The sequence below is a fragment of the Enterobacter sp. LM3 genome, from assembly GCF_046622475.1.
Classification (GTDB): domain Bacteria; phylum Pseudomonadota; class Gammaproteobacteria; order Enterobacterales; family Enterobacteriaceae; genus Enterobacter; species Enterobacter cloacae_P.
On the sequence record NZ_JBJURN010000002.1, the window covers coordinates 245289 to 302959 of the forward strand.

At 50.4% G+C, this 57671-nt stretch carries 50 protein-coding genes and 1 pseudogene (1 of these 51 only partly in view); 11 read left to right on the plus strand and 40 right to left on the minus strand.

The features are described from left to right. The first annotated feature begins 2 nt into the window (after positions 1 to 2). Genes hisC through hisIE form a run of 6 tightly spaced genes read left to right on the plus strand, consistent with a single transcriptional unit; the run spans position 3 to position 4812 of the window. The gene (gene hisC, locus ACJ9N4_RS03300) at positions 3 to 1058 is read left to right on the plus strand and encodes a histidinol-phosphate transaminase (protein ID WP_411500234.1); all 1056 of its coding nucleotides are present in this window, start codon (positions 3 to 5) and stop codon (positions 1056 to 1058) included. Further along, positions 1055 to 2122 (plus strand): bifunctional histidinol-phosphatase/imidazoleglycerol-phosphate dehydratase HisB, encoded by a 1068-nt coding sequence (gene hisB / locus ACJ9N4_RS03305; RefSeq protein ID WP_395123043.1) that lies wholly within the window; start codon positions 1055 to 1057, stop codon positions 2120 to 2122. The genes hisC and hisB overlap by 4 nt, the downstream gene beginning before the upstream one ends. Further along, a complete protein-coding gene (gene hisH, locus ACJ9N4_RS03310) occupies positions 2122 to 2712 on the plus strand; it encodes an imidazole glycerol phosphate synthase subunit HisH (protein ID WP_182271951.1) in 591 nt (196 codons plus the stop codon). The genes hisB and hisH overlap by 1 nt, the downstream gene beginning before the upstream one ends. Further along, complete coding sequence (gene hisA, locus ACJ9N4_RS03315) at positions 2712 to 3449, plus strand: 1-(5-phosphoribosyl)-5-[(5-phosphoribosylamino)methylideneamino]imidazole-4-carboxamide isomerase (RefSeq protein ID WP_182918641.1); 738 nt, start codon at positions 2712 to 2714, stop codon at positions 3447 to 3449. The genes hisH and hisA overlap by 1 nt, the downstream gene beginning before the upstream one ends. Further along, complete coding sequence (gene hisF / locus ACJ9N4_RS03320) at positions 3431 to 4207, plus strand: imidazole glycerol phosphate synthase subunit HisF (RefSeq protein ID WP_182271953.1); 777 nt, start codon at positions 3431 to 3433, stop codon at positions 4205 to 4207. The genes hisA and hisF overlap by 19 nt, the downstream gene beginning before the upstream one ends. Continuing rightward, positions 4201 to 4812, plus strand: a complete 612-nt coding sequence (hisIE, locus tag ACJ9N4_RS03325) for a bifunctional phosphoribosyl-AMP cyclohydrolase/phosphoribosyl-ATP diphosphatase HisIE (protein WP_411500235.1) — start codon at positions 4201 to 4203, stop codon at positions 4810 to 4812. Before hisF ends, hisIE begins: the two co-directional genes overlap by 7 nt. Before the next feature lie 47 nt (positions 4813 to 4859). Here the strand turns inward: hisIE and wzzB are convergent, their stop codons facing one another. After that, positions 4860 to 5840 (minus strand): LPS O-antigen chain length determinant protein WzzB, encoded by a 981-nt coding sequence (gene wzzB, locus ACJ9N4_RS03330; protein WP_411500236.1) that lies wholly within the window; start codon positions 5838 to 5840, stop codon positions 4860 to 4862. Positions 5841 to 6032: 192 nt separating this feature from the next. On the opposite strand from wzzB, the gene ACJ9N4_RS03335 reads away from it, so the two are divergent. Next, positions 6033 to 7037 (plus strand): NAD-dependent epimerase, encoded by a 1005-nt coding sequence (locus tag ACJ9N4_RS03335; protein ID WP_182271956.1) that lies wholly within the window; start codon positions 6033 to 6035, stop codon positions 7035 to 7037. Between the two features lie 53 nt (positions 7038 to 7090). Here ACJ9N4_RS03335 and ugd read toward each other — a convergent pair whose 3' ends face one another. The 35 genes and pseudogenes from ugd to ACJ9N4_RS03510 all read right to left on the minus strand — a co-directional run bounded on the left by ugd (position 7091) and on the right by ACJ9N4_RS03510 (position 45032). Beyond that, positions 7091 to 8257 carry a UDP-glucose 6-dehydrogenase gene (ugd, locus tag ACJ9N4_RS03340; protein WP_182271957.1) on the minus strand — a complete coding sequence of 389 codons (1167 nt, stop codon included), beginning with the start codon at positions 8255 to 8257 and terminating at the stop codon, positions 7091 to 7093. Between the two features lie 226 nt (positions 8258 to 8483). Further along, on the minus strand, positions 8484 to 9890 hold the full coding sequence (gene gndA, locus ACJ9N4_RS03345; protein ID WP_182918644.1) for an NADP-dependent phosphogluconate dehydrogenase: 1407 nt from the start codon (positions 9888 to 9890) through the stop codon (positions 8484 to 8486). A 180-nt stretch (positions 9891 to 10070) separates the two neighbouring features. Next, positions 10071 to 10898, minus strand: coding sequence for a glycosyltransferase (locus ACJ9N4_RS03350; RefSeq protein ID WP_411500237.1), 828 nt, complete (start codon positions 10896 to 10898; stop codon positions 10071 to 10073). Then, complete coding sequence (locus ACJ9N4_RS03355; RefSeq protein ID WP_411500238.1) at positions 10891 to 11679, minus strand: hypothetical protein; 789 nt, start codon at positions 11677 to 11679, stop codon at positions 10891 to 10893. Before ACJ9N4_RS03355 ends, ACJ9N4_RS03350 begins: the two co-directional genes overlap by 8 nt. A gap of 2 nt (positions 11680 to 11681) precedes the next feature. After that, a complete protein-coding gene (locus ACJ9N4_RS03360; RefSeq protein WP_411500239.1) occupies positions 11682 to 12350 on the minus strand; it encodes a haloacid dehalogenase-like hydrolase in 669 nt (222 codons plus the stop codon). Continuing rightward, the gene (locus tag ACJ9N4_RS03365) at positions 12350 to 13228 is read right to left on the minus strand and encodes a glycosyltransferase family 2 protein (protein WP_411500240.1); all 879 of its coding nucleotides are present in this window, start codon (positions 13226 to 13228) and stop codon (positions 12350 to 12352) included. Before ACJ9N4_RS03365 ends, ACJ9N4_RS03360 begins: the two co-directional genes overlap by 1 nt. Then, positions 13212 to 14528 (minus strand): oligosaccharide repeat unit polymerase, encoded by a 1317-nt coding sequence (locus ACJ9N4_RS03370; protein WP_411500241.1) that lies wholly within the window; start codon positions 14526 to 14528, stop codon positions 13212 to 13214. The genes ACJ9N4_RS03365 and ACJ9N4_RS03370 overlap by 17 nt, the downstream gene beginning before the upstream one ends. Then, the gene (locus tag ACJ9N4_RS03375; RefSeq protein ID WP_411500242.1) at positions 14529 to 15785 is read right to left on the minus strand and encodes an O-antigen translocase; all 1257 of its coding nucleotides are present in this window, start codon (positions 15783 to 15785) and stop codon (positions 14529 to 14531) included. Positions 15786 to 15787: 2 nt separating this feature from the next. Further along, positions 15788 to 16891 carry a DegT/DnrJ/EryC1/StrS family aminotransferase gene (locus ACJ9N4_RS03380; protein ID WP_411500243.1) on the minus strand — a complete coding sequence of 368 codons (1104 nt, stop codon included), beginning with the start codon at positions 16889 to 16891 and terminating at the stop codon, positions 15788 to 15790. Next, positions 16888 to 17352 (minus strand): acyltransferase, encoded by a 465-nt coding sequence (locus ACJ9N4_RS03385; RefSeq protein ID WP_411500279.1) that lies wholly within the window; start codon positions 17350 to 17352, stop codon positions 16888 to 16890. The genes ACJ9N4_RS03380 and ACJ9N4_RS03385 overlap by 4 nt, the downstream gene beginning before the upstream one ends. Further along, positions 17352 to 17747, minus strand: a complete 396-nt coding sequence (locus ACJ9N4_RS03390; protein ID WP_411500244.1) for a sugar 3,4-ketoisomerase — start codon at positions 17745 to 17747, stop codon at positions 17352 to 17354. Before ACJ9N4_RS03390 ends, ACJ9N4_RS03385 begins: the two co-directional genes overlap by 1 nt. A gap of 3 nt (positions 17748 to 17750) precedes the next feature. Next, positions 17751 to 18614, minus strand: a complete 864-nt coding sequence (gene rfbA, locus ACJ9N4_RS03395) for a glucose-1-phosphate thymidylyltransferase RfbA (RefSeq protein WP_411500245.1) — start codon at positions 18612 to 18614, stop codon at positions 17751 to 17753. Beyond that, complete coding sequence (rfbB, locus tag ACJ9N4_RS03400; RefSeq protein WP_411500246.1) at positions 18614 to 19699, minus strand: dTDP-glucose 4,6-dehydratase; 1086 nt, start codon at positions 19697 to 19699, stop codon at positions 18614 to 18616. The genes rfbA and rfbB overlap by 1 nt, the downstream gene beginning before the upstream one ends. Positions 19700 to 20073: 374 nt before the next feature. Then, on the minus strand, positions 20074 to 20970 hold the full coding sequence (gene galF, locus ACJ9N4_RS03405; protein WP_182271971.1) for a UTP--glucose-1-phosphate uridylyltransferase GalF: 897 nt from the start codon (positions 20968 to 20970) through the stop codon (positions 20074 to 20076). 215 nt (positions 20971 to 21185) lie between these two features. Continuing rightward, positions 21186 to 22181, minus strand: a complete 996-nt coding sequence (locus ACJ9N4_RS03410; protein ID WP_182271972.1) for an NAD-dependent epimerase/dehydratase family protein — start codon at positions 22179 to 22181, stop codon at positions 21186 to 21188. A 182-nt stretch (positions 22182 to 22363) separates the two neighbouring features. Continuing rightward, entirely contained in the window at positions 22364 to 23761 is a 1398-nt protein-coding gene (gene wcaM, locus ACJ9N4_RS03415; RefSeq protein WP_182271973.1) for a colanic acid biosynthesis protein WcaM, read from the minus strand. A 12-nt stretch (positions 23762 to 23773) separates the two neighbouring features. Then, on the minus strand, positions 23774 to 24994 hold the full coding sequence (wcaL, locus tag ACJ9N4_RS03420; protein ID WP_182271974.1) for a colanic acid biosynthesis glycosyltransferase WcaL: 1221 nt from the start codon (positions 24992 to 24994) through the stop codon (positions 23774 to 23776). Next, a complete protein-coding gene (wcaK, locus tag ACJ9N4_RS03425) occupies positions 24991 to 26271 on the minus strand; it encodes a colanic acid biosynthesis pyruvyl transferase WcaK (protein ID WP_182271975.1) in 1281 nt (426 codons plus the stop codon). Before wcaK ends, wcaL begins: the two co-directional genes overlap by 4 nt. Positions 26272 to 26288: 17 nt before the next feature. After that, complete coding sequence (wzxC, locus tag ACJ9N4_RS03430) at positions 26289 to 27767, minus strand: colanic acid undecaprenyl disphosphate flippase WzxC (protein WP_182271976.1); 1479 nt, start codon at positions 27765 to 27767, stop codon at positions 26289 to 26291. 1 nt (position 27768) lies between these two features. After that, positions 27769 to 29163 carry an undecaprenyl-phosphate glucose phosphotransferase gene (gene wcaJ, locus ACJ9N4_RS03435; RefSeq protein WP_182271977.1) on the minus strand — a complete coding sequence of 465 codons (1395 nt, stop codon included), beginning with the start codon at positions 29161 to 29163 and terminating at the stop codon, positions 27769 to 27771. A gap of 85 nt (positions 29164 to 29248) precedes the next feature. Further along, positions 29249 to 30619: a colanic acid biosynthesis phosphomannomutase CpsG gene (gene cpsG / locus ACJ9N4_RS03440; protein WP_196390216.1), complete on the minus strand. Its 1371-nt coding sequence runs from the start codon at positions 30617 to 30619 to the stop codon at positions 29249 to 29251. A 110-nt stretch (positions 30620 to 30729) separates the two neighbouring features. Continuing rightward, positions 30730 to 32166, minus strand: coding sequence for a mannose-1-phosphate guanyltransferase (cpsB, locus tag ACJ9N4_RS03445; protein WP_182918648.1), 1437 nt, complete (start codon positions 32164 to 32166; stop codon positions 30730 to 30732). Between the two features lie 3 nt (positions 32167 to 32169). Beyond that, entirely contained in the window at positions 32170 to 33393 is a 1224-nt protein-coding gene (gene wcaI, locus ACJ9N4_RS03450; protein ID WP_411500247.1) for a colanic acid biosynthesis fucosyltransferase WcaI, read from the minus strand. A gap of 113 nt (positions 33394 to 33506) precedes the next feature. Further along, positions 33507 to 33980 (minus strand): annotated as a pseudogene (locus ACJ9N4_RS03455) (GDP-mannose mannosyl hydrolase); the annotation flags it as partial. A gap of 2 nt (positions 33981 to 33982) precedes the next feature. Next, the gene (fcl, locus tag ACJ9N4_RS03460; protein ID WP_411500248.1) at positions 33983 to 34948 is read right to left on the minus strand and encodes a GDP-L-fucose synthase; all 966 of its coding nucleotides are present in this window, start codon (positions 34946 to 34948) and stop codon (positions 33983 to 33985) included. Between the two features lie 2 nt (positions 34949 to 34950). Continuing rightward, positions 34951 to 36072, minus strand: coding sequence for a GDP-mannose 4,6-dehydratase (gmd, locus tag ACJ9N4_RS03465; RefSeq protein ID WP_010431938.1), 1122 nt, complete (start codon positions 36070 to 36072; stop codon positions 34951 to 34953). 26 nt (positions 36073 to 36098) lie between these two features. After that, on the minus strand, positions 36099 to 36647 hold the full coding sequence (gene wcaF / locus ACJ9N4_RS03470; RefSeq protein WP_196390219.1) for a colanic acid biosynthesis acetyltransferase WcaF: 549 nt from the start codon (positions 36645 to 36647) through the stop codon (positions 36099 to 36101). Positions 36648 to 36663: 16 nt separating this feature from the next. Next, complete coding sequence (wcaE, locus tag ACJ9N4_RS03475) at positions 36664 to 37410, minus strand: colanic acid biosynthesis glycosyltransferase WcaE (RefSeq protein ID WP_411500249.1); 747 nt, start codon at positions 37408 to 37410, stop codon at positions 36664 to 36666. A gap of 12 nt (positions 37411 to 37422) precedes the next feature. Beyond that, a complete protein-coding gene (gene wcaD, locus ACJ9N4_RS03480) occupies positions 37423 to 38643 on the minus strand; it encodes a colanic acid polymerase WcaD (RefSeq protein ID WP_182271985.1) in 1221 nt (406 codons plus the stop codon). Further along, positions 38618 to 39835 carry a colanic acid biosynthesis glycosyltransferase WcaC gene (wcaC, locus tag ACJ9N4_RS03485; RefSeq protein ID WP_395121677.1) on the minus strand — a complete coding sequence of 406 codons (1218 nt, stop codon included), beginning with the start codon at positions 39833 to 39835 and terminating at the stop codon, positions 38618 to 38620. Before wcaC ends, wcaD begins: the two co-directional genes overlap by 26 nt. Next, positions 39832 to 40323, minus strand: coding sequence for a colanic acid biosynthesis acetyltransferase WcaB (gene wcaB / locus ACJ9N4_RS03490; RefSeq protein ID WP_182918652.1), 492 nt, complete (start codon positions 40321 to 40323; stop codon positions 39832 to 39834). The genes wcaC and wcaB overlap by 4 nt, the downstream gene beginning before the upstream one ends. Next, complete coding sequence (wcaA, locus tag ACJ9N4_RS03495; protein ID WP_182271988.1) at positions 40323 to 41165, minus strand: colanic acid biosynthesis glycosyltransferase WcaA; 843 nt, start codon at positions 41163 to 41165, stop codon at positions 40323 to 40325. The genes wcaB and wcaA overlap by 1 nt, the downstream gene beginning before the upstream one ends. A 112-nt stretch (positions 41166 to 41277) precedes the next feature. Further along, positions 41278 to 43440, minus strand: coding sequence for a tyrosine-protein kinase Wzc (gene wzc / locus ACJ9N4_RS03500; protein WP_411500250.1), 2163 nt, complete (start codon positions 43438 to 43440; stop codon positions 41278 to 41280). Positions 43441 to 43442: 2 nt separating this feature from the next. Further along, positions 43443 to 43886, minus strand: coding sequence for a low molecular weight protein-tyrosine-phosphatase Wzb (gene wzb / locus ACJ9N4_RS03505; RefSeq protein ID WP_411500251.1), 444 nt, complete (start codon positions 43884 to 43886; stop codon positions 43443 to 43445). Positions 43887 to 43892: 6 nt separating this feature from the next. Continuing rightward, positions 43893 to 45032 (minus strand): polysaccharide export protein, encoded by a 1140-nt coding sequence (locus ACJ9N4_RS03510; protein WP_182271991.1) that lies wholly within the window; start codon positions 45030 to 45032, stop codon positions 43893 to 43895. A gap of 692 nt (positions 45033 to 45724) precedes the next feature. Here ACJ9N4_RS03510 and ACJ9N4_RS03515 point away from each other — a divergent pair. Beyond that, a complete protein-coding gene (locus ACJ9N4_RS03515; RefSeq protein WP_182271992.1) occupies positions 45725 to 47308 on the plus strand; it encodes a TerC family protein in 1584 nt (527 codons plus the stop codon). Positions 47309 to 47350: 42 nt separating this feature from the next. On the opposite strand, the gene asmA is transcribed toward ACJ9N4_RS03515, so the two are convergent. The 3 genes from asmA to udk form a co-directional block, all read right to left on the minus strand. After that, positions 47351 to 49198, minus strand: a complete 1848-nt coding sequence (gene asmA / locus ACJ9N4_RS03520) for an outer membrane assembly protein AsmA (protein WP_196390226.1) — start codon at positions 49196 to 49198, stop codon at positions 47351 to 47353. Between the two features lie 22 nt (positions 49199 to 49220). After that, positions 49221 to 49802 carry a dCTP deaminase gene (dcd, locus tag ACJ9N4_RS03525; RefSeq protein ID WP_411500252.1) on the minus strand — a complete coding sequence of 194 codons (582 nt, stop codon included), beginning with the start codon at positions 49800 to 49802 and terminating at the stop codon, positions 49221 to 49223. A 91-nt stretch (positions 49803 to 49893) separates the two neighbouring features. Next, positions 49894 to 50535 (minus strand): uridine kinase, encoded by a 642-nt coding sequence (gene udk / locus ACJ9N4_RS03530; protein ID WP_182271995.1) that lies wholly within the window; start codon positions 50533 to 50535, stop codon positions 49894 to 49896. A gap of 343 nt (positions 50536 to 50878) precedes the next feature. Here udk and ACJ9N4_RS03535 point away from each other — a divergent pair, with 343 nt between their 5' ends. Continuing rightward, on the plus strand, positions 50879 to 54208 hold the full coding sequence (locus ACJ9N4_RS03535; RefSeq protein WP_182918655.1) for a diguanylate cyclase: 3330 nt from the start codon (positions 50879 to 50881) through the stop codon (positions 54206 to 54208). On the opposite strand, the gene alkA is transcribed toward ACJ9N4_RS03535, so the two are convergent. After that, a complete protein-coding gene (alkA, locus tag ACJ9N4_RS03540; protein ID WP_182918656.1) occupies positions 54173 to 55045 on the minus strand; it encodes a DNA-3-methyladenine glycosylase 2 in 873 nt (290 codons plus the stop codon). The genes ACJ9N4_RS03535 and alkA overlap by 36 nt on opposite strands. A 131-nt stretch (positions 55046 to 55176) precedes the next feature. Between alkA and yegD the strand changes: the two genes are divergently transcribed. Both yegD and ACJ9N4_RS03550 read left to right on the plus strand, forming a co-directional pair. After that, complete coding sequence (gene yegD / locus ACJ9N4_RS03545) at positions 55177 to 56529, plus strand: molecular chaperone (protein ID WP_182918657.1); 1353 nt, start codon at positions 55177 to 55179, stop codon at positions 56527 to 56529. 206 nt (positions 56530 to 56735) lie between these two features. Next, positions 56736 to 57671, plus strand: partial view of an MdtA/MuxA family multidrug efflux RND transporter periplasmic adaptor subunit gene (locus ACJ9N4_RS03550; RefSeq protein ID WP_182271999.1) — the 5' portion only. Its footprint extends 312 nt past the window's final position; 936 of the gene's 1248 nt are visible here — the first part of the coding sequence; the start codon lies at positions 56736 to 56738; its stop codon lies off the right edge, out of view.

Here is a 57671-nt window from a genome sequence, read left to right on the forward strand (position 1 = left end):
ACATTGAAGAATTAGCCCGCGAAAATGTCCGTCGACTGACTCCTTATCAGTCTGCTCGTCGCCTGGGGGGGAAAGGTGATGTCTGGCTGAATGCCAACGAATTCCCGACGGCAGTGCAATTTGAGCTGTCACAGCAAACGCTGAACCGTTATCCGGAATGTCAGCCAAAAGCCGTGATTGAAAACTACGCGCAATACGCGGGCGTGAAGCCTGAGCAGGTACTGGTCAGCCGTGGGGCCGATGAAGGGATTGAGCTGTTGATCCGTGCCTTCTGCGAGCCGGGTAAAGATGCAGTCATGTACTGCCAGCCAACCTACGGGATGTATGGCGTCAGCGCTGAAACCTTTGGTGTGACGTGCCGCAACATACTGTCGCTGGACGACTGGCAGCTCGATCTCCAGAGCATCGCCGATAATCTCGACGGCGTGAGAGTGGTGTTTGTCTGCAGCCCAAATAACCCAACCGGACAGATTATCAAGGCGCAGGATATCCGCACCTTGCTGGAGATGACTCGCGGTAAAGCGCTGGTTGTGGCTGACGAAGCCTATATTGAGTTCTGCCCGCAGGCCACGCTGGCAGGCTGGCTCGCAGAGTACCCACACCTGGTGGTACTGCGTACCTTATCAAAAGCGTTTGCCCTCGCAGGCCTGCGCTGCGGGTTTACGCTGGCAAATCAAGAGGTCATCGACCTGCTGCTGAAAGTGATCGCCCCGTATCCACTCTCTACACCGGTAGCCGATATCGCTGCACAGGCGCTGGCTCCGCAGGGCATCGACGCCATGCGCGAACGCGTGGCGCAGATCCTGGAAGAGCGTCAGTATCTGGTGAGCGCCCTGAAAGCGATCCCCTGCGTTGAGCAGGTATTCGACTCTGAAACCAACTACATCCTGGTGCGCTTTACCGCGTCCAGCGCCGTGTTTAAATCTTTGTGGGATCAGGGCATTATCTTACGAGACCAAAATAAACAACCATCCTTAAGCGGCTGCTTGCGTATTACCGTGGGCACCCGTGCAGAGAGCCAGCGTGTTATTGACGCCCTGAAAGCGGAGAAAGTATGAGTCAGAAGTATCTCTTTATCGATCGTGACGGCACTATTATTGCCGAACCACCAACCGACTTTCAGGTCGATCGTTTCGACAAACTGGCTTTTGAACCCGACGTGATCCCGGTACTGCTCAGGTTGCAGAAGGCCGGGTTTAAACTGGTGATGATCACCAACCAGGACGGACTGGGCACGGACAGCTTCCCGCAGGTGGATTTTGACGGCCCGCATAACCTGATGATGCAGGTACTCTCCTCTCAGGGAGTGATGTTTGATGAGGTGCTGATCTGTCCACACATGCCAGCCGATGAGTGCGACTGTCGTAAACCGAAAGTGAAGATGGTTGAGCGTTATCTGGCGGAAGAGCTGCTTGATAAAGCGAATAGCTATGTCATCGGCGACCGCGCTACCGACATTACGCTTGCCGAAAACATGGGAATTCCCGGCCTGCGCTACAACCGCACCGACCTTAACTGGGCGAAGATTGGCGAGCAGTTAACCAAACGTGACCGTTACTCGCACGTTGAACGCAACACCAAAGAGACACAAATCGACGTTAAGGTCTGGCTGGATCGCGAAGGTGGCAGCAAAATCCACACCGGCGTTGGCTTCTTTGATCACATGCTGGATCAGATTGCCACCCACGGCGGCTTCCGCATGGACATTACCGTCAAAGGTGACCTCTATATTGACGATCACCATACCGTGGAAGATACCGGTCTGGCGCTGGGAGAAGCACTGAAGCTGGCCCTGGGCGACAAGCGCGGCATCAACCGTTTTGGTTTTGTCCTGCCGATGGATGAGTGTCTGGCACGCTGCGCGATGGATATCTCTGGCCGTCCGCACCTGGAATACAAGGCAGATTTCACCTACCAGCGCGTCGGCGATCTGAGTACCGAAATGGTTGAGCACTTCTTCCGTTCCCTGTCTTACACCATGGGCCTGACGCTGCACCTGAAAACCAAAGGCAAGAACGACCACCACCGCGTGGAGAGTCTGTTCAAAGCCTTTGGCCGTACTCTGCGCCAGGCGATCCGTGTGGAAGGTGACGCCCTGCCCTCATCGAAAGGAGTGCTGTAATGAATGTGGTGATTCTGGATACCGGATGCGCCAACCTGAACTCCGTGAAGTCGGCCATTACACGCCATGGCTATGCGCCAGCGGTGAGCCGTGACCCGGATGTGGTGCTGCGTGCAGACAAGCTCTTCTTACCCGGCGTGGGTACCGCGCAGGCGGCGATGGATCAGATCCACGCGCGCGGGTTGGTTGATCTCATCAAAGCCTGTACCCAACCGGTGCTTGGCATTTGCTTAGGGATGCAGTTACTGGGCCGCCGCAGTGAAGAGACCAACGGCGTCGACCTGCTCGGGATTATTGACGAAGACGTGCCCAAAATGGCCGATCACGGTCTTCCTCTGCCCCACATGGGCTGGAACCGCGTTTACGCAAAAGCGGGCGACAGGCTGTTTCGCGGTATCGAAGACGGGGCTTATTTTTACTTCGTCCACAGCTATGCCATGCCGGTCAACCCATACACTATTGCGCAGTGCAACTACGGCGAACCTTTCACCGCTGCGGTACAAAAAGACAATTTCTTCGGCGTGCAGTTTCACCCGGAACGCTCAGGTGCCGCAGGCGCTCAGCTGCTGAAAAACTTCCTGGAGATGTGATGATTATTCCCGCTTTAGATTTAATTGACGGCACGGTTGTTCGTCTCCATCAGGGTGATTACGGCCAGCAGCGCGACTACGGTAACGATCCGCTGCCACGCCTGCAGGATTATGCCGCACAGGGTGCACAGGTGTTGCACCTGGTTGATTTGACCGGAGCGAAAGACCCGGCAAAACGCCAGATCCCACTGCTCAAAAAACTGGTGGCTGGCGTGGAGGTTCCCGTGCAGGTTGGTGGTGGTGTGCGTACTGAAGAGGATGTCGCAGCCCTTCTGGATGCAGGGGTTGCGCGCGTCGTGGTTGGTTCTACCGCCGTCAAAGACCCTGAAAGGGTGAAAGGCTGGTTCCGCCGCTTTGGTGCTGATGCGCTGGTGCTGGCGCTGGATGTCCGCATCGACGAACAGGGTAATAAGCAGGTTGCCGTCAGCGGCTGGCAGGAGAATTCCGGCATCACGCTGGAAGCGCTGGTTGATCTTTATCTGCCCGTTGGCCTGAAGCACGTACTGTGTACGGATATCTCCCGCGACGGGACGCTGGCCGGCTCTAATGTCTCGCTGTATGAAGAGGTCTGCGCGCGTTATCCGCAGGTGGCATTCCAGTCGTCCGGCGGAATTGGCGACTTAGCCGATATCACTGCGCTGCGCGGTACTGGCGTGCAAGGTGTGATCGTAGGGCGTGCCTTACTGGAAGAAAAATTTACTGTGACGGAGGCGATTCAATGCTGGCAAAACGGATAATCCCTTGTCTGGACGTACGTGACGGCCAGGTGGTGAAAGGCGTGCAGTTCCGCAACCACGAGATCATTGGTGACATTGTCCCTCTGGCAAAACGCTATGCCGATGAAGGTGCAGACGAGCTGGTGTTTTACGATATCACCGCCTCCAGCGACGGCCGCGTAGTGGATAAAAGCTGGGTGTCACGCGTGGCAGAGGTTATTGATATTCCGTTCTGTGTGGCGGGCGGGATTAAATCAGCGGAAGACGCGGCCCAAATTCTCTCTTTCGGTGCCGACAAGATTTCCATTAACTCCCCTGCGCTGGCAGACCCGACGTTAATCACCCGTCTTGCTGACCGCTTCGGTGTACAGTGTATTGTCGTGGGGATCGACACCTGGTACGACGCCGAAACCGGCAAGTACCACGTCAACCAGTACACTGGCGATGAGAGCCGGACGCGTATGACCCAATGGGAGACGCTGGACTGGGTGCAGGAAGTACAAAAACGTGGCGCGGGTGAAATCGTGCTAAATATGATGAACCAGGACGGCGTGCGTAACGGTTATGACCTGGAGCAACTGAAGAAAGTACGCGCGGTTTGCCACGTACCGCTGATTGCCTCCGGTGGAGCAGGAACGATGGAGCACTTCCTGGACGCTTTCCGAGATGCGAACGTTGACGGTGCGCTGGCGGCCTCCGTGTTCCACAAACAGATTATTAATATTGGCGAGTTAAAAACGTACCTGGCCGGCCAGGGCGTGGAGATCAGGGTATGTTAACAGAGCAACAACAGGCACAACTGGACTGGGAAAAAACTGACGGATTACTGCCAGTGGTTGTCCAACATGCCGTTTCAGGCGAAGTGTTGATGCTGGGGTATATGAACCAGGAGGCGCTGACGAAAACCCTCGACAGCGGCAAAGTCACCTTTTACTCGCGCACTAAGCAGCGCTTGTGGACGAAAGGGGAAACCTCTGGCCATTTCCTGAACGTGGTCAGCATTACGCCAGACTGCGATAACGATACCCTGCTGGTGCTGGCGAACCCCATTGGCCCAACCTGCCATAAGGGCACCAGCAGTTGCTTCGGCGAAGCAAGCCATCAGTGGCTGTTCCTGTATCAACTGGAACAGTTACTGGCTGAGCGTAAAACAGCTGACCCGGCAAGTTCCTATACGGCTAAGCTGTATGCGAGTGGTACCAAGCGTATTGCGCAGAAAGTTGGGGAAGAAGGTGTTGAAACGGCGCTGGCTGCAACCGTGCACGACCGGGAAGAGCTGACTAACGAAGCGTCAGATTTGATATATCACCTGCTGGTGCTGTTGCAGGATCAGGATCTGGATTTAACGACAGTGGTTGAGAATTTGCGTAAGCGTCATAAATGAAAAAAGACCGGGGAAACCCGGTCTTTTTTTGTCTGCAGGTCTGCAACTCAGTCTTTTAGCTTGTAGCTTCGCAGCGCATGGCGTCCCAGTACCACACCGGAACCAATAATCCCACCGAGCAGCACCGCCAGAATAAGTGTAATGACCTTTTTCGGGCTATCACGACGAATTGGCAAATCCGGCTTCATCACATAACGATAGACATGAATCGTCTCTGGCTTAACGTTCAGATTCTGAATATCAAGCAGGTTTTGCTTAGTCTGGTAATACGCAGGAGAGAAGACCAGCGGACGAGATGATTCGTTATCAATCATCGATTTCAGCGCTTCACTCCCCAACAGGAACATGGTTTCCTGGGTCACATCCTGCGTTTGCTGCATTTGCGGTGAAGTGATTTTCGCCGCTTCAGCGTTTTTAAGTGATTCAGTAATTTGTTTGATACGCAGATCCTTCTGCTCCTGGGCCACTTTCGTCTGGTTTTCCAGAGAGTCGTTCAGGGTGCGGATCTGTTGCTTGATGTTGTCCTTAAGGTCAACATCAAGTTCTTTAGCCGTTTGCTCATCAACCTGCTGAATGTACTGTGCCAGTTGCTTTTGAGCTGCCTCTGCGGATACGCTGGTATAGGAAACACTTAACGGTAGTGCCTGTCCAGTTACTATTGGCCCTATAGTCAGTTTTTCAGGAACTTCCTGGTTTTCAAGCGCTTGTGATAACGCAGAGAAAGAGGAGTTGAAGCGGCCAATAACCCGCGTTTGAATATCGAGCATTGAGGGGGCAGCGCTACCGTAGAGGATGTTCAACGCATTGGAATACGTTGCAATTTGAGCCACATCAGGCTGAGCAATAATCGCGGTCGAGGTCCATTTTTCTTTCGCGACTGATAAATACCCAACAGCAAGAACGATGAAAACGACAACAAACGTTGCTATCGTCCCCTTCCCACGCCACAGTTGCAGCACTAAATCAAGTAAATCAATTTGCTCCGGGTCATTGCTTCGATTGACCAGGCTATTGTTGTTCTGCGTCATACAATCCCTAACAGATAAAAAGGGCAAAAATAGTTATGTGTGCATAGTGTATCTCGTCCTGGCGATTTTTCTATAAGAATCCGATGAGTCATATCAGAAAGATGGGTTATGTAACTGGCATCCATCGCGCTATCATAGACCTAATCTGATGCGCTATGGCATCTGTAAGAACATGTGTTAATGAGGGAAGATATGAAGTTTCTGGTTACTGGTGCAGCAGGTTTTATCGGCGCGAATGTCAGCAAGCGACTCCTTGATGCCGGTCATCAGGTCATTGGCATTGATAATCTCAATGACTACTATGATGTCAGCCTCAAGCTGGCGCGCCTGGACCTGCTCAAATCCGACAATTTCATTTTCCACAAGCTGGATTTGGCAGACCGTGAAGGAATGGCCGCGTTGTTCTCTGATGAGAAATTTGACCGCGTGATCCATTTGGCCGCGCAGGCGGGCGTACGCTACTCCCTGGAAAACCCATATGCCTATGCCGATGCCAACCTGATTGGTCATCTTAACGTGCTGGAAGGCTGCCGCCATAACAAGGTTCAACACCTTCTGTACGCGTCCTCCAGCTCCGTTTACGGGCTCAATCGCAAGATGCCATTCTCTACCGATGACTCCGTCGATCATCCGGTTTCGCTCTATGCGGCAACCAAAAAAGCCAACGAGCTGATGTCGCATACCTATTCGCATCTGTACAACCTGCCCACTACTGGCCTGCGCTTCTTTACCGTGTATGGCCCGTGGGGACGCCCGGACATGGCGTTGTTTAAATTCACTAAAGCGATGATTGAAGGCAAAAGCATTGACGTCTACAACTACGGCAAGATGAAACGCGACTTCACCTACATTGATGACATCGCCGAAGCCATTCTCCGCCTGCAGGATGTTATTCCTCAGGCCGATGCTAACTGGACGGTTGAAACCGGTTCACCAGCAAGCAGTTCTGCACCATATCGAATTTACAACGTCGGTAACAGCAGCCCTGTTGAGCTGATGGATTACATTACTGCCCTGGAAGATGCCCTGGGTAAAAAAGCAGACAAAAATATGATGCCGATCCAGCCGGGTGACGTACTGGACACCAGCGCCGATACCCAGCCACTCTATGACGTGGTCGGCTTCAAACCGCAAACCTCAGTCAAAGATGGGGTGAAGAACTTTGTGGACTGGTATCGTAATTTCTACAAGGTTTAAACCAAAAAAAACCCGGCAGCTAGCCGGGTTTTTTGTACGTATCAGACAGAGGATCAATCACTACCGAACAGATCGCGGGTATAAACTTTATCCGCCACATCCGCCAGCTCTTCAGCCATACGGTTAGAGATGATCACATCCGATTCTTTCTTAAAGGCGTCCAGATCACGCATAACACGAGAATGGAAGAACTCGTCTTCCTGCATTGCAGGTTCATAAATAACAACCTGAACGCCTTTCGCCTTAATACGTTTCATGATCCCTTGAATTGAAGAGGCGCGGAAGTTATCGGAACCACTCTTCATGATCAGGCGATACACACCCACCACTTTCGGCTGGCGAGCAAGGATAGAGTCGGAGATAAAATCTTTACGTGTACGGTTGGCGTCAACAATCGCCGAGATCAGGTTGTTTGGAACGGCCTGATAGTTGGCCAACAGTTGCTTGGTATCTTTTGGCAGGCAGTAGCCACCGTAACCAAACGACGGGTTGTTGTAGTGGTTACCGATACGTGGGTCGAGGCACACACCCTCAATGATCTGACGAGTATTCAGCCCCAGGCTCTCTGCATAGCTGTCCAGCTCGTTGAAGTAAGCCACGCGCATTGCAAGATAGGTGTTCGCGAAGAGCTTAATCGCTTCGGCTTCGGTAGAGTCGGTAAACAGCACCGAAATATCTTTCTTAATTGCCCCTTCCTGCAGCAGCGCAGCAAAACGCTCCGCACGCTCAGAGCGCTCGCCAATTACGATACGGGAAGGATGCAGGTTATCGTATAACGCCCTGCCCTCACGCAGAAACTCTGGCGAGAAGAAGACATTATCAATACCCAGCTTTTCTTTGATGGATTTGGTGAAGCCCACCGGAATGGTCGACTTGATAACCATCACTGCGTTCGGGTTAATCGCCGTAACGTCTTTGATGACCGCTTCAACGCTGGAAGTGTTGAAGTAGTTAGTTTTTGGGTCGTAATCGGTTGGCGTCGCGATGATGACATAATCCGCATTGCGGTAGGCATCTTCTTTGTCCGTGGTGGCACGGAAATTCAGCGGCTTGTTCGCCAGATACTCCTGGATCTCTTTATCCACAATCGGGGATTGCTTTTTGTTAAGCATATCCACTTTGGCCTGCACAATATCAAGCGCAACGACCTCGTGGTTCTGTGCAATCAGAATGCCGTTTGATAGACCAACATAACCTGTTCCGGAGATTGTTATTTTCATTCGCTAATGACTTCTGTGGGTTAACTGTACAGATGGCCGCCTGACCATCGCGAAAAACATAACTGTTGGGCTTTGTACCTCCTGGCCGACAGAACTGTCAAGGCAAACCAGGAGGAATCCCTGCCAGTGGACTGACATTCAGACTACTTCGAAGGACAACCACAAATTTTAGTGTAAAAAAAACCCGGAGATCATCTCCGGGTCTTGATTACAGTGGGGAGTTAACTCATTCCATCCACTCAGTATGGAACACACCTTCTTTATCTGTGCGCTTGTAAGTGTGCGCACCGAAGTAGTCACGCTGCGCCTGGATCAGGTTGGCAGGCAAGACGGCAGCACGATAGCTGTCGTAGTACGCCACTGCGGCGGAGAAGGTTGGAACCGGAATACCGTTCTGTACAGCGTAGGCAACAACGTCACGCAGCGCCTGCTGGTATTCGTCAGCAATTTTCTTGAAATACGGTGCCAGCAGCAGATTCGCGATGCCCGCATTTTCAGCGTAAGCATCTGTGATTTTCTGCAGGAACTGAGCACGAATGATGCAACCTGCGCGGAAGATCTTCGCGATTTCGCCGTAGTTCAGATCCCAGTTGTTCTCGTCTGATGCTGCGCGCAGCTGAGAGAAACCTTGCGCATAGGAGACGATTTTACCCAGATACAACGCACGACGGACCTTCTCAACGAATTCCGTTTTGTCCCCAGCGGATTTAGCTTGCGGGCCAGACAGCACTTTAGATGCGGCAACGCGCTGCTCTTTCAGAGAGGAGATATAGCGTGCGAATACGGATTCGGTGATCAGAGACAGTGGTTCACCCAGGTCCAGAGAACTCTGACTGGTCCACTTACCGGTACCCTTGTTCGCTGCTTCATCCAGAATCACATCAACCAGATATTTACCTTCTTCATCTTTCTTAGTGAAGATATCTTTGGTGATGTCAATCAGGTAGCTGTTCAGTTCACCTTTGTTCCACTCAGTAAAGGTTTCAGCCAGCTCTTCATTGGACAGATTCAGGCCGCCTTTCAGCAGGGAGTATGCTTCTGCGATCAGCTGCATATCGCCGTATTCGATACCGTTGTGAACCATCTTCACATAGTGACCTGCACCGTCCGCACCGATATAGGTTACGCACGGCTCACCATCTTCAGCCACAGCTGCGATTTTGGTCAGGATAGGCGCAACCAGTTCGTATGCATCTTTCTGACCGCCAGGCATAATGGATGGGCCTTTCAGTGCACCCTCTTCACCACCGGATACGCCGGTACCGATGAAGTTGAAGCCTTCAGCAGACAGTTCACGGTTACGACGGATGGTGTCCTGGAAGAAGGTGTTGCCACCGTCAATGATGATATCGCCTTTTTCCAGATAAGGTTTCAGGGAGTCAATGGCAGCATCTGTACCTGCGCCCGCTTTCACCATTAACAGGATACGACGAGGCGTTTCCAGAGACTCAACGAACTCTTTCACCGTATAGAAAGGAACCAGTTTCTTGCCAGGATTCTCGGCAATCACTTCTTCAGTCTTATCACGGGAGCGGTTGAAAACGGAGACGGTATAACCACGGCTTTCGATGTTGAGCGCCAGGTTGCGCCCCATCACTGCCATACCGACAACGCCGATCTGTTGCTTGGACATTACATACTCCTGTCAGGTGTGGTCACCGCGACTTATGCGCGGCTAAAATGTGCTGTTGATGTTAACTCAGTATTGTTTAGCTTGGTAGCATCGTCATTTAAGATAACAAACAAACGCTGCTAAACAGCAAGTTTCGTTCATATAGCCAGAGATACTTTTTACGGATAATGCCCGATATGTTTAATTCTTAGCCCTTGAAATATTATAAAGCATTGAGAGCATTGTTTTAGGGAGTAGACGAGGAACAGAACGCATCAAGAAAACGCATATCCCGGGGATGAAAGACTGAAATCCAAGCTTTTTCTTAAGCATAAAAAGCTCCCACTCGCTTTTAATATATTTAATCCCCTTCCTTCTCCCCACCATCCCATTGCCAACACGAGCTTTAACGAGCGAGCTATCGACATTCTCTACTTTATATCCTTTAGCAATAACTCTAAGCCAAAGGTTATAATCCTCCATAAGGAAGTGGTGTTGATAACCGCCAAGCGATAAAATTTTATTTTTTCTAAAAACCACAGTCATATGATTGAATGGGTTTTTTATCTTACAACTCTCACGAATTTCAGCCTGAGATAATGGAACTTTCCTAACTGATTTAATTGTATTCTCGCACACTTCAAATTCATCAATTCCAGATCCTAACAATATAAGGTCTTTATCACTAAAGAAAAGAGGTATTTGTTTCTGAAAACGTTCAGGGAGGCAAATGTCATCCGAATCCATTCGGGCAACAATATCAAATGAACAGTGTGCAAGACCTTTATTTAAAGCATTACCTAACCCAACATTTACTGGCAGCCTGACTATATTGACATTTAATTTTTCAGACCATTTTAATACAACATTTTCCAGGTCTGCATTAAGTGGGCCATCAAAAACACAAACAATTTCCGTCGGCAATAATGATTGATTTGCAAGGCTTGCAAAACATGAGTCAAGATAAACTGGATCTTCTTTGTAGTATAAAGACATTAATACGCTAAATGATCCTGAAGTATCATTCATTAAGATTTACCTGCGCAGATAAGAGCCTAAAGATCATATAGTAAAATGCATAGCACGAAAAAGCATAGAATACATAATCACCAAAGACATAACAACAAGAAAGTCCCGTAGCAAGCAAAATGAAATAATAGACATATCGCCCACTTTTTTTATTGGTCAGGAAAAAACCTTTAAAAAAATCAAAATTAAATCTACTCTCAGCACATCTTTCAAGTGTATTTATAAGAGGAAATAATAAAATCATAAAAATGATAATATAGGAATCATTCAGTCCTGTAAACAACAATACTGGCGAACAATATCTTAAAGTAACCAATATAAAATGCAATGGTATATTTAATCTACTTCTGACTGAGTTATATAGTGCATATGCTGGAATTATTGCCCAACTTGACAGCAAAAAGACCAATGTTTTCTCATAAAAGGAGAGCGCAAGGGTTATTATCAATGCAACAAGAAAACGAAAACAATAAATATTATATTTATTATTTTCATAAAATTGTAATTGCTGATAATCAAGTCTCAATGTTGGCGAAATTTCTTTTTTTATTGTTTCTGCATCATTATATATATATCCAATCTCATATAGGTTATAGACCAAAAGGATACCCAAGAGAGACTTGAATAAATTAATATAATTAAATTCTGGAGACACAAACAAAAAAGACAAAGAAACAGGAACCACATAAATTATAATCCATGAGGAAAGTCTTGCGATTGTCCGAAACCTAGTTTGCTTAGAATACCAGAATGGAAGATAAAAGATATTATAGTCTTTCACAATCACTCGCTCTTAATCAGATCAATAAGCCCATCATAGTTGATAAGTCTAATATTATTATCAATAAATGCTTTTTCATTCTTCAAGTTCGGAACACCGAAACCATAGCTGCACGATTTCAATATTTTAATATCTTGAATATTATCACTGATAAAACAATAAGCATTATTGTTTTGCTCAACATCATCAAAAATTTTATTCTTATTAAAAAGGAGATCAAGGGTGATACGCCCCTGACAGTTGCCGTCTTTGTATGCAAGTTTACTGCTGTAGCAATTAATCGCATAATGCGATGCGACAACCTCGACAATGAAATCTAAGGAAGCAGAAATAATTGTTACCGGAATATGCTTACTTTTAGCACATTGCATAACATCAACAAGCTCCTTATTCTCTATGAAAATGCCATTGACTAGCATCCATTTCACATGTTCTCTAAGAAAATCTATGCTGTATCCATTTAAAAAGCGAATCGCAATTCTTCGATTTAGATCTATTTTAGCTGAAAACAATAATTTAAATATTACCCTCATAAAAAATGAGGTGCTGAGTTTTCTGTAAAACCAATAGCGATTATTTTTGTGGTGGCTAAAGAAGGAATCCAGGAACATGAACGTTGTGTTGCCTTTGATTAAGGTATCACACAAATCAACGTATACATGCTTAAACATTACTTTCTCCAATCAAAAAGTAGCCTGGCAAGGCCGACATATAAATATTTAGACTTAATACTTAATATAACTTTAGGCAGAAGTTTTAACGCATCTTTCTTGGAAGTCGAACCAAAATTAGAGAAATGTTCGAGATAGATAAAATGAAGTGCTTTTTCATAAAAGGCTTCATCTTTGTAATCATTTAAGATTTTTATTTTTTCTAGCATCATCATTTTGTAACGAGTATGAGTGTTATTATCATGAACTCGATACATTGTCAGGAGGTAAGGAATAGTAATAAACTTATAACCTGCATTGAGGAGTTTAAAATATAGCCAGATATCTTCAATTCTGATCTCTTTTGGGAAATTTATTGAGTCATTTTTAAAAACATCTGCTCTATATAATTGCGTTGGGGAATATAAACATATCCTATTCGTCAGTATATCGTTGAGTGTCCACCATTTAAAATCGACCATAGGTAGCAAACCACGCTTGTTGATTGAGCCATCGCTATTGATTCTTATCATATTACCAAAGCAAGCAATGGCCTCAGGTTCGTTTCTTAACGCATTAACTTGTAATTCAATTCGGTTCGATACCATAATATCATCACTAGCAAAGAAACTTACAAACTCTCCACTAGCATATTTTAAACCTTCATTAATCCCGCCTGTAATACCCGTATTATTTTCAAGATAAATTACTTTTACGTTATCCACATCTTTGTATTTTTTTAATATCTCAGGAGTGGTATCCGAAGAGTTATTATCGACGATAATAAGTTCAATATCCTTATAAGTCTGACATAATATACTTTCGATTGCACTTTCTATAAACTGGTCATGATTATAAGATATTATAATGATAGAGACCCTATCACTCTGGTACTGCATGCTTTCTTCTCCTGTCGAGAATTGACAATAGCAAATAGATAATAAAAACTAAAATCAGCTGTGTATTAAACAGCATTGCATTAAAACTACTGAGAACGGTTGTTACGGACACAACGTAAAAACTATAAAAACTCATTGTTAATAAAGTTTTTTCTTTTGCTCTAAAATAGATGCATAACAAACTATTTACTATTCCACCATACATACTTCCGAGAACAATACCCATGTAACCGAAATTAGAAAAAGTCTCATGTGCAAAAAAACCATTTACATTCCAACCACCATTCGCCACCATACTTGGCAAATATTGGTTCATGAATATCTCTGATGCCCTGGCTGTTGGAGTGATATTTAGTATTTTATTAAAAACAGTATCCATACTGGATAAACCCAATGTGTTATGGGAAGAAAAGTAATCTGCCGCATAAAACACCGCTGCCTCTTGAGCTATAAATAACCTCTCAACAAGAATATAAAGAAGGTAGTCAGAATTATCAAATTGGAAAAGAACAACATACATTACTAATATCAAAGAGAATATTGACAATGAGGAAAGCAAATAAATTTTTTTACTAATTTTCCTTACGGATGAATATGATACCAAAAGCCCCAAAAAATAAAAAACCAGAGGTGCTTTCTCTCCGTTTATAGTCAATGTTAATATTGAAATAAAAGTAATGAAAATAAAAAGTAGAAACTGTTTTTTGAATCTTAAATATGAAATAAAACAATAATATGAAAGAATTATAGGTATAACACCTGCTAATGTTTTGAAATATCCAATTCCCGAATAATTTTTTGTCACTTCTAATCGACGTATAGCGATTTGATCCGCAGAAGCTCCCTGGAAGGCCATAAACAATGGCGCTGGATAAATTGATATTATGTAATATACAACTAATGCACAAGATAATATAAAGAGTGTTAGTGTTACCTTACGACTGCTCATCATCATAGCGCGGGAATAATAATTTTCCCAGCGAACGACTCCTGAACGCTGCCCGGAACATAATGAACACAAGACTTCAGCAATAAAAGCAGAAAGAAAGAATATAAAGAAAGAAATAGTAGTGATAAATAAACCAAGACTTTTTGCCTCAGTATTATTTGCGATTGGCTCTATAAAAAATGAATCATCCATGGTACCAGAATGTATTATAAATGATCCAATAACACAGAATAGCAACATAGACCAGTAAAGAACACAATAATAGTTGAGCCTTTTAAAATGAAATACACCCAAGTAGTACCCAGGAATAAAACTCAGCATTATTATAAGGAAATTTAGAGCAAACTCCATCTAGGATGCCTTTTTATATATGGACTGATAAAAGAAAATTGATGTGAATATCAGATATATAAAGTACGTTGCAGCATATGCCAAAGAAAGATAATGCCATGACATAAAATAAACAATTATGATCGTTGATACTGCAAGGACAATCGCTGATAAGATTTCACATGCTATAAAGACCTTCCATTTTTCTTTCGTCAATAGTGCAAAAGAGAAAATCCAGCTAAAAACTTTGAAAAAATCCCCAACCATCTGCCAACCAAACAGCGGCGACATGTTAATAAATGAAGGAGTAAAGAGTATATTTATGATATAAAATTTTAAATAAAAAACACAAAAACACCCAATAGCTGTAACTGGCACTAACAATTTAGATATATTGACTAGCTCGTGCTTATATTTCCTTTTCTCATGTGTTTCAGATAGTTTTGGCAAGTAATATAGGGTTAGTGTAGTTGTTGCTAACATAATATTTATTGCACTTATTCGGTTAATGGCTTCCCAATAACCGGATACTTCCCAGGAAATATTAGTACCTATAAAGTTTCTAAGAAACATCTGAGTTAAAGGAACAGCTAAAGATGAGAACAAAGCCATAAAAGCAAATCGACTAAGTCCTTTGACAATAGACTTGTTTAAATTTCCCGCAAAAAAACGAACCTTGAACCATTTTTGTTTAATAAAATATGAGAAGGTTATTATAAAATTTAATGATTGATTTATTGTTAATGCTATCAAGGCACCTTTCAGGCCCATTGTAAATGCAAAAAGCCCAGTCACTACTAGAACTAATATACTACTTGATATATTAAGCAATACATAAGCTTTTATTTCCTTCATCCCATTTAGAATAGCCATTAAATAGCTATTCAACATCATAAACACAAATGAGGTAGCAAGCCAGTATGAAAGATTATTATCTATTTTGTCATTAAAAAAAATAGTATTTATATCTTTAAAAAAGATCAAAATAATGATTGAAACAAACAAGCTAGAAACAATACTGACAGTTCCAGCAGTTTTCCAAACACCTATTAATTCCTTTTCCTCATTTACATTTTGAGTTGTATATTTTGTAATGCCATTTGCAATTGAGCCTGCGGAAAATGTAGCAAGTGTTTGAACAAAACTCTGATACTGACCTATTATGGCATAACCACCAGGACCGACATAAATAGCTAGGACTTTGTTAAGTCCTAGCATAGTCAGCATTTTAATTATTACAGAGATCCCATTATAAAAACTGACTTTAATTAAATTCATGATTAGCAGTCAAATTTATTTAATACATCAATGACATAGCTAACTTGCTCTTCTGTAAGAGTGGGATCCATTGGAATTGAAATTACTTCGCGGTGTAACTCTTCACTAAGCGGGAAACTCAGCTCCTTGAGTTCTTTATAAGCCAGCTGCCGATGAGGTGGCGTTGGATAATGAATAACAGTCTGGATATCATTATCTGTCAAGTAACGCTGAAGTGCATCCCTGTTCTTTGTCCTGATGACAAAGAGATGCCATACATGATGTTCTTCACAGGTAATAGTTGGGAGTATTATTAATTCATTTTTAATTTCTTTTAAATAGCGATTTGCGATATTCCGTCTAATACGAATATCTTCATCCAAATAGTTAAGTTTTACATTCAGGAAGGCTGCCTGTATTTCATCCAACCGGCTATTCACACCTTTGAAATCATGTTTATATTTTACTTTTGAACCATAATTCCTCAAATAACTTACCGTATCTGCTAATTCAGTATCATTAGTAGTTATAGCACCAGCATCACCCAGCGCGCCAAGGTTCTTGCCAGGGTAAAAACTAAACCCGGCGGCATCACCCCAACTTCCTGCTTTTCTACCATTGATTGAAGCACCATGAGCCTGGGCGCTGTCTTCCAATACTAATAGGTTATTATCTCTTGCAAAATTCATGATTTCGTCCATTGGGGAAATCAAGCCATAGAGATGGACAGGGAGTATTACCCGCGTATTGGCAGTAATTTGGGATTTAATATTCTCAATTGAGAGATTATAGCTGGACTCATCTGGTTCAACTAAAACAGGCTTTAACCCTGCCTCACTGATGGCCAGAATTGAAGCTATATAAGTATTGGCCGGGACAAGTACTTCATCATTTCGTTTTACTTTGCCCAGTTCTTGCCATGCTTTAAGAGTTAATGTCAGAGCGTCAAGCCCATTAGCAACACCTATGGCATGCTTCACGTTACAATACTTCGCGAAGCTTTCCTCAAATGCATTTAATTCTGTTCCTGAGATATACCATCCACTTTCAATAACTCGTACTGCAGCTTTAATTAATTCATTATTATAACGTGCGTTGGACTTCTGTAAATTAAGAAAATCAATCATTCTGCCTCCAAAAATTTCACGATTCTTGCTGGATTACCTAAAACCAGAGCATTGTCAGGAACATCTTTCGTTACAACAGAGCCTGCTCCAATCATACAATTGCGCCCAATCTTTACCCCTGGTAGAATGGTCGAATTTGCGCCAATCGATGAATTCTCACCAATTATAGTTTCATAAAATTGTGTATCATAATTTTTAGAACGAGGATATTTATCATTAGTAAAAGCAACGCAAGGGCCAATAAATACATTGTCATGAACCCTTACACCATCCCAGATATAAACACCCGATTTAATAGTTACTGAATTTCCAATGACAACGTCATTTTCGATAAAGCAGTTAGCACAAACATTGCAATTTTTTCCAATTATTGCATCTTTAAGGACAACAACAAATTGCCATATATTTGTACCTTCACCAATAGATGTTGACTGGACATCACTTAGTTTATGTATAAACATCATTTTGCCGCCAATTTAAATGTATCATAATCTCTGATATAATCAGATTCATCATACTCATTACTGGCTAAAACCATTAATACACAGTCGTCAGAAAAATCTGACATTTCCCTCCAGATTAATGAACTAACAAGTAATCCTTGAGCTGGATTATCCAAAAGAACACTTACTCTTTCGTATCCATCATCTAGCGTAAAACGACACGATCCTCTGACAGGAACAACCAACTGTTTCAGATTTTTATGGGCATGGTAGCCTCTGATTACACCTTTTTTTGTATCAAAAATGTAATAAACACGCCTAATTTCAAAGTCAATATTCTTATCTCTTTCTAAAGAGACAAGAGCCCCCCTATCATCACCATGAACCTGTAATGGGATAAGTTGGATATTCATAAGTCACCCTACTAATTTTATTAAATACTGACCATAATCATTCTTACAAAGTTGCTGGCCTCTTTTGAATAGATTTTCTTTTGTGAGCCAACCATTTCTCCAGGCGATTTCTTCAGGGCAAGCAACCATCATGCCCTGGCGCTTTTGGACCGTTTCAACAAAACTGCCAGCTTCAATCAAGCTATCATGAGTACCTGTATCAAGCCATGCAAATCCGCGGCCTAATAATTCAACATTCAAATTATTATTATGAAGATACACTTCGTTAACAGTTGTTATTTCCAGTTCACCTCTGGACGATGGTTTAATATTTTTCGCAATATTAATTACATCATTATCATAAAAATAAAGGCCTGTCACTGCCCAGTTGGATTTAGGTTTTTTCGGTTTTTCTTCAATACTCAGTGCTTTAAAATTGGCATCAAATTCCACGACACCAAACCGTTCAGGATCCATTACCTGGTAGCCAAAGACCGTTGCACCACTGACTCTGCTACTTGCCATTTGCAGTTTTGGTGTAAAACCCTGGCCGAAGAAAATGTTGTCGCCTAAAACAAGGCAAACTGAATCATTACCAATGAATTCCTCACCAATTATAAATGCCTGTGCAAGGCCATCTGGGCTTGGTTGGATGGCATAACTCAGATTAACTCCAAACTGACTTCCATCACCTAACAGCCTGACAAATCCAGCCTGATCTTCTGGTGTCGTAATAATTAAAATATCTTGTATACCCGCCAGCATTAGCACCGACAGTGGGTAATAAATCATAGGTTTATCATATATAGGGAGTAATTGTTTAGAAACCCCCATAGTAATTGGATAAAGCCTTGTTCCAGAGCCACCAGCAAGAATAATGCCTTTCATTAATTATTATCTCCATATTGTTTAGAAAGCCAGGAAGCATACGCTCCACTTTTTACATTATTGACCCACTGCTCATTCGCTAAATACCACATTACCGTTTTACGAATACCACTTTCAAAGGTTTCCTTTGGCTTCCAGCCTAGCTCATTACCAATTTTCGCTGCATCAATTGCATAGCGACGATCGTGTCCTGGGCGATCTTTGACATAGGTGATCTGATCGCGGTACGAACCTTCTTTTGGCACAATTTCATCCAACAAGTCGCAAATGGTATTAACTACATCAAGGTTCTGTTTTTCATTATGACCACCGATGTTATAGGTTTCGCCAATTTGCCCCTGAGTCACAACGGTGTACAATGCACGGGCATGATCTTCCACATACAGCCAGTCACGAATTTGGTCACCTTTGCCATAAATTGGCAGGGCCTTACCTTCCAACGCATTCAAAATAACCAGCGGGATCAATTTCTCAGGGAAGTGATACGGTCCGTAGTTATTTGAACAATTGGTAACAATAGTAGGAAAACCGTAGGTACGTAGCCACGCGCGAACCAGATGGTCACTGGAAGCTTTTGACGCAGAATAAGGGCTGCTTGGCGCATAAGCGGTGGTTTCAGTGAAGAGTGGCAGCTCGGCTGATGCAAGGTTCTCATCAGGGTGTGGCAAGTCACCATATACTTCATCCGTTGAGATGTGATGAAAACGGAAGGCTTTCTTCGCTATGTCATCCAGCGTGGACCAGTACGCACGAGCAGCTTCCAGAAGCACATAAGTGCCGACGATATTGGTTTCGATAAACGCTGCCGGGCCGGTAATAGAACGATCGACGTGGCTTTCAGCGGCCAGATGCATCACAGCATCTGGCTTATGCTCTGCGAAGATACGATCCATTGCATTTTTGTCACAAATATCCGCATGTTCAAAGGCATATCGGTCGCTATCGCTGACTTCACTAAGCGACTCAAGGTTACCGGCATAGGTCAACTTATCCACATTGACGACATTGTCCTGGGTATTTTTAATAATATGTCGTACAACCGCTGAGCCGATAAAGCCGGCCCCGCCCGTCACAAGAATTTTCACGTTATCTGTTCCATCTATTAGACATGTGTAGATATTGGTACTCTGAAACCCTGCTAATAATCGTGATTCCAGAAATTATGCACGCTACCGCCCCTGGCTTGACAGCTACCAGTGCACTGAGCGAAGTTTGAATATGTCATTTGCTGTGGTCTGAAACCGGATCGAAATTGCCGCTAGACAACTGCAAAACTGGCGCTAATTGTCGTCCTATTCGACTGAAGAAACAAGCACAAATCGTTACAAATCAGCCCAAAAACGCACCAGATAACTTGCTGTTATTATTGATTTTTATAATAAAAAACGACAACCACCATTCTGATTACATAATGACTTAACAGAGTAGTGGTTGCCGTTTATGTTAGCGCAGAGGTATATCAGTCGTTAGCCAGCAATTTCTCAATTCGGCTTCGGAACTTCGTCCCTTCCTTCAGGTTACGCAGCCCGTAGTTCACAAATGCCTGCATATACCCCATTTTCTTACCGCAGTCGTAGCTGTCGCCGGTCATCAGCATGGCATCAACAGACTGTTTTTTCGCCAGCTCGGCAATTGCATCAGTCAGTTGAATACGGTCCCAGGCACCTGGCTCGGTTTTTTCCAGTTCGGTCCAGATATCCGCATTGAGGACATAACGTCCTACCGCCATCAAATCGGAATCCAGCGTCTGTGGCTGATCCGGTTTTTCGATGAACTCAACGATACGGCTCACCTGCCCTTCCGTCTCCAGCGCTTCTTTTGTCTCAATAACCGAGTACTCAGAAAGGTCGCCATCCATGCGTTTAGCCAGTACCTGGCTACGACCGGTTTCATTAAACCGTGCGACCATTGCCGCCAGGTTGTAACGCAGCGGATCTGCAGAAGCACTATCGATAATGATATCCGGCAGTACCACGATAAACGGATTGTCACCGACAATCGGGCGAGCGCACAAAATGGAATGCCCCAGACCCAGCGGCTGCGCCTGACGCACGTTCATGATGGTCACGCCAGGAGGACAGATAGACTGAACTTCCGCCAGCAGCTGACGCTTTACGCGCTGCTCAAGCAACGCTTCGAGTTCATAAGAGGTGTCGAAGTGGTTCTCTACTGCATTCTTGGAAGAATGTGTAACCAGGACGATTTCTTTGATACCTGCAGCAACAATCTCATCGACGATGTATTGAATCATCGGTTTGTCGACGATCGGTAGCATCTCTTTAGGAATGGCTTTTGTGGCTGGCAGCAAATGCATGCCCAGACCCGCTACCGGAATGACTGCTTTCAAATTAATCATTATTTCTTCCACCTTAAAATGGTTGACGAAGTATAGACCTGACCAGGAAGAATGCCTGATTAATGAAGTCTACTGCGCCTCATGCAAATCATGTTTCGAGCTGAAACTCACACTACTTAAGCTCATTACGCCTCAAGTGTGACCCAGAATTGTCGGAAACCCTACCGCAAAAGGTAATTAATCGCCTGTTTCCGACAAATCGCACTAATCAGGCGTTACTCAGACATGAAGGTGATGTCATCTTTCTTTTCATGGACAAACTCATACTTCAATGTACGGTCTAATCCCTGAGACAAGGTATACGGCGCGTTAAAACCTGAGCTGTGCACTTTGCTGGCATCGAACTGGGTGGTCGCACAGAATTTTTTTACCCGCACAGAACTGATTGCATATTTTTTTCCGGTGATTTTGCTAAGAATATCAAAGCAATACCCACCAACCATACCCAGTGGGTACGGCAAATGAACTGATGGGATCTTCTTGCTAAGACTCTTTTCAACTTCAGATACTAACTGATTCATGTTCAGATCGGGCTTGTCGACATAGTTGTATACATCATAGCCAGCCTTGACGTTCGCCAGCTTGAATTTGATAAACCCGACAATATTCCCAACGTAAGCCATTGATTTATAGTTGGTGCCTGCACCAACCATAGCAAATTTGCCACCCGCAATTTGCTTCAGGAGGTTGTATACGTTGCCGCGATTACGTTCTCCAAAGATTACCGTTGGTCGCACAATAGTCAAAGAACGTTCCTGAGGCGATTTATCGAACCATTCGCGTAAAACCTCTTCGGCTTGCCATTTGCTTTTGCCGTAGTGGTTGAAAGGATCTTGAGGATGCGTTTCATCAGGATTGACTTTATTAAGGCCATAAACGGCAACTGAGCTGGTAAAAATAATGTTTTTGACATTATTTTTTTCCATTGCAGCCAAAACGTTACGCGTGCCTTGAACATTGACATCATAGTAGAGCGACGTTGGGCTCACATCATCGCGATGTTCAGCCGCCAGGAGCACCACCGTGTTAAACCCTGCGAGAGCCTGATCGAGTTGTTCCTGGTTTCGGACATCACCAGTGACAGTGATATCAGGATAGAAGTGACTTTGCTGCTTATCGAAGTTTGTTACGTCAAATTCATTCCGGGCAATCTCAATCAAACGTGTCCCAACAAAGCCAGACGCGCCAATAAACAAAACTTTATCGTTCATAAACCACTCAATGCGTTATGTGTTCTGGGCAAACCCACGGTTGGTACTATCTTCCGTAAGGCACCGCTCTAGATAAGACGTATGTTGCAAATAATGGCACGGATTATAGACCCTAAATGGGCCGAGTTCAGTAACAAAATTTAGGGGGATCATCGAACTCAACCGAACGTCCCCATCTTAATTTATTTGCCCTGGCTGGGAAGCACAAAATTCAGCCGTTCCGTATTCACCACCAACTGATCGACACGGTCGATATCTACCGAACTCTGCCCTTTCTCGTTTACCGCCTTGATGTTTGCCATCGACAGCAACGTCTCGTCTTTTGCCATAAACTTCCCGCGTACATCTTTGCGCAGATCAAAGTTCATCTTCAGCGCAGGTCCAATAGCAGCCTCCTGCATCACATTGATATTGCGTAAGAAAAGATGCTGTGGTTTGTTGTGCAGTTCCAGCGTGGCGCGCTGTATGTCAACGTTGGTAATGGCGACGAACGAGGTGGCATTACCGGATGAAATCTGTATTCCGCGCAACTTATAGTCAAGCTGACGATTATCAAGGCGAATATCGCTAAGCCTGAAGTTTTGTGGAATCGACAGATAATCCCCCTTTATTACACCATAGCCGATTAACATTCCGGCGCTATTGACCATATCAACATTATCGATGACGAAATTGTCACAGCCATAAATGGCGACGGTGGCGTTGTCTATTCCCGCCTTTTTGCTGAAATCCGGCGTGATATTTTTTGCCTTTATATTCCGAATGATAAAGTGCTTCCCGTTCTCGACGTGCACTAGCTGACGGCAATTGCTGCCCGTGATATTCGCCACCACAAAGTTCTTCACGGTCTGCTTTTCCGGGTAGTCGTTGTCGTAGGTGCTGCCGGCAAGGCCAATACCTATCCCCCAGTTGGTCTTACCGTTGGTGCAGTTGATATTGTCAATCACATGGTCGGAGATCAGGATATTGCGGTCGTTGATGGCCACGTTCCACTCAATGGCATCCCCCTGCAAATGGCTGAATCGACTGTTAGTAATACGGGCACCATCAACCTGGTTATAGAACCCCTGGCGCAGAATGGCGTAGTTGGCCTGGCTCACGCTGATATTATCAATCACCAGATTACGCATAACAGCAGGCTGCTTACCGCCGATGAAAATCTGCGCGACAGGGCCAAAACCGCTCATCGCCAGCCCTTTTATCTCGCAGTCAGAGCCGCGAACATCCAGCGTGATGTTCTCCGTGCGTCCCGCGCCTTCGCCAATGACTTTGCTCCCTTCCTGCAGGACAAAACGTCCCCGGCCATTCCCTTTCAATGCCCCCCGGATCAGCAGCGTTTTGCCGTCGGGAATGAAAATCCCGGTATTGATGTTTTCACAGGTGAATCCGGCAGGGACAACGACGGTATCGCCTTCGCTAAACGCTTGCTTAAACGCGGCGATCCAGTCGTTATTGTTGTACTGATTCACAGAGACCGTCTTCCCGGCTGCCGCGTTCGCCGCACGGGAGGACAACAACGGCATGGCTGCCAGGACGGATAAGGAAGAGACAAAGCGGCGTCGAGTCATCTTTTTCAGCATACAACCTCGGTGTTACAACGTTTGCAGCAGGCTCGCTAACTGGCGATTAATCACCTGCTGGTTAAATTCTGCCTCAACTTTTTGTCGGGCATTGTGCAGCACAGGTACCAACGTCTGCGGGTCGATTTCGCTAAATGCGGCCAGACGATCGGCAAGGGCTGGCGCATTGTTCTCGGGCACCAGCCAGCCAGAATAGTCAGACTGGATCAACTCCGGGATCCCGCTGTGTACGGTCGATACCACCGGAATACCGACAGCCATCGCCTCCATCAGTGCCACCGGGATCCCCTCCATATCACCATCGGCTCCGGTCACGGACGGCAGCAGGAACACATCGGCTTCATCAAGCATCACTTTTACCTCGTGGCTCGGCTTGAAGCCCGGCATGTCGACATAGTCTTCCAGCTGATACTGTTCGATAAGCGTGCGCAGGCGGCGCTCCCACGGGCCAATACCCAGAATGCGATAACGAAAATCAACGCCGCGCGCCTTCAACTGGCGGCAGGCCTCAATAGCCACATGCAGCCCTTTTTTCTCGGTCAGACGGGCAACAGAGATAATCTGCAACGATGTACCCGGCACCTTCACCGGACGCAGGGTAAAACGCGCCAAATCAACGCCCATTCGCGAAACGGTGATTTTCTCCCCCGGGCAGCCCATGCTTTTCAGCCGTCCGGCCCACAACTCGCTGATGGGCAGCATCATGTCGCCGCGGCGAAAAAGCTGCTGATACTCCGGCGTGTAGTGGTTCAACACTTCGCGGCTGGAGATATCAATCCCGTGAAAAATGGTCGCTATTTTGCCGTCAATCACCCCCAGTTCGCGCAGTTTGGCTGCGGTGACGCCCGCCGGACCAAAGTGGGCGATAAACACATCGGCACGGTACGGCTGCGCCGTTTGTCCGCAGATGGCCGAGAGGATCAGATTGCGTGATTCCGCACCGTAGCGCGAAACATTCAGCGCACGCCAGGTCGAGGGACGATGGATGCCACGCAGGGTTTGTCTGGCCCGGTGGCGCAGCTTACTCATTCTTCCGGACGGTTCATCCTGGAGCCAGCGGGTTTTCGCCTCCAGCCCATATTGCGTATAGGCCGCATGGGTGTTTTGCGTATCGCCCTTTTGCAGGGCGATAATCTCCACGTCATATCCCATATCGATAAACGCGGTGATTTGGTTCAGCACAAAAGTTTCTGACGACAACGGAAATTTCAGTAAGAAGAAACCAACCTTCATTTCCCCTCCCCGACGCGCTCAAGGACAGATTTCACCATCCCGATCCCTTTTTCGCGCTCCGCTTTCACCGCCACGGCCAGACGTTCGTTAATGGCTGGTAGCTGTCCCAGGGTATCGCCAACCATCGCCCCGAGGGAACCGTCCAGCAAGTGACGGATATCAACCGCCATCTCAGGCATGCCGAGCTGCTGCATAATGCCCGCTGATTTGTGCTCGTAGTTAATGGCAATTGCAGGCGTGCCAAAGTTCATGGAGATAATCGCCGAGTGCAGACGAGTACCCACGGTCAGGTCGCAGGCCGAGAGCAGCTTGCCCATCTCCAGGTCGTTCAGTTCGTCCATCACCACGTGATAGCGCGATGGATCATTCACCAGATGGCGCAGGTTCAGCGCTACCATACGGTCATCTTTGTTATAACTGTCGATACCGGTACAGGTAGAGAGCGCCAGCACCTGATAACCGCTGTCCAGTATGCGGTTAACCACTCCGGCGAAGGCTTCTTCATACGCCGCCTGGGTCGTGCCAAGACGCTTGTCGAATGGCGCAAGCTCGCGCAGGGTAATAGCAACGGTTTTCTGTTTTGCCACCACATCCAGCCAGTGCTGCACCGCATAGCTTGCCTGGAAACGGTCGTCCTGATGATCCACCAGCCAGGCGGTATCCACACCGTGCTCAACTTTTGAGGTGTCGATATCGCTGCGCTTCATCAGATTAAGGCTCACCGATTCACGCAGGATCAGCGCATCACAGTGGGCAAACACATAGTTCGCCAGCTGGTTAAACTGCGGATCCTGGAATGGCCCCACGCTGTGACCAATCATAAACAGCGGTTTTTTTGCCATAAACGTACAGAGTGCATGCTCAAATTGCGGCACACCATAGAGATCGACAAAGAAAGAGCCACCGACCTGAATAATGGCGTCATAGCCCGACAGCAGGCGAACAAAATCGGTAAAACCTTGTGCAATGGCAATGTTGCGCAGCTTGCCGGTATCAGTGACGCGTGAAAGCAACACCTGGTGCTGGTAGCGACGGCGCAGCACTTTCTTCACCCGCCCCATCACACCGGCAACGTTGTTGTGCTGTTTCATCTGGCTGTAGAGCGGGTCGCCCATCACCGGACGGTTCAGCAACCAGGATGAGCTGACCGGATAACGGCTCATCACATCTACTTCTGTCTCAGGCTCAAGAGTGTTAATTGCATCCAATAAACCGCGCAGAATGGCGCTGTCGCCACGGTTGCCGCAGGTATGGTTGCCAAGGATAAGTAATTTCATAATGGCCTCTTAAAGAATTAGCCTGCGCGAAGCAGCGTTTTCATTTTTTCGTTACGGCAAAACTGGCGCTTCATCTCCACCACCAGCGCATTACGTGACAGCACCATCATCACCCCGAACGCAACCGCACCAGCGACAATCTGCACCGCCAGTAAAGCGACCAGCGGCAGATGGCCGCTGAGCACCACGCCCAGGCCATAGCTGACAACAAGCGTTGGCAATGAGAGATAAAACGGTAGCCACAGGCTGAGGATGTACTGACGATAGCTGGAGCCCAGCACCGGTTTGATCATCACGAAGTAGCTCAGAACGGTATTGATGATCTGCACCATCAGGAAGCCGAGCGTGACGCCGATAGCCCCTGCCATGTGCCCACCAACGATAATCGCCGGAATAAACAGGAAGGTTTTGAACACATTGAATTTGAAGCTGATATCAACGCGCGCTTTTGCCATCAGCAGGGAACCAATCGGGTTACCAACGGAGCGCAGCAGCCCCACCACGCACAGCAGTTGCAGGATGGGAATGATGCTGTCCCACTTCTCGCCAAACACCAGCGGCACAACGTTGCTGGAAACCACCATCAGCCCCAGCAGCACCGGGAAGTTGATAATGCCCACCACGGAAAGCAACTTGTAGAAATTGACCCGCAGCTTCCCGGTATCATCCTGAATTTTGGCGAACGCCGGGAACAGCACGCGGGTGATGATCGGGTTCAGTTTCATCGGCGGCACCACCGCGACGTTGTAGGCCAGGTTATAGCCCCCCGCGACGCTCGCCCCCAGAATGCGCGCCAGCACCAGGGTGGAGAGGTTGGTGTTGACGTAGTTGATGATGCTGTCAGCCGTCAGCCACGCGCCAAAGCGCAGGTTAGATGACACCGAGGCCAGTGAGAAATGCAGCCCCGGGCGGTAAATCTTGCGGCCAAAGAAGCCGAACAGCAGCGTGCGTACGGTTGAGTTCACCAGATACCCGAGGATAGCCGTCATTGCCAGCGGCCAGAAATGGGCGCTCACCACGGTGAAGGTAAAGCCCGCCAGCACGGCACTGGTTTCAATCATGCCGATCTTGTTGAACTCCAGCTCTTTTTGCATCAACGCGCGGAACTGTTGCCCGTGTGGGATCACCACAAAGGCAAACGAGAGCGTGCGCATCAGCGGGGCAAGATCCGGGTTGTTCAGCACACTGGCGATGGTGTCACTCAGCAGGAACACCAGCACAAAAACGACGATCCCAAGCCCAACGTTCAGCCAGTAGAGCGTGGTCAGCTCCAGCTGGCTAATCTCCTTGCGCTGAATAATCGAGTTGGCGATCCCGAAGTCAGACAGCGTATCGGCCAGCGCGATAATCACCAGCGATACGGTCAGCAGACCAAACTGGTGATTATCAATAATGCGCGCCAGCACCGTCATCTGCACCAGCCCCAGGCCGATAATGACAATGGTCGCCATTGCTGACCACTTCGCGCCGCTGATGGTTTTTTCACGTAAGCTCATCTTAGTACGCCGCTTTGTTCACAAAACCTTTGAAGATGGTCAGAAAGACGATCTTGATATCAAACCAGAGGCTCCATTCACGGATGTACTCCAGGTCGAACTCGATGCGTTTTTCCATTTTTTCCAGCGTGTCGGTTTCACCGCGCCAGCCGTTGATCTGCGCCCAGCCGGTGATACCAGGCTTCACCTTATGGCGCAGCATGTAACCTTCAATCAGCGAGCGATACTGCTCGTTATGAGCCACCGCGTGCGGACGTGGCCCAACAATCGACATTCCACCGGTAAAGACGTTGATAAACTGCGGCAGCTCATCCAGCGACGTGCGACGCAGGAAGTTACCCACCCGCGTGACGCGTGGGTCATTTTGCGTCGCCTGAGTCACCACTTTGTCGTTCTCCATCACCTTCATGGAGCGGAACTTCCACACCATAATCGGTTTACCGTCTATGCCGTAGCGGGTCTGGCGGAAGATAATCGGGCCTGGAGAACTCAGCTTGACCGCCAGCGCAATGCAGCACAGCACCGGGGAGATCAGCAGTAAAATCAGTGAGGAAAGAATGATATCTTCGATGCGCTTAAGCACGCGGTTAATGCCCGACAGCGGCGTGTCATACAGCGGTACCACCGGCACACCGTTCACCTCATCAATACGCGAGTGCAGAATATTGAAGGTAAAGACGTCAGGGATGAGGATCACCGAGCAGGTGGTATCTGCAAGTTTGCGAACCAGACGCTTAATGCACGCTTCCTCACTCATTGGCATGGCAATGTAGACGTTATGGATTTTGCCCGCTTTTGCATCGTCGAGCAGTTGTTCAACATTCCCGGCCCAGTCGGACGAAACGCCTCCCGGTCTGGCATCGTGATAAATCCCTACAACCTCAAGACCCAGCCACGGCTCTTTGCGGAAACTGTCCAGCAGGGCTTGTCCGACCGGCAAGTCACCCGCCACGGCAACATAACGCGTGTTGTAGCCGCGATTGCGCAGCCAGCCCGCGCCATAGCGAATGAGCGAACGGCAGACCACCATGCCGACGCTGGTTAGCAGGTACCAGCACAGATAGGTCACCAGCCGGTTGTCAAAATCACGGCTAAACGCCACCAGCCCGGCGCTGAAAATCAGGCTTAACGTCCAGTTTTGCAGTAACAGCATCAGCTCAGTGGTAATTTTTACGCCGCGCCACGAACGGTAGAAATCGGTTATCCCACCGATCATCTGAAACACCACCAGCGCAATCAGAGCCATCAGCAAATGCATGTACAGGAAGGGTTGGCCGCTCACCCAACACACCGCCCACAATCCACCGACCATGATGGTGATATCGGAAAAACGCTGCACCATAGAGATTAACGATGCATTCGTTCTCGCTCGCTCGCGTTTTTTTAGATTCGTCATCGTTGTTCCTTTCGTTCAAAACCTGCCCCTCACCCCACCCTCTCCCCAAAGGGGAGAGGGTGGGGTGAGGGGTAAGGTTTTCGTTTTACTGATTCAACAGCGCCAGAATGTCCTGCGTTCGCGCTTCCATCAGTGGGACATCCGCCCGTGATTCCACATTCAGGCGCACCACCGGCTCGGTGTTTGAAGAACGCAGATTGAAGCGCCACTGCGGGAACGACATGCTGATGCCGTCGGTACGGTCAATTTCCAGCGCGTGAATGGCAAAGTGCTGCTCCACGCGGGCAATAGCGTCGGCAGGTTGCGCCAGTTTGCTGTTGATCTCCCCGCTTGCCGGGAACGCCGCCATACGGTCGCGCACCAGTTCGCCCAGCGTCTGTCCTTTCAGACACAGCAGCTCAGCCACCAGCAGCCACGGGATCATTCCGCTGTCGCAGTAGGCAAAATCACGGAAGTAGTGGTGGGCGCTCATCTCGCCGCCATAAATGGCATCTTCTTCGCGCATACGCTCTTTAATGAAAGCGTGACCGGTTTTGGACATCACCGGCTGGCCACCCGCCGCAGCAACCACGTCAACGGTGTTCCAGGAAAGACGCGGATCGTGAATGATTTTCGCCCCCGGGTTCTTCTCGAGGAACGCTTCCGCCAGCAGACCGACAATGTAGTAACCTTCGATAAACTGGCCTTTCTCGTCGAACAGGAAGCAGCGGTCGAAATCACCGTCAAAGGCGATGCCCATATCCGCACCGTGCTCAATCACCGCGTTACGGGTGTCATCGCGACACTCCGGCAGCAGCGGGTTCGGGATCCCGTTAGGGAAATTACCGTCAGGCGTGTTGTGGACTTTAACGAAGGTCACCGGCACGTTCAGCGCCTTAAAGCGGGCTTCCAGCGCATCGACAACCGGACCTGCGGCACCGTTGCCAGAGTTGATCACCAGCGTGAGCGGTTTGAAATTCGCCACATTGATGTAGCCCAGCAGGTGGTCAATGTAGGCTTTTTGCAGGTTGATCTGCTTGTAGCTGCCGCGTTGTGCTTCGTTCACCGGCGGGAAGTCGTTAGCTTCCGCCAGACGCTGCACGTCGCGCAGGCCGGTGTCACCGCTGATAGGTCGCGCGCCCTTGCGCACCAGCTTCATGCCGTTGTAATCCATCGGGTTATGGCTGGCGGTCACTTCGATACCGCCGTCCACGCCAAGGTGGAAGGTGGCAAAATAGATCTCTTCGGTACCGGAAAGGCCGATGTCCAGTACATCCACACCCGCATCCTGCAACCCTTTTGCCAGCGCCAGCTTCAGCGACTCACTGGTCAGACGCACATCACCGCCCAGCACGATGGTCTGCGGTTTTAAATATTCGCCGTACGCGCGGCCAATGCGCCACGCAATATCTTCATTCAGCTCTTCACCCAGCTTGCCGCGAATATCGTAGGCTTTAAAACAGGTTAATTTTTCCATGATGACCCCTTTTTCAGGCAACAGTTGGCCCTGACCACTAAATGGCCAAATTCATTTTTGTCATTTGTAGGCCCGGTAAGCACTGCGCCACCGGGCAAGATGCTAAGGTGCTATACCCGGCCGTAACGATCCTGGAAGCGAACAATGTCGTCCTCTTCCAGATACGAACCGGAGCGCACTTCAATTAAATCGAGAGGAATTTTCCCCGGGTTTTCCAGGCAGTGCGTTGCCCCGAGCGGGATGTACACCGATTCGTTTTCACCCAGCAGTTTGATCTCACCGTCGATGGTGACTTTGGCAGTGCCCGCCACCACAACCCAGTGCTCAGCGCGGTGATGGTGCATCTGTACCGACAGTCCTTCACCCGGCTTCACGGTGATGCGTTTCACCTGGTAGCGGTCGCCCGCATCGATGGAGTCATATTTCCCCCACGGACGGTAGACTTCGCGATGAATATGGTGTTCATGACGGCCATCGGCCTTGATCTTCTCCACCACTTTTTTCACGTCCTGCACGGCATTACGGTCGGCAATCAGCACAGCATCTTTGGTCTGAACGACCACCAGATCCTTCACCCCCACCGTCGTCACCAGGCCTGATTCGGCATAAACGTAGCTGTTTACCGTCTTGTGACTAATCACATCACCGTGATGAACGTTACCCTCCGGGGTATGGGCGCTGATCTCCCACAGTGAGGACCAGGAGCCGACATCGCTCCAGCCTGCATCCATCGGCACCACGACGGCGTCTGCCGTGCGTTCCATCACCGCGTAGTCGATGGACTCTTCCGGGCAGGCGAGGAAGGCGTCTTCATCCACACGAATAAAGTCGAGATCCGGGTCAACCACGTCCATCGCTTTTTCGCAGGCGCTTAAGATATCCGGACGATACTTCTGCAGCTCTTCCAGATAGCGCCCGGCGCGGAACAGGAACATGCCGCTGTTCCAGTAGTATTCACCGCTGGCCACATAAGCCTGTGCGGTTTCAAGATTGGGTTTTTCGACAAACTGCGCCACGTCAAACGCCACGCTATCGCCTTCACCTGGCGTTACCGTGCCACGGCGGATGTAGCCGTAACCCGTTTCCGGCAGATCCGGCACGATGCCGAAGGTCACCAGCTTGCCGCTGTCGGCGTAAGGAATGGCAGCTCGTACCGCATCACGGAACGCGTCTTCCTGCTGAATGACGTGGTCTGCCGCCAACACCAGCATCAACGGATCACAATCCGGGCTGCTGCGTTTTGCTGCCAGTGCCGCCAGGGCGATAGCCGGTGCCGTATTGCGTCCGGCAGGCTCCAGAATGATATTTTCAGTGAGTTTATTCAGCTGGCGCAGCTGCTCGGCAACGATAAAGCGGTGTTGTTCGTTACAGATCACCACCGGGCTTTCACACTCCACGCCGTGCAAACGGTTAACCGTCGTTTGCAGCATGGTGAGATCCCCTTTCAGGCAGAGGAACTGTTTTGGATAGAGCACGCGGGACAGCGGCCACAACCGGCTACCAGAGCCACCTGCCATCACAACCGGATACAACGTGGTTTGACTCATGATTTATCCCCGTATATCTGCAATAAATTGGCTCAGCACGTTCTCTTTCTCGAGCGTACGCTCGGCATATTCACGTGCCACCGTGTTCACTTTTGGCATGGCAAGTGCCTGCTCAATTCCACTCACCAGCGCAGAGACTGATTCCGGCTCCACGCAAACGGCGATCCCCGGATAGCTGCTGCATAACTGGCCTAATTCGGTTGCGGCTTCTGCCGTAATCACCGCATTACCGCCCACCGCCAGAATGTTGGTCAGCTTGGACGGCAGCACCGCATCTGCCGCGCCGCGCTTTTGCACCACCAGATGGCAGTCGCCCATCTTCAGCAACGCAGGCAGTGCCTCGTACAACTGAAGGGGGAAGAATTTCACATTTGTCAGGCCACGCTCGCTTGCCATCTTCTCCAGCCGCGCTTTCCCACCGCCCTGCCCGACAATCACAAACATCCACGAATGTTTACTAAGCTGTTGCGCGGCCTCGATAACGCTCTCCAGCCCCTGCTTTTCGCCGATGTTGCCGGAGTAAAGAATGATTTTTTGTTCTTCAGGCAAACCAAGCTGGGCACGTAACGCCTGCGCGTCACTTTCTGTCACGTCACGAAAACGCGCCACTTCAGACCAGTTCGGGAAAAAGATCACTTTCTCCGCCGCCACGCCCTTCTCCTGGGCTTTATTCATCATTGAGCGCGAGATGGTCGAAACGTAATCGACGTTATGCAGATTGCTACGCTCAAAAGCGCTGGCAAGCTTCGCAACGACGCCGCTCTTGCCTTTACCTGCCATCCCCAGGCCAAGCATGGCGTCCACTTCATAGTCCTGAATATGCAGCAGGGTGCGCGCGCCGGAGAGTTTGCCCAGCAGGCGCATGCCTGGCGTGCAAAACAGCGTCGGCACCACGCCGATAATGCGATCCGGCTTCCAGCGACGTTGCGCCATCAGCGGGAAGAAACTGCTCAGGGCAAAGCTGCCCAGATGAAGTAAACGTTTTAGCGTCGAGGGCTGCTTCGGCACGTACAGCGGGCAGCGCCACACCGTCGCGGCCCCCTCTTCGCGGCGATAACGCCAGCTGGAGTAGCGCTCGCCCACCTTCCACTCCGGGTAGTACGGCGGCGCGGTAATGACCCGCACGTCATGTCCCTGGATCGCCATCCACTCGACCATCTCGCCGGTGTATTTCCCGATACCGGTTAGCTCCGGCGAGTAGTTAATTCCATATACGAGGATCTTCATACACTTCATCCTTCAACCTGACTCTGCGTTGGCTGCGTCTGCTCACCCCAGTCACTTGCTTCAGGATCCCCAGTCTTGCCGCCTTGATCCAGGCAGAATGATTTCGTGTAACATCCCGGCACCTCAGCCTGACGTTCCGTGAGGAAATACGCCCGACTGTTGTCATGCACGTTACCACTGGCAAGCAGCGCCTCTGGCGTCAGCCAGCGGTAGTCGTCATGCTGGGAATCAGGCAGACACAGGTCTGCCTCACTCACCCTCAGGCGGAACCCCAGCACGATGTAGTGCGTGGAGAATCCGGTGCCTGAAAAGTTATCGTCATAGAAGTGCTGCCAGACTCCGTAAAACTGGCCCGCTGCCATCGGCAGTTGCAGGCCCAGCTCCGCCAGAGTAAGACGCTCAAAGGCAGTTGCCAGCGTCTCATCCTTCTGCACGCGCCCGCCGGGCACGAACCAGAAGCCCTGTGCAGGACGGTTGGTTCGTTTCCCCAGCAAGAACTCGCCGCGTTCGTTCCCGACGATCAAATCGATTGAGATGAGCGGCGTAGAACGCACTACCGTGGCAAAATCTTCCTGACTTAAAAACATCGTTACCCCCGAAAGCGGTGCTGGTTTTCCAGGAACCACTGGTAAGTGCTGGCCAGCCCCTGCTCCAGTGACACCTCGTGATACCAGCCCAACTGATGCAGACGGGTCACGTCCAGCAGTTTACGCGGCGTGCCGTCCGGTTTGGTGGCATCAAACACCACGCGGCCCTTGTAGCCCACCACTTTGGCGATGGTCTGCGCCAGCTCGCGAATGGTGCAGTCCACGCCCGTGCCCACGTTGATGTGCGACAGCATCGGCTCGGTGTTCTCCTGCCACACCTCGCGATCCAGCTCCATCACGTGAATGCTGGCAGCCGCCATATCATCTACGTGCAGAAACTCACGCATCGGCGTACCGCTTCCCCACACCACCACGTCCGGTGTGTTCTCGGCGGTTGCCTCGTGGAAGCGACGCAACAGCGCCGGGATCACGTGCGAATTGCTCGGATGGAAGTTGTCATGCGGCCCGTACAGGTTGGTCGGCATCACCGAGCGATAGTCGCGACCATACTGACGGTTGTAGGATTCACACAGCTTGATCCCGGCAATTTTGGCAATCGCGTATGGCTCGTTGGTCGCTTCAAGCGTGCCCTGCAACAGCTCACTTTCCGCAATCGGCTGTGTTGCCATTTTCGGGTAGATACAGGATGACCCGAGGAACAACAACTTGTTCACGTTATGCAGATGCGCTGCGTGAATGATGTTGCTCTCGATCATCATGTTCTCGTAGATGAAATCCGCCGGGTACGTGTTGTTGGCAACAATGCCACCCACTTTTGCCGCCGCCAGATACACCTGGTCAATGCATTCATTCGCAAAGAACGCCTGCACAGCCTTGCTGTCGAGCAGGTTCAGCTCGTCGCGGGTGCGGACAATCACCTCTACGTCACCGCGCTGCTTCAGCTGGCGTTCAATCGCGGAACCCACCATTCCGCGATGGCCGGCGACAAAAATACGTTGTTTCGTCATTCTTAAGACTCCAGCGCGATGGCAACCTCGTAGCCATGAGACTTAAGCAGGGAGTGTTTTTTCGCTGCTTCAAGATCTTTGGCCACCATCTCGGAAACCATCTCCTGCAGAGTGGTTTCGGGTTTCCAGCCCAGGGTTTCGTGCGCTTTGGTTGGATCGCCCAGCAGGGTTTCCACTTCCGCAGGGCGGAAGTAACGCGGGTCAACCTGCACAATCACGTCGCCCGGCTTCACGCCCGGTGCGTCGTGGCCGGTTACCGAAACCACAATGCCCTTCTCTTCCACGCCGGTACCTTCGAAGCGCAGTTTGATGCCCAGCTGTGCTGCGGCCATCTCAACGAACTGACGCACGGAGTACTGCACGCCGGTGGCAATCACGAAGTCTTCTGGTTTATCCTGCTGCAGCATCATCCACTGCATTTTTACGTAGTCTTTGGCATGGCCCCAGTCACGCAGGGAGTCCATGTTGCCGAGGTGCAGGCAAGATTCCAGACCCTGAGCAATGTTGGCGATAGCTCGGGTGATTTTGCGGGTGACGAAGGTTTCGCCGCGACGCGGGGATTCGTGGTTGAACAGAATGCCGTTACAGGCGTACATGCCATAGGATTCACGATAGTTCACGGTGATCCAGTAGGCGTATAGTTTGGCTACCGCATACGGAGAGCGCGGGTAGAACGGCGTGGTCTCTTTCTGTGGGATTTCCTGCACCAGGCCGTACAGCTCAGAGGTGGACGCCTGGTAGAAACGGGTTTTCTTCTCAAGACCGAGGAAGCGAATGGCTTCCAGCAGGCGCAGGGTACCCATTGCATCAACATCAGCGGTGTATTCCGGGGATTCGAAGGAGACCGCAACGTGGCTCATCGCGCCCAGGTTGTACACTTCATCCGGCTGCACTTCCTGCAGGATGCGGGTCAGGTTGGAGGAATCGGTCAGATCGCCGTAATGCAGATGGAATTTCGGGTTCGCGGAATGAGGATCCTGGTAGATATGGTCAACACGCTCGGTGTTGAACGAAGAAGCACGACGCTTGATACCGTGTACTTCATACCCTTTTTCCAGCAGTAATTCTGCCAGGTAAGAACCATCCTGTCCGGTAACGCCGGTGATGAGAGCGACTTTAGACATGTTTATTTTCTCCAACTTATAAGAAATTATTCAGTTTCAACGCGTTCGCGTATCACCACTGCGGGGTTGCCACGGCAAACTTTATTTGCCGGTAGCGATTTAAAAACGCTGCTGCGAGCACCAATAACTGTGCCGTCGCCAACAGAGACACCTGGTGCAACAAAGACATCTGTTGCCAGCCAGCATTTTTCACCGATCACAATAGGTGTGGCGGTAATATCGAAATGCGGGCTCATGAAATCGTGACTTCCGGTGCACAAATAACATTTCTGTGACACCACCGAATTTGCGCCAATCGTAATATCGCCCAGGGTATAGAGCACGGCGTCGTCCCCGACCCAGGCATAATCCCCAAGCGTTAATTTCCAGGGATACGTAATTTTTACCGATGGACGAATGACTACGTTTTTTCCGATTTTTGCGCCAAATAAACGCAGTAAAAAAGCGCGCCAGCGATACAGTATTTGCGGCGACCAGGCAAATAAGGTTGCCTGTACCGCCCACCATAACTGCACTTTAATACCGTTCCCGCCGCGAAAACCTTGCGGCACGGAGAATCCTTTTAAATCCTGCATTACGTTTCCTTATATTTCAGGCTTTGTTATATAAGGCTTTCGCTTTACCCGTCGTTTTCAGCCGCAGAAAATAAGACAATTCCGCCAGGAGACCCGGCACACGTAATATTTTACGCTGGACGTTTTTGGCATCCTGGCATAATTCAAGGTTGTTCGAGGTTGATACCCCCCCCATTGAAAACTCAGATACCAAACCTTTAATTCGACGGAATGGATAACCTGATTTATACAAACTGGCGGCCAGTGCATAATCTGATGACACTTTGTACTGCAGATCGTAAGGCTGTTTTTTCAGCCCCTTTACCGGGAAGAAAATGGCCTGATGGCTGGCGGGTAAACTGTGATAGATATACCAGCCTGGTTTGGCGCTACGCATGACTTTATTACCGTCGCCAAAATCGAGCAGCGCATCACCAATGTACATTGCCTCTTCTTTCTGGCGTGCCAGCTGACGGGCAAACAGCGCCACGTCATCATGGAACACATCACCGGAATTGAGGAAGATAGCATACCGCCCTTGCGCCATCGCGATGCCTTTATTCATGGCGTCGTAGATGCCTTTATCTTTCTCGCTGATGTAACGTAAGTTGAACTCACCGTTGAGTTTCTCCAGAAACTCTGCTGTGCCATCGTTCGAACCACCATCGACCACGATCCACTCAAAGGTGAGACTTGGATCGCGCGCCAGATTGCGCAGCGAGCGCCAGGTTTTTACCACCCCTTCGTAATTGCGAAAGGCGACAGTAACAACGCTAAGAAACATAAAATCACCTCGTCATGAATTCGTAATATTTAGCGCCTTGCGCAAAATAAACGGACAGACAATTAAGAATGCATATTCCGGGCTAAATATTGACCCTGTAAAAAACAGCGACACGGGCGTAAAAAGATAAAGCTGCACGCGAAAGTTTTGGTTATCACCAAACGCGTTAATCATCATTTTGAAAACGTTAAACAGATACCACAATGTCAACAACAGGGCGAACCACGAAAAATAAATAATTAACAGATACAGGCCATTGTCTATGGTTTTACCGACGTCCGCACCGTTAAAGATTCCGAATGATGCAACATATTCATAAAGTGAGCCGAATCTTACTACACCATCAATGTGGGTTAAGGAATAACCCACCATCACCAGCGGTCCGATGATGCGATAATAGGATGATGAACCTTCTGTTCCCAAATCTCCCAGACGTTCAGAGATGTATGGGAAGGCAAATATCACACCCACCATAAACACCGTCAGGGAAATAATCGCCAGCGGCAATTTTTTCTTAATCGCCTCTTTGTTCAGATACTGGAACGCCCACTCCAGCAGGTAAAACAAGATAAATGTCATTACCCCGGAAAACGATCCTGACAGAACAATCCCTGCAAGAATCATAGCATCGGTCTTAGGCGTTTTGATACCAAACTGTTTGATGCTGAGCCAAATTGAGATTAATGCCAGAGCAAAAAACGCCGGTTCAAAATAGAGTGCGGTGGTACGCTTTCCGCCAAACTTAATGAAGTTCAGAACGTAACTGTTACTGTAAATGAGATATTTCGAAATGATCTCCATCAGGCTACTGCCACCGGTCAAAATAATTTGCGCCATCTCCAGTGCAGCAAGCATAACAATTAACGCAACGGCAATATAAAAGAACCTGAGGATTTTCCGATAATTGTGCGGTGATATCGTTTTAAAGCGAATACTCCAGACCATGCCAATAATAATGACGATATAAACAAACAGCATGGTGGAGGTGACGTATTTACTGGCATCCAGCGACTGACCAAAGATGTAGTTAAAGGCCGTCAGCCCTGACCCGATACCCAGCGCAATCATCAACTTCTTCAGGTTGATTTTCTCGACGTACAGCAAAAGCAGAACGGGCAAGAAGGTCACGATGGTAATCGGGAAGCTTTCACCCAACTGAGCAATCTTGACGTTGACCAGCAGGTAAATCAGCGGCAGCAGCAGATAACTACAGATTCTGATAGAACGAGACATACTCCTCCAGCATCTGTTGTCCACTGTAGGCCTTGCGACTGCGGTTGCGGAACGATTCCAGGCTCGTGCCAAACACGGCTTGCGCAATATCGGCCTTCGTCATCTGCACCAGCGGCAATACCTCCTGCTCCGCGAAGGTTTTCCCGCCCGATTTTTCCAGCACTTCACGCGCCGCATCGCTGTGGGTGGCAATCACCGGCACACCAATCGAGAGCGCTTCGCACAGGATCAGCGGGTAGTTATCCACGCGTGAGCTAAACACCAGCGCGTCCATGCCGTTCAGGGCGCTCATCAGTTTGCGCTTGTCAGTTTCAAACCCGTGGTTCACCACGTTTGCCCCGATGAACGGGGAAAACTTACCGAAGGTATGCAGTTCAATGTTGTCGCCCAGCGCCATGATGTCTTGCACCAGTTGCTGATTGGTTTTACCGTCGTAGCGCAAATCATGCGCGACAATAGCAATTTTCGGTTTGCCCGTGGTTTCCGCCACCGGCGTCAGCTCCGCCAGAATCTCTTCCGTCGCCACATCGATACCGTTGTTAATGATTTTACAGCGCCCTGCGCCGTACAGACTGTTGAATGCGTCCGCCACGTGCTGGCTTGGGGAGATAAACGTGCAGCCAAGCGAGATCATGTCGCGAAACAGCTGACGTTTTCCCTCTACCAGCTGATATGCGCGATCAATGCTGACGGGTGGATAGTTGGTCAGCGTCGGGCATTTCTGACAGTTCGTTTTCCACCCTTCACAGCCGTCGGTAAACGCGCAGCGTCCGGTCACACTCCAGTGATCGTGCAGCGTCCAGACAAACCGGGTGTCCGGTTTATGCGCCTGCACGTTCTCGCAAAATGCCACCACCTCTTCCAGCTTCAGCCAGTAGCTGTGCAGCACGTGAAAATGCAGCACCACCGGGCCGGTGGTCCGCGTTACGGTGCGATAAAGGTTATTCAGGTTACCGAACAGATCGCGGTTAAACAGACGAAACAGTGCAATGTTAGCAATAGACGTCAGGCGCGGCGTCTGCTTCAGCACCTGCGGATAGTTATCGTGGCTAACGCTTTTCTTGCCGCTCTTGCCGTAGCCGTAGACAAAGCGCGACTGTAATCCTTTTTGCAGCGCACGCTGATGCAGATCCAGCGCTACACCGGCCGCCCCGCCTTCCGCGAGGCGCACGTTAAATTGCAGAATGTTCATTTGATCACCTTCACCCGGGCTTTTTCTCCCACCACCAGTGCGTTATCCGGAATGTTGTCCAGCACCACGCTACCTGCACCCACGGTGACGTTATTGCCGATAGTAATGTCGCCAATGATCACCACGTTGGCTCCCAGCTCGACGTTATTGCCGATAACCGGGCACGCCAGACTGTCCGGCCCACGGTTGCCGATGGTCACCGCGTGGCGAATGGTGAAATCATCACCCGCAACCACAAATTTATTAATCACCACTGCATAGCCGTGGTGAATGGTGAAGCGGCGGCCAATGGTCGCGGCAGCCTGAATTTCATAACCAAAAATGCATTCGGTGATGATGCGGTACAGCACCAGAGCCGGTGCCGCCCAGATATTGTTCAGCACATTTTTTTTGCGCCACACCGAGCAAAAGTGCGCGATGCGGTATGCCAGAACCATGCAGCATGGGCGCAGGCTCCAGCTGTTTGCGCGGCAATCTTCCAGAAACATTATTTCCCCCGAAGCCCATCAGCCAGGCGTTTACCATTGCGCACGGAAAACAGCGTGAGCAGCGTGCGCCAGTTCATGCGCTTATTGCGGATTTGATAGAGGGTAAAGAGCTGATACTTCCGGCTGGCACGGTCAAACTTGTCCTTGTGCTTGCGGTAAAAGTGAAAGTAGCCCGAGAATTTTTTCGGCGAGGAGGTGATTTGCATCTCCCCATGGTTGATGTGCAGGATCTGCGTGGCCTCTTCCACTTTCCACGGTTCACCATATTCCACCACCATCCGCAGGAAGATGTCGTAATCCTGCGCGGCCTTCAGTTCGGTATCAAACAGACACGCTTTAAAGCGCCATGCCCAGGTAAACACCTGATTGCCAATGATATTGCGCTTATAAAACAGACGGCGTGAGTACGGAGATTTCGGGTACAGCGGCAGACTCGCGGGCTGAGAGTAGACTTCACCCTGGCAGACATAGTCGTTGGCATACAGGAAAGCGTGCGTAACCAGCTGCTGTTGATGCGACAGGAAGATCGACAAACGATTTGGCGTCCATTCATCATCATCGTCAATACCGGTCAAATACTGCCCTTGCGCCTGCATAATCGCCTGGTTACGCACCGCACACGCCCCGGAGTTGATGGCGTTATGCGTATACATCACGCGCGGATCGTTGAGATCAGACACAAATTTCTGCAACTGTTCATACGAGGAAGAACAGTCATCAACGACGATCAGCTCCCAGTTATCATAATCCTGTCGTAGTACGGATTTGATTGCGCGGATCGCCAGCTGCTGACGGTTCCATGTCGGCATATAGATAGAAATCAAAGGGCGTTGTGTGGTCATGGTCTTTCCCGAATGAGTTCGATGCCCTCACCCCTGCCCTCTCCCAAAGGGAGAGGGGGATAATATTCCCTCTCCCTTTGGGAGAGGGTTAGGGTGAGGGGGGGATGAACTTTTATTTGCTGTCCGATTTATATTCGTACTCGTAGTACCCGTAATCCTGATAACCACTCGCGCGACGGAAGATGGAGTTCAGGATCACCCCTTTCACCTCAATACCGTTCTGTTCAAAACGGCTCAGGCTGGTTTCCACCTCTTTGATGGTGTTCACCGCATAGCGCGCCACCATCAGCGTGGTACCTGCATGGCGGCCCACAACGGCAGCATCGGTGACGGCCAGAATTGGCGGTGTATCAATCAGCACCAGGTCGTAGTGTTTGCTCGCCCACGCCACCAGTTGGCTAAAGCGCTCACTCATCAGCAATTCAGAGGGGTTAGGCGGTACCTGTCCACGCGGGATCAGGTCAAATTTCGGGATCGAGGTCGGTTTAGCACTTTCACTAATCTCCCCTTTACCGAGCAGGATTTCCGACAAGCCGTTGACGTTGTTGGTGCCCAGCAGCTCGTGGGTGTAACCCTTACGCATATCGCAGTCGATCAGCAGCACGCGTTTATTGGTCTGGCTCACCACCGCCGCCAGGTTGGCACAGACGAATGTCTTACCAATCGACGGGCTTACACCGGTCATCATCAGGACGTTATTTTTAGCCTGCATCATGGCAAAGTGCAGGCTGGTTCGCAGGCTGCGCACCGCTTCAATCGCCAGGTCAGTGGGGTTACCCACCGCCAGAAGCTGGCTCTGTTTGTAACGCTTAACGCCCTTCACGGTTTTGACGCTGTCATGCGATTTCTGCCACTCGGACAGAGGAATGCTGGCATACACGCTGATGCCATTCTCTTCCAGCGCCTGTGGGCTTTCGATACCACGGTTGAACAGCGAGCGCAGCAATACGCCGACGATGGAAAGCATCAGGCCAAGAATAATGCTGCCGAGAATAATCAGCGCTTTCTTCGGCTTCAGCACACCAGGCTGGGTAATTGCCGGGTCAACGATACGCACATCGCCGACGGTGCTGGCTTCGGTGATTTTCAGCTCCTGCTGTTTATTCAGCAATTGCATATACACCTGCTGACCAGATTCCACGTCGCGGGTCAGACGCACAATTTCCTGCTGCGTCTTTGGCATCGCGGTCACGCGGTTATTCAGCTTCGCCTTCTCTTCTTCCAGCGTCTGGCGTTTTTCCAGCAACGTGCGGTAGGCCGGGTGACGTTTGGTGTAGAGCTTGGAGATTTCGGCTTCTTTGAAGGTCAGTTCGTTGAGCTGTGCGTCAATGTTAACCATTGAATCGAGAACCGATTTTGCTTCCAGCGGTAAATCAACGGAATCTTTATCCTGACGATAGGCATTCAGTTTATTCTCTGCATCATCCAGATGAGCGCGCACCTCTGGCAGCTGTTTCGCCAGGAAGGCCAGGCTTTTTGCCGCTTCCGCCGATTTACGCTCCACGTTCTGCTCAAGGTAGTTGCGGGTAATGCTGTTGAGTACGTCGCGGATTTGATCTTTATCCTCACCGGTAAAGGTCATGCTCAGAACGCCGGTGTCCTTACCATTTTCGGTGACGGTCAGGTTATTTTGCAGATTATTGATCATCCCCAGCGTGGAAAATTTGGTGACCGTAAACTCACCCCCTTCCTGCGCCTGAATGCTGCTCACCATCATGCTGACGCCGTCTTTGGTGAGCATCTGCCCCACTTCACCCCGCGCACTAAAGCCCGCATCGCTGGTCAACTGATACTGTTTCGGGCTCAGCACGGTCAGGGTAAACGTCTGATCCGCGCCCCCTTTCGGCAGCACAAAATCCACCACTTTCACGGTGTCATTGCTGCGACCCATCAGGCGATCCCAGCCCGCACCAAATACCGGGAAGGTATTTTTGGTGACGGAAATATCCAGCCCCAGGTCGTGGACCGTTTTACCGAGTACCAGACGCGACTGGATAAGCTGAATTTCGGCATCTGATGCCGGAGGCTTGTTGGCCAGCGCGGAACCAATGTCCTGCACCAGCGAGCTACCGGTGTTCTGCTCAATCTGCATCAGCGCATCGGCGCTGTAGATTGGCGTCGCGAACAGCGTATAGACAACCGCCGCAGCGGCAAATACGGCGGTGATCCCAATCACCCACCACTTCGCTTCTACAACGGTGCCGACCAGGCGACCAATATCAATTTCATCACTGCCCGAAGTCGGGGCGGCAGAAAGTTTTGTTTTTTCTGTCATTGTTATCCCTGCTGAGCTTTCAGTGCCTGCGCCCACTGACGGGCAGACTGGTCAAGTAAGGTGTATACCGCTTCAAACGCCTCACGACTTTTGCGATACGGATCGGGGATTTCACGTTCATTGTCCCAGTGACCAAACAGCATCACCTTGCCGCGCATCTCCGGCGCGATGTCGCACAGCGCGTGAATGTGGCGTTTTTCCATCGTCAGGATCAGGTCATACTCCCGGCACATCCGGCCGGAGACCTGGCGGGCGCAGTGCCCGTCAAGGGAAAGGTTGTGACCGCTGGCAACGCTGGTGGCACGTTCATCGGCACTTTTACCGACCAACGCACCAAGCCCTGCGGAGTCAACGGTGAGTCCGGGCTGATAATTTTTCAGCAACCGTTCCGCCGTCGGGGAACGGCAAATGTTCCCCACGCATACCACCAGAATTTTGTTAAACATCGCGGGTTACCAGGTATGAATGTCGCGCGCCGTATCCGTCATGTAGCGAACGCCACTGATGGTTGGCAGCAACTGGTTGATCAGGCGGTTCCAGCGGGCAACTGGCGCGGTGGTGACATACACCACATCGTATGGCTGCAGGCGGAACGACGTTGCCATTACCAAAGACGTCGCATCAGACATATCCAGCTGGTAGATATTGGCAATCTTGCCTTTGGCGCTGGCGTCGTTCTTCAGTGGACGGATCACAAAGATACCGCTGGCGTTGGAGGACGTCAGATCGATGCCTTCCGCATTGCCCAGCGCTTCGGTCAGGGTCATACCGCTGAAGTCCATCTTGAGGGTGCTCTGCTTCTTCACTTCGCCCATCACGAACACTTTCAGATCGTCGTTGCGTGGTACGTAGAGAATATCGCCCGGATAGAGCAGACGGTTCTGGGTCAGGTCACCGTTTTGCATCAGCGCCTGCAGGGAAATGCGCTGCTCTTTGCCGTTATGCGTGAGTACCACGTTACGCCAGTCAGCGCCGTCGGTTAAACCGCCTGCGGCGTTAACGGCGTCCAGCACGGTGAGGGGGACGTTGGTAATGGCCTGCTGGCCAGATTTGTTCACCTGCCCGGAGATATAGGCTTTCTGCGAGCGGAATGCGGCGATATTAACGTCCACCTGCGGGTCAGCAATGTACTGCGCCAGGCGGCCGGTAATATCACTACGGATCTCGGCGAGCGTTTTCCCTGCAACATGCACTTTGCCGATATAGGGATAGAACATGGTCCCGTCAGACTGCACCCAGTTCCCGGTATCGCTTGAGCTGCGATACTGGCCCGCCGGAGTCGTCAGTTCCGGGTGGTCCCAGACGGTCACGTTGATCACGTCTCCTGGCCCTACGCGGTACTGATAAGAGGCTATTTCCTGGTCCAGAGACATATTCGGCTGGGCAACATTTGGACGTGGGCGTAATTGTTCGACCAGACGCGGCGTCAGCGGATAAACATTCACCATTTTGTCGAGGTCAAAATCAGCATCCTGCTGTTTGATCACATCCTTGCCCATTGTTGACATATTGCTGCCGGGAAAGACCGTACAACCACTCATCAAGGTCACCGACACCAATAATGGCATCAATTTCATTTTGGATTTCATCATTGATTATTTATCACTTTGGCAGAGTAATTACCCTGTGAAATTTAAATAAGCCCGGGTCTTTTGGCTTTCAGCATGCAGTTAATCAAATAGAAATATAACTGGCATCAGTCCTAAAAAAAGCTTATTCACCCACTGGCTATTGACAGAATAATCGAGGCTGATTCACTCGCGTCCGGGCACGCTACCGCCCTTGGCTTTCAGTTACCAATCTACTGACTAAACAATATGTTATGGAAAGACACCCTCTTGAATCAGGTCTTATAGCAAATATACCAACCACTTCAGAGAAGTTGCTGATAATGAATAACCGAGACTAAAGACCGGAACAATAATAGCAACAAGGAGATTTAACATTTGATGCTGAGGGAATTGTTGCAGCTAACCTAATAGCAGGCAAGAAGACATCCGCCCTGATAACTATTTTTAAGAATAATATTAAGAGCAAATTTTTCACATTTTAGGATTTTCTTTATATTGACAAAAAACACATTAAAATCATTAATTGCGATATATCCTAAATATCTCACTTAATAATCAAATATACGCCTTTACCTTATTTACAGTATTCTCAGCATATTTTCTTTTTCTCCCGCTTATTAAGAGAAATCTCACCCTGGCATTGCAATTTCCTCTGGTTTTATCCATGATCAAAGTGTGACATTGGTCATATAACAGAAGGTATTGCTATTACTATGGAATGGATTGCCGATCCATCACTCTGGGCCGGGTTGGTTACGCTGGTCGTCATCGAATTAGTACTCGGTATTGATAATCTGGTCTTTATCGCCATCCTCGCCGAAAAATTGCCACCTTCGCAGCGTGACCGGGCGCGCGTGACGGGTTTGCTGCTGGCGATGGTGATGCGACTGTTGCTGCTGGCGTCAATCTCCTGGCTGGTCACGCTGACCACGCCGCTGTTTACCGTTTACAACCTGAGCTTTAGCGCCCGCGATCTGATCATGCTTTTTGGTGGGTTGTTCCTGCTGTTCAAAGCCACGGTAGAGTTGAATGAGCGGCTTGAAGGGAAAGACAGTGAAAACCCCACCCAGCGCCGGGGCGCTAAATTCTGGCCAGTGGTCGCGCAAATTGTGGTGCTGGATGCGGTCTTCTCGCTGGACTCGGTCATCACTGCCGTCGGGATGGTAGACCATCTGGCCGTGATGATGGCCGCCGTGATTATCGCCATTGTACTGATGGTCATGGCGAGCAAAGCGCTGACACGGTTTGTGAACAGCCACCCGACCATCGTCATCCTCTGTCTGAGCTTCCTGCTGATGATTGGCTTTAGCCTGGTGGCCGACGGTTTCGGATTCCACATTCCAAAAGGCTATCTGTACGCCGCCATTGGTTTCTCGGTCATGATTGAATCGCTTAACCAGCTGGCGATTTTCAACCGCCGTCGTTTTCTGTCTGCTAACCAGAGTCTGCGCCAGCGCACTGCCGACACGGTAATGCGCCTGCTCAGCGGACAAAAAGAAGATGCGGAGCTGGATGCCGCATCCTCCGCGATGCTCGCCGATCACAGCGACGGGCAGATTTTTGACCCGCAGGAGCGGCGGATGATTGAGCGGGTGCTCAATCTGAACCAGCGTTCAGTCAGCAGTATCATGACCTCACGCCATGACATTGAACATATCGATCTGGCCGCCCCGGAAGAGCAAATCCGCGCGTTGCTGGATAAAAACCAGCACACCCGCGTGGTCGTCACTGGGGAAGAAGAGGAAGAAGAGCTGCTGGGCGTCGTGCATGTTATCGACCTGCTGCAACAACAGCTGCACGGCGAACCACTCAATCTGCGCGCACTGGTGCGCCAGCCGCTGGTGTTCCCGGAAACGTTGCTGTTGCTCTCGGCGCTGGAGCAGTTCCGTAACGCGCGCACCCATTTTGCTTTTGTGGTGGATGAGTTTGGTTCGGTTGAAGGGCTGGTCACGCTCAGCGACGTAATGGAAACCATCGCCGGTAATCTCCCCAACGAGGTAGATGAAATTGATGCGCGCCATGACATTCAGAAAAATGCGGACGGTTCATGGACGGCCAACGGCCATATGCCGCTTGAAGACCTGATCCAGTATGTTCCCCTGCCTCTGGATGAGAAACGTGAGTACCACACCATTGCCGGTTTGTTGATGGAATATCTGCAGCGCATTCCGGTACCCGGTGAAGAGGTACAGGTCGGGGATTATCTGATTAAGACATTACAGGTGGAGAACCATCGCGTGCAGAAGGTACGGTTAATACCGCTACGCGATGAGGAAGAGATGGATTTTGAGGTGTAAAAAAGCCGGGTGGAGGCTACGCCTTACCCGGCACAACAGACATCAAAGCTTATTGAGCAGCTTCTTCGCATCTTTCCCTGTCTGTGAATCCTTATTCCGATCCGCCCAGTCGTTCAGCCGACGTTTGGCTTCATCCTGCAGATGCTTACGCAGGATCTGATCCACCTGAAGGCTGTAATTCAGCGCCTGCCATTTGCCGTACACGCTAAGCGGGATCGGCGTCTCTTTCAGGAAGTCGACCAGTTTGCTTTCACCCTGCCAGCCGGAAAGCACACGCACGTTAAAACGGGTATCTGCCGTCTCTTTCACCAGATCCAGCGAGCCTTCGCCCGTTAACGACAACAGGGATGAAGAGCCCTGCATGCCGCCCAGAGAGAGCTGCCCGTTGTCCAGCGTCAGGTCACTGGTAAAGCTATCGAGACGCGTTGCGCTGTCGTAATTTTCCTGGGCCTGGACGTTACTGCTGCGTTCAACCGCCTGCTGAACAAGTTGCTGGAAGTTGAGTCCTTCCATACGGCTGTCTTTTAGCTCAACATGAGCCTGCCCCTGCCAGTCGCGGCGGAAGGCGTCAGCATCGATCTTCGCCCCGGAAAAGTCCCCGGCCAGCGTCAGCTGCCCCGTCATGGATATCGGGTAGTTAAAGGCTTTCAGGATCGTACCAATCTCAACGTTGTCGAGACGCGGCTGGAACTCCGCGCTGGCGGGTTCTGTACGCACATCCAGCGAGCCAGGCAGAGAAACATGCCCGGTCCCCATTTTGCCGCTCAGCTCGGAGACAACCAGCAACCCGTTATGGTTAAACATCTGGCTGCTCACATTGGTAAAGTCAATGCCGCGCCAGCGCACGCTGTTGGCTTTCAGCAGAATGTCTGCCGTGAACCCGCGCAGACCGTTATAGTCTGGCTGATCAATATTGGAGGAGATAACCGGGCGCGTCTGTTTCATCTGACTCTGCCCCGATTGCTGCACATCACTGTCCGGCGCGGCGGCCTGGGTCACGAGCAGGTTCTCCAGGTTCAGATTATCAAACTGCAGGTTCAGCACCCATTTCGGCTTCTGTTCAAGAGAAACACTCGCCTGCCCTTTCAGGCTGCTGTCGTTCGCCTGCAGGTTAAGGTTATCCAGCTCCAGCTGTTTTTGTTCTTCACGCCATACGGCTTGCAACGTTCCCTGGCCGGTAATTCCCTGAGCAGGAACATCGGCCCCCGTCAGTTGCCAGTTCAGTTGCTGAATATCTGCCGTGAGCTGGTGCGGATAATCCGACGCATTCACGCTGGCATTCAGCGACAGGGTCAGATCGCGCTGATCGCGGTTTACTCGTCCACTGAAATCCACCGTGGCACGATGGTGCGCGTCCTGCTCCATCTTCAGGTTAATGTTGCGTACAGTGACCTGATCATTATCTTCATGCTGGAAAACCAGCACACTGTCGGCCACTTTCAGTTTACCGATATCAAATGACCAGCCTGTATCAGACGCCCCATCTGGCAGGGTGTTTTCACGTGGTGCAACCGGCGCATCCGCGTTTCGCACGGCTTCAGTTTGTGGGGTAAGCTGAATGACCGCGCTTTTCAGCATCACCTGGTCTACCTGCAACTGGTGTGAAAAGAGCGGGAACAGCGCCACATCAAGACGCATGTTATCGGCCGATACCAGCGGCTGAGTGGCCCCCGGTGCGGTTAACGACATACGGCCTGAGAGAATGCTGAGTTGCGGCCAGACGTGCCACCGCAGCGGCCCATCCAGCTTCAGTTCATAACCGCTGCGCGCTTCAACCTGCCGCACCATATAGGCACGGAAATCATTAGGGTTAACCAGCAGAACCAACGCTGAAAGGCCAGCAACCAGCACCACCAGCAATATCATCAGCGTTGTCAGAACTCTTCTCATGGCATCCTCAGTGGACTAACGATCAGTCTTTATCAATACGACTGGCAACCGCACCCTGCTGGTCGCGATATTTTGCATCCTGACGGCGGTTATAAGGACGCTCTGCCGGACCTGTCAGGGGTTCAAAGCTCAGCGCGCCAATCATCATACCCGGGCGCAGTGCCAGCGGTAGTTTACCGGCGTTGAAGAACTCCAGCACGATACGGCCCGACCAGCCTGGATCGATACGGTGCGCGGTCACGTGTACCATCAGCCCCAGACGCGCCAGAGAAGAACGGCCATCAAGCCAGCCAACCAGATCCGCAGGCAACGTGACGGATTCAAACGTCACCGCCAGCGCCAGCTCACCCGGATGCAGGTAAAACGCATCATCCTCGTCGAGGACAATTTCGTCACTCATCACACGGTCAAGCGCCGCGCTGACTTCGTCCTTCGGCCCGCTGAGGTCGATAAACGGTGCAGTGTGGCCGCTAAAGGTGCGGAATTTATTTCCCAGACGCACGTCAACGGTCACACCATTGATACGCTCCACCGGCGGGCGCGGGGTAATAGACAGGCGGCCTTCATCCAGCCAGGCTTCTATATCGCGATCACAAAGACGCATGGCACTTTCTCCTTTCGTGCATCGTGCCCTGAGAGTTTACTGACTCAGGGCAAAACCAGGTTATATCTGAACGGTACACAATTCGCGTGGCTTATTCAAAGAACTGGCTGATTTTCGCTTTTAAGATATCAATAGCAATGCGGTTTTTACCGCCGCGAGGCACGATGATATCGGCGTATTGCTTGGATGGTTCGATAAATTGCAGGAACATCGGACGGACGGTTTTCTGGTATTGCGCCATGACAGAGTCCATCGAACGGCCACGTTCGTTAACGTCGCGCTTAATGCGGCGCATCAGGCAAATATCCAGTGGGGTATCGACAAAAATAGAGAAGTTCATGGATTCACGCAGACGCGCGTCGGTCAGAAGCAGGATGCCTTCGAGGATAATCACCTTCTTCGGCTCGATGCGAATCGTTTCCTGCGTGCGGGTATGTTCCACGTAGCTATAGACAGGCAGTTCAATCGCCTGGCCATTCTTAAGCGCTTCTAAATGCTGGAACAGCAGGCTGTGATCCATTGCATTTGGATGATCATAATTCGTTTTTACGCGCTCTTCCATCGACAGATGGGATTGGTCTTTGTAATAGCTATCTTCGGGAATGACGCCGATGTGCTCATCACCAACTTGTTCACGCAGTTCGCGGTAAAGCGTACTGGCAATAAGACTTTTACCTGAAGCCGATGCGCCGGCGATGCCTATGATGACGCACTGATGAGACTTATCAGTCATAAATTTAGCGACCTGATTGACCTGGATGTTAAGGAAGGACGACGCCGGAGCGTCAAACGCGGCAATTATAGGGATTTCGTGGGCGTGATACCAGTCGAAAGCGCAGGATATGCGAGAGAGGCTGAAAAGTGCCTTTTCGATCCCTTAGTGAAATTTAAACGAACATTTTTTCAGCGTTTAATATGAATTTTTTGCAGAGTAACTATTTAATAACTCTATGATGTCAAATTATGAGCAGACGCCATATGAATTGTAAATTGTTTGTACTAGCATAAGCCAAATTATTAAATTCTCTCGTCCGGGCCTGGCTCCTGACGGCATGGCGTCTTTGGATAAAGCGGTAATGAATAAACAATACCAGCGGGTTTTGGTTACTACCCCACATCCTTTATTACGACTTGTCTGTCTGGGCCTGGTCACCTTCATCTTTACGTTGTTCTCGCTGGAGCTCACCCGCTCCGGCACGCTGCTGGCTCCCCTCTGGTTTCCCACCGCCATTATGATGGTGGCGTTTTACCGCCACGCAGGAAAAATGTGGCCTGGCATTGCGCTGGCCTGTTCATTTGGCAATATTCTGGCCACCTGGATGCTCTTTTCCTGGGAGGCAACGAGCTTCACCTACCTCTCGATAAACCTGATTGAAGCCTTTATTGGCGCGGTCATACTCCGCAAATGGCTGCCCTGGTATAACCCATTACAAAACCTGGGTGACTGGATCCGTCTGGCGATCGGCAGTGCGCTGATACCACCGCTGGTGGGCGGGGTACTGGTGCATTTTCTGATCCCCAGCCCGGAACCACTTCGTACCTTCCTGGTCTGGGTGCTTTCTGAATCCATTGGCTCGCTGGCACTGGTTCCACTGGGTCTGCTCTTTAAGTCACACTATTTGCTTCGCCACCGCAATCCGAAGCTGCTGCTGGAAACCTTGCTGACGATGGCCGCCACCCTGACGCTAAGCTGGGTGGCCGTAACCTGGGTACCGTGGCCGTTTACCTGCGTCATCGTCCTGCTCATGTGGAGCGCCGTGCGTCTGCCGAGGATGGAAGCCTTCCTGGTGTTTTTAGTCACCGTGATGGTCATTTCGCTGATGATTGCCCGAAATCCCCTACCGCTGGCAACCCAGAATGCCAGCGCCATGCTGAATGCCCCCTGGCTGCCATTCCTGATGATGCTACTGCCAGCCAACGTCATGACGATGGTGATGTATGCATTTCGTGCCGAACGTAAGCATATAACCGAAAGCGAAGAGCGTTTCCGTAATGCAATGGAGTATTCCGCCATCGGTATGGCTCTGGTGGGGGTTGAAGGGCAGTGGCTACAGGCGAACAAAGCGCTGTGCAGTTTTCTTGGCTACAGCCAGAAAGAACTTCAGTCGCTCACCTTCCAGCAGCTCACGTGGCCGGAAGATTTAAATTCCGACCTGAAGCTGCTTGAACAGCTTGTGAGGGGGGATATCAATAACTACAGCCTTGAGAAACGCTATTACACCCGCAATGGCGAGGTCGTCTGGGCGCTGCTTGTTGTTTCAGTCGTACGCCATGCGGACGGCTCCCCACTCTACTTTATCGCCCAGATTGAAGACATTAACGATCTCAAGCAGACCGAGTGGGTCAACAAACGCCTGATGGAACGTATCACCCTTGCTAACGAAGCCGGTGGTATCGGGATTTGGGAGTGGGATCTGGAGCCTGACATCATCAGCTGGGATAAGCGGATGTTCGAGCTGTATGAAATTCCGCCGCATATCAAGCCGACGTGGCAACTCTGGCACGAGGCGATGGTGCCAGAAGACCGCGCCCACGTGGAACAGGTGATCCGCGACTCGCTGATGGACAGGCTGCCGTTTAAGCTTGAGTTTCGTATTCGCGTCAAGGACGGCATACGTCATATTCGTTCGCTGGCAAACCGGGTGCTGGATAAACAGGGCGAAGTTGAACGCTTGCTTGGCATCAATATGGACATGACCGAAGTTAAGCAGCTGAATGAAGCGCTGTTCCAGGAAAAAGAGCGTTTGCACATCACGCTCGACTCCATCGGTGAAGCGGTGTTGTGTACCGATATCGACATGAATGTCACCTTTATGAATCCCGTCGCCGAGAAGATGAGCGGCTGGCTGCAAACCGAGGCTATCGGGCAGCCGATCCTGACGGTGCTGCATATTACGTTTGGTGAGAATGGCCCACTGATGGAGAATATCCACAGCGGCGATATGTCCCGTTCTGCGATTGAACAGGATGTGGTGCTTAACTGTCGCACTGGCGGGAGCTTTGATATCCATTACAGTATCACTCCGCTCAGTACGCTGGACGGGCAAAATATTGGCTCGGTTCTGGTGATTCAGGATGTCACCGAGTCACGCAAAATGCTGCGTCAGCTGAGCTACAGCGCCTCCCACGATGCGCTCACCCATCTGGCAAACCGGGTCAGCTTCGAAAACCACCTTAAACGCCTGTTGCAGACCGTGCAGGAGACGCGCCAGCGTCATGCGCTGGTGTTTATCGATCTCGACCGCTTCAAAGCCGTTAACGATACCGCAGGCCATGCGGCGGGCGACGCCCTGCTCCGGGAACTCTCTTCGTTAATGCTGACCATGCTGCGCTCAAGCGACGTCCTGGCACGTCTGGGCGGCGACGAATTCGGGCTATTGCTGCCGGACTGCAATATCGAAAGCGCACGCTATATTGCAGGCCGTCTGATCCACGCCATCAACAATTACCACTTTATGTGGGAAGGACGTCTGCACCGCATTGGTGCCAGCGCCGGTATCACCCTGATTGATGAAAATAACAATCAGGCGTCGGAAGTGATGTCGCAGGCCGACATCGCCTGCTATGCCTCGAAAAACAACGGGCGTGGTGTCGTCACCGTTTACGAACCGCAGCAGGAGCGGATCCACAGCACGCGCAGCATGATGTCGCTTGATGAACAGTGGCATATGATCAAGGACAATCACCTGATGTTGATTGCCCGTAGCGTCGCCTCCCCGCGTATTCCGGAGAGCTGTAATTTCTGGCTGATCTCATTACGCCTGTGGACTAACCAGGGCGAAGTCCAGGAAGAGCACGCCTTCCGTTCGAGCCTGGCGGAGCCTGAACTGTTACACGCCCTCGACCGACGTATTTTTAGCGAGTTCTTCCGCACCTATGCCGCGCAGGTGGCCAGTAAAGGTATGGGAGTGGCACTGCCGCTTTCTGAAGCCGGTTTAGCCAGCGTCACGCTGGTCGACGAGTTGCTCGATCTTCTGGATAAAGGCACACTGCCGGGTCGTCTTCTGCATCTGGTTATTGCTGTCGACGTGGTACGTAACCCGGATGAGAGAGTCCAGCAGGGGCTGCAAAAGCTCCGTCATGCTGGCTGTCGCGTGGTGCTCAGCCAGGTAGGACGTGACATGAACGTCTTTAACCACCTGAGCGCCAATATGGCCGATTATCTGATGCTGGACGCAGAAATGGTGACGAACATACACGGCAATCTGATGGATGAAATGATGGTTGCCATTATTCAGGGCCATGCACAGCGGCTGAGGATGAAAACCCTCGCCGGGCCAAGCAACCAGCCGATCATGATGGATACCCTTTCCGGTATCGGCATTGACTTCATCTACGGCGACACCATCGCCGAACCACAGCCGCTGGAATTACTTCTGAATACCAGCTATTTCGCTATCAACTGACGGTACCCAACCGTCGGTATACCAGATGTGCAGCAGCGCGTAAGAGCGCCACGGCTGCCAGCGCTGGGCGTATCGACGGATCTGCGCCGGGGTCATTCCGGCGAAGCGCTGTTTAATCAGATAATCATCCGGCAGGAAAACATCTTTCGCCTGCCAGCCGCGCAGGGCAAGGTAGTTTGCCGTCCAGCGCCCAATCCCCGGCCGCTGTTGTAACGCCTTCATGCATTCTTCAATATCCGCAGGCGGGAAAAGCGGAAACGTTCCGTCGACCACGGACTGCGCCAGATGAATCAACGACTCCGCCCGCCTGACCGGCATCCCGAGAGCTTTCAACGCCAGTGGGTCGGCCGCCGCCAGCGCTGCCGGTGTCGGGAAGCAGACATAGCCCGGAGAATCCTTAACCGGTTTGCCACACAGCGCCACAACACGCGAGGCCAGCTTCGCCGCCATCGCCACGCTGACCAGCTGCCCCAGAATCGCCCGCACGCCCTGCTCCCAGGCATCCATTGCCCCCGGTAAACGTAAGCCTGGCCGCGCAGCACCGAGTTCGCCCAGCGCCTCCTGAATTTGCTGCGGATCGCAGGCAAGATCGAACAGACGTCCGATGCGCTCCAGGCAGGTCTGTGCAACTGGCGTCAGCCCCGCACTGAACGTTACCTCTAACGTACGGGTGCGGATATCCGGCGTGACGCGAAATATTCCCTGATGTCCCTCACAGGCAAAACTGCGTTCGTAGTATTCGTCCGTGACAGTTTCGACGCCCGCTACCGCACGCACGCCAAGAAAGCCAAACATCCATTGCCAGTCATAAGGGGGTTGCCATGTCAGGGTATACATTGTTGCTCCTTTTATGTTCCCCTCAGCATAAACCGAAAGATCTTGTTGCGCCTTGCTTTCATATTCCAGTTGTCGCCGGGAAGACATTTCGTTAAAGTCTCGCCCCTTCTCACTGGCATGGGGATTTCTACGTGTTTATTGGATTTGACTACGGTACGGCAAACTGTTCGGTTGCGGTTATGCAAAACGGGCAACCACAGCTCCTGAAAATGGAAAAAGAGAGCACGCTGCTGCCGTCAATGCTCTGCGCACCCACGCGCGAAGCGGTCAGCGAATGGCTGTTTCGCCATCATCAGGTTCCGGCCAATGCCGCAGAAACCCAGGCGTTGCTACGCCGGGCTGTCAGTTTTAACCGCGAGGAAGACATCGACGTTACGCCTTCCAGCGTGCAGTTTGGTCTTTCTTCGCTCGGACATTACATTGACGACCCGGAAGAGGTTTACTTCGTTAAATCACCGAAGTCCTTCCTGGGTGCCAGCGGCCTGAAGCCACAGCAGGTGGCAGTGTTTGAAGATCTGGTGTGCGCCATGATGCTGCACATCCGTAATCAGGCACAGACGCAGGTTTCCGATGCAATCACTCAGGCAGTTATTGGCCGCCCGATCAACTTCCAGGGGCTGGGTGGTGACGACGCTAACCAACAGGCACAGGGGATCCTTGAGCGTGCCGCGCACCGTGCAGGTTTCCGTGATGTGGTGTTCCAGTATGAACCGGTTGCTGCGGGGCTGGATTTTGAAGCCACGCTGACGGAAGAAAAACGCGTGCTGGTCGTGGATATCGGCGGCGGTACAACGGACTGCTCGCTGCTGTTGATGGGGCCACAATGGCACTCGCGTCGCGACCGTGAAAACAGCCTGCTGGGACACAGTGGTTGCCGCGTGGGTGGTAACGATCTGGATATCGCCCTGGCGTTCAGGAGCCTGATGCCGCTGCTTGGCATGGGTGGACAAACGGAAAAAGGGATCGCCCTGCCGATCCTGCCGTGGTGGAACGCTATCGCCATCAACGATGTTCCCGCGCAAAGTGATTTTTACAGCACCGCCAACGGTCGCTACCTGAATGACCTGGTGCGCGATGCCCAGGACGCCGACAAAGTCGCGCTGCTGTACAAAGTGTGGCGTCAGCGTCTGAGCTACCGCGTGGTGCGCACCGCTGAAGAGAGCAAAATTGCCCTCTCCAACCGTCCTGAACATGCGGTATCGTTACCGTTTATCCGCGACGAGCTGGCAACCGCGATTTCACAGGAAGGGCTGGAAACAGCACTCACCCAGCCTCTGCAGCGTATTCTGGAGCAGGTTCAACTGGCCCTGGAGAACGGTAAAGAGAAGCCGGATATCATTTACCTGACCGGCGGTAGCGCCCGTTCGCCGCTGATCAAGAAAGCGCTGGCGGAACAACTGCCGGGGATCCCGATTGCCGGGGGCGATGACTTCGGCTCGGTAACCGCAGGGCTTGCCCGCTGGGCGCAGGTAGTGTTTAGCTAGTGTTGTTACGGTGCGGTCTGGTGCCCGCACCCCGGTCCTCTCCCACAGGGAGAGGGCGAACACACCCCAAACGGCATTGCCGTTTTGCGTTGACCTCCATTCAGACAATTCCAGACAGTCTTCCATATTTCCTCCATTTTTCCACCGTCTTGCCTGACTAAACTAGTATCATCCCCCGAAGTGTTTCAGGATGAGAACGTATAACGATGAAAGGCCGTAACAAATCCCGCTGGGCAATCGCCGCTGGCATCATTGTGGTGGTTCTTGCCGCCGCCTGGTACTGGCACAGTCAATCCGCTGAACCAACGTCAACCGCAAGTGCCAGTAACCCACCACAGCGCTCTGCGAGCGGTGGTCGTCACGGTATGCGCAGTGGTGCTCTGGCTCCGGTTCAGGCCGCGACGGCGGTGAGCAAAGCGGTACCCCGTTATCTCACAGGCCTGGGAACCATCACGGCGGCAAAGACCGTGACGGTACGCAGCCGCGTCGACGGTCAACTGATGGCGCTTCATTTCCAGGAGGGGCAGCAGGTCAACGCCGGTGATTTACTGGCGGAAATCGACCCGAGCCAGTTTAAGGTTACCCTCGCTCAGGCGCAGGGACAGCTCGCCAAAGATAAAGCCACGCTCGCCAACGCCCAGCGTGATTTAGCCCGCTATCAGCAACTGGTAAAAACCAATCTCGTGTCGCGCCAGGAGCTGGATACCCAGCAGTCTCTGGTCAGCGAATCCCAGGGCACGATAAAAGCCGATGAAGCCACCGTTGCCAGCGCGCAGCTACAGCTCGACTGGAGCCGTATTACCGCGCCGATTAGCGGACGCGTCGGCCTGAAACAGGTGGATATCGGCAACCAGATCTCCAGTGGCGATACCACCGGGATCGTGGTCATTACGCAAACTCATCCTATCGATCTTGTTTTTACCCTGCCGGAGAGTGATATCGCCACCGTCGTGCAGGCGCAAAAAACCGGGCAAGCGCTGGTGGTGGAAGCCTGGGATCGCACCAACAAGCAGAAACTCAGCGAAGGTTCCCTGCTGAGCCTCGATAACCAGATCGACACCACCACCGGCACCATCAAGCTGAAAGCGCGCTTTAACAACCAGGATGATGCCCTCTTCCCGAACCAGTTTGTGAATGCGCGG

What these genes read in the sequence shown, in the direction of transcription:
- hisB (WP_395123043.1), top strand. Translation starts at nt 1,055, where the DNA reads ATGAGTCAGAAGTATCTCTTTATCGATCGTGACGGCACTATTATTGCC.
- hisH (WP_182271951.1), top strand. Translation starts at nt 2,122, where the DNA reads ATGAATGTGGTGATTCTGGATACCGGATGCGCCAACCTGAACTCCGTG.
- hisA (WP_182918641.1), top strand. Translation starts at nt 2,712, where the DNA reads ATGATTATTCCCGCTTTAGATTTAATTGACGGCACGGTTGTTCGTCTC.
- hisF (WP_182271953.1), top strand. Translation starts at nt 3,431, where the DNA reads ATGCTGGCAAAACGGATAATCCCTTGTCTGGACGTACGTGACGGCCAG.
- hisIE (WP_411500235.1), top strand. Translation starts at nt 4,201, where the DNA reads ATGTTAACAGAGCAACAACAGGCACAACTGGACTGGGAAAAAACTGAC.
- wzzB (WP_411500236.1), bottom strand. Translation starts at nt 5,840, where the DNA reads ATGACGCAGAACAACAATAGCCTGGTCAATCGAAGCAATGACCCGGAG.
- ACJ9N4_RS03335 (WP_182271956.1), top strand. Translation starts at nt 6,033, where the DNA reads ATGAAGTTTCTGGTTACTGGTGCAGCAGGTTTTATCGGCGCGAATGTC.
- ugd (WP_182271957.1), bottom strand. Translation starts at nt 8,257, where the DNA reads ATGAAAATAACAATCTCCGGAACAGGTTATGTTGGTCTATCAAACGGC.
- gndA (WP_182918644.1), bottom strand. Translation starts at nt 9,890, where the DNA reads ATGTCCAAGCAACAGATCGGCGTTGTCGGTATGGCAGTGATGGGGCGC.
- ACJ9N4_RS03350 (WP_411500237.1), bottom strand. Translation starts at nt 10,898, where the DNA reads ATGAATGATACTTCAGGATCATTTAGCGTATTAATGTCTTTATACTAC.
- ACJ9N4_RS03360 (WP_411500239.1), bottom strand. Translation starts at nt 12,350, where the DNA reads ATGTTTAAGCATGTATACGTTGATTTGTGTGATACCTTAATCAAAGGC.
- ACJ9N4_RS03365 (WP_411500240.1), bottom strand. Translation starts at nt 13,228, where the DNA reads ATGCAGTACCAGAGTGATAGGGTCTCTATCATTATAATATCTTATAAT.
- ACJ9N4_RS03370 (WP_411500241.1), bottom strand. Translation starts at nt 14,528, where the DNA reads ATGGAGTTTGCTCTAAATTTCCTTATAATAATGCTGAGTTTTATTCCT.
- ACJ9N4_RS03375 (WP_411500242.1), bottom strand. Translation starts at nt 15,785, where the DNA reads ATGAATTTAATTAAAGTCAGTTTTTATAATGGGATCTCTGTAATAATT.
- ACJ9N4_RS03380 (WP_411500243.1), bottom strand. Translation starts at nt 16,891, where the DNA reads ATGATTGATTTTCTTAATTTACAGAAGTCCAACGCACGTTATAATAAT.
- ACJ9N4_RS03385 (WP_411500279.1), bottom strand. Translation starts at nt 17,352, where the DNA reads ATGTTTATACATAAACTAAGTGATGTCCAGTCAACATCTATTGGTGAA.
- ACJ9N4_RS03390 (WP_411500244.1), bottom strand. Translation starts at nt 17,747, where the DNA reads ATGAATATCCAACTTATCCCATTACAGGTTCATGGTGATGATAGGGGG.
- rfbA (WP_411500245.1), bottom strand. Translation starts at nt 18,614, where the DNA reads ATGAAAGGCATTATTCTTGCTGGTGGCTCTGGAACAAGGCTTTATCCA.
- galF (WP_182271971.1), bottom strand. Translation starts at nt 20,970, where the DNA reads ATGATTAATTTGAAAGCAGTCATTCCGGTAGCGGGTCTGGGCATGCAT.
- ACJ9N4_RS03410 (WP_182271972.1), bottom strand. Translation starts at nt 22,181, where the DNA reads ATGAACGATAAAGTTTTGTTTATTGGCGCGTCTGGCTTTGTTGGGACA.
- wcaM (WP_182271973.1), bottom strand. Translation starts at nt 23,761, where the DNA reads ATGCTGAAAAAGATGACTCGACGCCGCTTTGTCTCTTCCTTATCCGTC.
- wcaL (WP_182271974.1), bottom strand. Translation starts at nt 24,994, where the DNA reads ATGAAGGTTGGTTTCTTCTTACTGAAATTTCCGTTGTCGTCAGAAACT.
- wcaK (WP_182271975.1), bottom strand. Translation starts at nt 26,271, where the DNA reads ATGAAATTACTTATCCTTGGCAACCATACCTGCGGCAACCGTGGCGAC.
- wzxC (WP_182271976.1), bottom strand. Translation starts at nt 27,767, where the DNA reads ATGAGCTTACGTGAAAAAACCATCAGCGGCGCGAAGTGGTCAGCAATG.
- wcaJ (WP_182271977.1), bottom strand. Translation starts at nt 29,163, where the DNA reads ATGACGAATCTAAAAAAACGCGAGCGAGCGAGAACGAATGCATCGTTA.
- cpsG (WP_196390216.1), bottom strand. Translation starts at nt 30,619, where the DNA reads ATGGAAAAATTAACCTGTTTTAAAGCCTACGATATTCGCGGCAAGCTG.
- cpsB (WP_182918648.1), bottom strand. Translation starts at nt 32,166, where the DNA reads ATGAGTCAAACCACGTTGTATCCGGTTGTGATGGCAGGTGGCTCTGGT.
- wcaI (WP_411500247.1), bottom strand. Translation starts at nt 33,393, where the DNA reads ATGAAGATCCTCGTATATGGAATTAACTACTCGCCGGAGCTAACCGGT.
- fcl (WP_411500248.1), bottom strand. Translation starts at nt 34,948, where the DNA reads ATGACGAAACAACGTATTTTTGTCGCCGGCCATCGCGGAATGGTGGGT.
- gmd (WP_010431938.1), bottom strand. Translation starts at nt 36,072, where the DNA reads ATGTCTAAAGTCGCTCTCATCACCGGCGTTACCGGACAGGATGGTTCT.
- wcaF (WP_196390219.1), bottom strand. Translation starts at nt 36,647, where the DNA reads ATGCAGGATTTAAAAGGATTCTCCGTGCCGCAAGGTTTTCGCGGCGGG.
- wcaE (WP_411500249.1), bottom strand. Translation starts at nt 37,410, where the DNA reads ATGTTTCTTAGCGTTGTTACTGTCGCCTTTCGCAATTACGAAGGGGTG.
- wcaD (WP_182271985.1), bottom strand. Translation starts at nt 38,643, where the DNA reads ATGTCTCGTTCTATCAGAATCTGTAGTTATCTGCTGCTGCCGCTGATT.
- wcaC (WP_395121677.1), bottom strand. Translation starts at nt 39,835, where the DNA reads ATGAACATTCTGCAATTTAACGTGCGCCTCGCGGAAGGCGGGGCGGCC.
- wcaB (WP_182918652.1), bottom strand. Translation starts at nt 40,323, where the DNA reads ATGTTTCTGGAAGATTGCCGCGCAAACAGCTGGAGCCTGCGCCCATGC.
- wcaA (WP_182271988.1), bottom strand. Translation starts at nt 41,165, where the DNA reads ATGACCACACAACGCCCTTTGATTTCTATCTATATGCCGACATGGAAC.
- wzc (WP_411500250.1), bottom strand. Translation starts at nt 43,440, where the DNA reads ATGACAGAAAAAACAAAACTTTCTGCCGCCCCGACTTCGGGCAGTGAT.
- wzb (WP_411500251.1), bottom strand. Translation starts at nt 43,886, where the DNA reads ATGTTTAACAAAATTCTGGTGGTATGCGTGGGGAACATTTGCCGTTCC.
- ACJ9N4_RS03510 (WP_182271991.1), bottom strand. Translation starts at nt 45,032, where the DNA reads ATGATGAAATCCAAAATGAAATTGATGCCATTATTGGTGTCGGTGACC.
- ACJ9N4_RS03515 (WP_182271992.1), top strand. Translation starts at nt 45,725, where the DNA reads ATGGAATGGATTGCCGATCCATCACTCTGGGCCGGGTTGGTTACGCTG.
- asmA (WP_196390226.1), bottom strand. Translation starts at nt 49,198, where the DNA reads ATGAGAAGAGTTCTGACAACGCTGATGATATTGCTGGTGGTGCTGGTT.
- dcd (WP_411500252.1), bottom strand. Translation starts at nt 49,802, where the DNA reads ATGCGTCTTTGTGATCGCGATATAGAAGCCTGGCTGGATGAAGGCCGC.
- udk (WP_182271995.1), bottom strand. Translation starts at nt 50,535, where the DNA reads ATGACTGATAAGTCTCATCAGTGCGTCATCATAGGCATCGCCGGCGCA.
- ACJ9N4_RS03535 (WP_182918655.1), top strand. Translation starts at nt 50,879, where the DNA reads ATGAATAAACAATACCAGCGGGTTTTGGTTACTACCCCACATCCTTTA.
- alkA (WP_182918656.1), bottom strand. Translation starts at nt 55,045, where the DNA reads ATGTATACCCTGACATGGCAACCCCCTTATGACTGGCAATGGATGTTT.